Genomic DNA, 55861 nt, shown 5'->3' with positions numbered 1-55861 from the left:
AGCGACACATCGGCACCGGGCGGCACGTCGATGGGCGCTCCGCCATCGGACAACACGGGCAGGCCGGTGGGAGTGAGCAGCTGGCCGGTGGCCGACACCTCAAAGCTGCCCGCACGGGTGTAGGCCTCGGTGCCGTCCAGCCCCTGCACCGCAAACCAGGCATTGCCGGCCGCCATGGCGTCGAGGTTGCGGCCTGTGCGTTGTACAGGGCCGGGGGTGTTGACGTAGCCCGAGGTGGCCTCCAGTGCAAACACGCGCGTCTTGGCACCGTCGCCTTGCAGAGGCACGGAGCGGAAGGTGGACATCTCGGCGCGGAACCCGCCGGTGGACACGTTGGCGAGGTTGTTGGACAGCACCGCCTGCCGGTGGGCGGCGGCGTTGGCGCCTGTCATCGAGGTGTAGATGATGCGGTCCATGGGGGCTCTCCGGTGTCCTGGGCGGGTTCAGTGGGGGTTCAGCCGATCAGCGCAGGTTCACCAGGGTGGACATCACCTGGTCTTGCGTCTTGATGGTCTGTGCGTTGGCCTGGTAGGCGCGCTGGGCGGTCATCATGTTCACCAGCTCGGCCGTGAGGTCCACGTTGGAGTCCTCCAGGGCGCCCGAGCGCAGCGAGCCAAAGCTGCCATCGGTGGCGGTGCCGACGACAGGCTGGCCCGACTCGAACGTGGCCACCCAGTTGTTGCTACCCACCGAGGCCAGGCCCTGTGTATTGCGGAAGCTGGACAGCGCGAGCTGGCCCTCGGCACGCGTCACGCCGTTGGAATAACGGGTCATGATCATCCCGTTGTTCTCGATGTTGATGCCGGTCAGCTCGCCCGAGGTGTAGCCGTCCTGGCTCAGGTTGGACACCGCGAACTTGGTGCCGAACTGGGTCACCTTGTCCAGGCTCACTTCCACGGTGTAAGCAGGCAGGTTGTTGGGGTTGGGCGGCGTGGGGTTGACGGTGAGCGGCAGCGAAAAGCCGGTGGCGGGTGGTGTGGCCACCGGGCCGGTGATGGCGCCGTTGTTGTCGAACGTGATCTGGCCGATGGGCGTGGCCACCACGGGCGGAACGGCCGTGGGGTCGTCCAGCGCGTCGTACACGTCCCAGGTGTTGTCGGTAGCGGTCTTCTGGAAATACAGGCTCACCGGCTTGGCCACACCTTGGCTGTCGAACACGTTGATCGAGGTGCCATACGTGGCGCGTGGCGTGGCCGGGATGGGGGGCGTGGCCGTGGGGTCGCCAGCCGCGTCGGTGGCGCGGGCGTCCAGGTTGAAGGCCGCCGTGATCTTGGTAGTTTGCTTGGCGGGAATCGGCTCGGCGGTCGGGAACACCATGGGAATGGGGTCGGTGCCCGTGCGCAGGCCCGTGACCGGATCCACCGGGAAGCCCATCACCTTGGCGTTGTCGTTGGTGATCATGTTGCCTTCCTTGTCCAGCTTGAAGTTGCCGGAGCGGGTGTAGGCGGCGGTGCCGTCGGGCAGCGTGAGGGTGAAGAACCCGTTGCCGTTGATGGCCACGTCCAGGCTGTTGCCGGTGATGGTCAGGTTGCCCTGCGTGAACTGCTGCGCCACGGCCGCCACTTCCACGCCAATACCTGCGTTGGAGCCGCCCGCAGAGCCAATGGCGGAAGCCACCATCTCGGCAAACTCGGCCCGCGAGGCCTTGAACCCGACGGTGTTGGAGTTGGCAATGTTGTGCCCGATGACATCGAGGTTCTTGCTGGCGGCGTTCAGGCCGGACAGGCCTTGCTGAAAACTCATGGTGTTCTCCTGTTGACGCGATACGAAGCGGGCTGGTGTTACACCAAGGCCTTGATCTGGCTGTAGTTGATGGTTTTGCCGTTGGACAGGCTCAGCACCAGTTGTCCGTCTTCGGCACCTGCGGCGGTGACCTTGGACAGGCTCAACGGGGTGGAGTCCAGCTTGGTGGAGCCGTTGACGGCCGTCACGCGGAACTGCAGTGCATCGGTGGAGCCGGTGTACTTGCTGGCGTCCCAGTCAAAGGCATGGCGGCCTGCGGCCTTGGCGCCCAGATCGATGGTGTCCACCACCTGGCCGCCTGCAGTCGTGACCTCGATCTTCACGTCGGTAGCCGCCGAGCCCAGCTCGAAGCCGCCCTTGCCGGTCTTGTCCGCCACCGCCATGCTGGAACCTTCGGTCAGCACGCTGCGGCCCACCAGGGCCGTGCCCTGCATGACTTGCAGCGAGTTGAACTGCGACGCCATGCTCTGCATGGTCTGGTTCAGTTGCTGGATGCCGGTCACCGTATTGATCTGCGCGATCTGCGAAGTCATCTGGGCGTTGTCCAGGGGGTTCATCGGGTCCTGGTTGTTCAACTGCGCCACCAGCAGCTTCAGGAAGCGGTCCTGCGCGGCCGACGGGTCGCTGGCCGCGTTGGCTTTGGTGGACGCGTCTGTGGTGGTCGTGACGGCATTGGTGGCACTGAGAATCATGGTGGGGTCTCCCGGGAATTACTGGCCCATCTGCAGGGTCTTGAGGAGCAGCGACTTGGCCGTGTTCATGACCTCGACGTTGTTCTGGTACGAGCGCGAGGCGGAGATCATGTTGACCATCTCCTCCACGGCATTGACGTTGGAGTGGGTCACGTAGCCCTCGGCGTCTGCTGAGGGGTGGCTGGGATCGTGCACGCGGCGGCCCGGGACATTGCTTTCGCTGATGCCGCTGACCTTGACGCCCGCAGAGCTGTCGGCGCCCATGGGCGCTGTCTGGAACACCACTTGGCGTGCCTTGTAGGCCTGACCGTCGGGACCGGCCACGGCATCCACGTTGGCCAGGTTGCTGGCCACCACGTTGAGCCGCTGCGACTGCGCGCTGATGGCGCTGCCGGACACGTTGAAGATCGAGAACATGGACATGGGGTGGCTCGCTTTCTGCGCTGCGGGGCTGGCTGGTTATTGGCCCTGGATGGCGCTGAGCATGGTTTTGGCGTTGCCGTTGATGAACCGCAGCGTGGCTTCATAGCGCACGGCGTTGTCCACGAAGTTGGCACGCTCGCGGTCCAGGTCCACCGAGTTGTTGTCCAGGCTGGGCTGTGTCTGCACGGCATAGCCCAGCGCGCCCTGCCGGTCGATGCTGGTGCTGGAATTCACGGTGGGCAGCGGAATGTGGTGCGGATCGGTGGTGCCTGCGGTTCCGTACGAGCCGCTGGTGGCCAGCCGCGTGACAGCTGCGCCAGGCGTGCCGGTGGCCGAAGAGGTCACGCCCGTGGCTTCGCGCAGCGCATCGCCAAACTTGAAGTCCCGAGCCACATAGCCCGGCGTGTCGGCGTTGGCAATGTTGCTGGCGATGGCGCGCTGGCGTTCACCGCGCAGCACCAGGGCGTTGCCGTGAAAATTCAGCTGGTTGGTCATCTTGTCAAGCATGTGTGCCTCACACCGTCGGTTGCAAAGTCGCCATCCCCGGGGGGCTTTTGGCGTGGCTCGATTATGGAAACCGCGCCCTTTTTCTAAAGCGCGAAGAAGTGGCAAATGAATGCGCAGTTCCGGGTTTTGCGTCCGGGTCATCTGCCTATAGTTCCAGGGGTGAAATGGCCCCTGCCTTCCGTAGCACCCCGTGCGCGGGCAGCCTGGCCAGCCGATGCCCTGGAGGCCCCTATGACCGCCCACTTCCTTTTCTCTGCCGCCAACACCGACGCCGCGCTGTGCGGCGCCACCCGGCAGTCGCACGCTGTGCGTGCCGGCGCCTTGGTGCGTACGTTCTGTCTGGTGGGTGTATTGGCTGTGGCTGCGCTGGGCCCCCATGGTGTTGTGCACGCCCAGTCGGCGGCAGACCCCGCGGCGGACCTGGGGCCGCTTACCCAGCGCTGGCTGGACGATGCGTTGGCCCGCAATCCGTCCTCCGCGCTGCCACTGCGTATGGAAGTGAGTGTTGGCTCACTGGATTCGCGCCTGCGGCTGGCGCCCTGTGCGCGCGTTGAACCCTATCTGCCCGTCGGTGCCCGCCTGTGGGGCCGGACCCGTCTGGGGCTGCGCTGCGTGGAGGGCGCCACCGCATGGAACGTGTTTTTGCCCGTCACCATCAAGGCGTTTGGCCCGGCCTGGGTGTTGACCAACAATGTAGCGCCGGGCGCCGTGTTGACGGCCAATGACGCCACAGAGGCCGAAGTGGACTGGGCGGCCGATTCCTCTCCCGTCATGGCCAATCCCGACCTGTGGGTAGGGCAGACCGCGGCCCGCCAACTGGTGGCGGGGCAGGCGGTGCGCCAGGCCATGGTGCGTGCCCCCCTGCTGTTCAAGGCCGGTGCGCAGGTGAAAGTGGTGGCCCAGGGGCCGGGCTATGCGGTCAGCTCTGCGGGCCAGGCGTTGACCGCAGGCTCTGTCGGGCAGACTGTGCGCGTGCGCATGGAGAATGGCCGCATCGTGAGTGGAACTGTGAATGATTCTGGGACAGTGGATGTCACTCTGTGATGACGCCCCGGTAATAAATGGCTAAAGTCCGGGCCAAATGGGTCGAAAACATTGCTACTGATGCCCCACATCCAACGGGGTGGTGGAGAGAGCGATGAAGATAGGTCAAACACCGGAACTGCCGGGCGGGTTGCCGCCGACGGGGCTTGCCAAGCAAGCCAAGGCCCCAGCCAGCGCTGCTGAAGGAGCCACCAAGGACGCACTGATGGCGTCATCCGCCGGTGTGCCTGTCACTGTGTCCACCGCGGCCCGGGCGCTCAGCCCTACCACCCGCAGCACGGCAGATTTTGACGCGGGTAAGGTCAAGGCAGTGCGCGCTGCCATCGAAAAGGGCGAATTCTCGGTCGACGCCGAAGCCATTGCCGACAAGCTGTTGTCCAACGCCCAGGAGATCCTGTCCCGCTCGCGGGGTTGACCGGCGTTTTGCTCCCGGGCGCAATCCATCGCACAATGCGCCATGTCTCTGGAAGAATCTCTCTCGGCTGTTGAGCAGCTGATCGAACAAGTCTCCGCCGCACTTCTCGCGGCCGACCCCACCTCTCTGGAAAAAAACAGCACGGCCTTGCGTGATGCAGCGGCCGATTTTTCGCGTGCGCTGGAGCAGGCGGCCGCGCGGGGGTTGCCCTTGCCAGCGTCGCTGCAAAAGCGCGCGGATGCGATCCGCAGCATGCTGATCCTGCACCGTGAAAGCCTGGCCCGGCTTGCTGCCAGCACGGACCGCCAAGCCGCTGGCCTGTTGCCCCCCTCCAATGCGGCGGCTACCTATGGCGATGGCCTGGGGGCGCGCGGAGCCGCGCCGGGTGTGGCGCGCATCTACCGCTCTGCAGGCTGAGCGGCATCCATTGTTCTGAAGGGGTTGTGGGCCCGGTCGCGAAAAGCGGCGGCCCGTAACCCTATGGCCCTGCGCAACGACCTGCGCGGCGCCTGGTGTCCGCCGGTGGGGGCACTCAGTGCGCGCGCATCTTGGCCCGCAGCCGGGCAATGGACTGGCTGTGCAGCTGGCACACGCGCGACTCGGTAACGCCCAGCACGGCGGCAATTTCCTTGAGGTTCATGTCATGTTCGTAGTACATGCCCATGATGTGCTGCTCGCGCTCCGGCAGGGTCTTGATGGCGTTGACCAGTGACGTCTTGAGCCGTTGATCACGCAGCAGCTCCACCGGGTCAGCCGCACTGTCGGCAACGTGGCGGTCCAGAAACCCATCCTCGTCATCGTTGCCATGCGTCATGTCTTCGAGGTACACCAGTTGGGTGCCCCGGACCTTGCCCAGCAGATTCTGGTAGTCCGCCAGGCTCATGCCCATTTCGCTGGCTATTTCGGACTCCAGCGGGCTGCGTCCCAGCTTTTGCTCCAGCCGGTGCACAGCGTGTTCAATGTCTTTCTGGCTCTTGCGCGAGCTGCGGCTCATCCAGTCGCCCTCGCGCAGCTCGTCGAGCATGGCGCCCCGGATGCGCTGGGTGGCAAAGGTTTCAAACTGCACGCCCTGTGCCACTTCGTAGCGCGACAGGGCTTCGGCCAGCCCCATCATGCCGACCTGGATCAAGTCATCCAGCTCGACATTGGGAGGCAGCTTGGCGATCATGTGGTGCGCAATCCTCCGGACCAGCGGTACATGCTGGCGGATCATGGCATCGCGATCAAGCTGGCCTTTGGCGGTGTACATAGAGAGGGTGTTATGCACTGGTAGGGCGGGTATGCGATCTTGTTCTGGAGCCGCTTGGGGGTGCCATCACCCGATCTTTTTCCGCCGCCCGGGGCCAGCAACTTGCCAGACCGTGGGGAGCGTTTCGGGTCAACGTGCGTACGTAGAGGTGCATCACAGGCTCTGGTCAGTGGCTCCGGACAAAATGCGCAGGCATGCCTGTCAAGTTGCTGGGTGTCAGCGCAGCCAGCGCTCCGTTCATAGTGCCCGCATTTTCCAGCAGTTGCAAGGCCAGGCGCTGAAGCTCCTGGGGGTTCTGCGTGGCAATGGTGGTGGTTCGTATCGGGCCGCCCAGATGGCGCTCGGCACATGCCTGCAAGGTCATCAGTTGGGACTGGGCCTTGCGGCGTTCGGCGGCGGTGTTGCCGTGCAGCAAAGCGGCCACCATGCAGGGCAAGCCAGTGTGTAGCGCAATCTGCTTGAGGCTCTTGTAGCTGGTCATCACGCCCGCTGCGCCACTGCCCATGACCACCAGCGGAACCGTGGCCGTGTGGGTGAGCAGGGGCCCCAGGGTGGAGGCTGGTGCGTGAATCACCATGAGGCCGTAAGTCCTGAAGCAGGGCAGCAAGCTCTCCATGGGCGAGCGTGTGCTGCCGCTGGCCTTGCGGCTCAGGTGCTGCAGCCCCTTGGCCGCTGGAATCACGGCGAGGGAGGATGCGGTGGCGCCCAGGTTCAGGCTGGCGCCGTCATTCCACGTGGCATGTTGCAGCAGGTGCAGCAGGCCGGGGCTGTCGTCGGACTCCTGCGCCGTGCCGTCGAGCACCACCACCGGATAGCCCAGCCGCTGCAGGCTGGCACAGATCTGCCATAGCGTTTCCAGGCCGCTCGCTGTGTTGCCCTGGCTGGCGACTGCCAGCAGCCGCAGCTCTGCCTGCGGGGTGAGGCTGTGCAGGCTGGCCGCCTGGTGAAAACCCAGATCAAGCATCGACCAGCCCCCCCTCCGTCACGGTGTCAGGAGAGTGCGAGAAGAAGAAGTTCAGGTCCGTGGCCTTGGGGTCGAAAGCCGACTTCGCCGGCGACCGCATGGAGGCGCTGATGAGCTGGTGGGCGTTGGCACGCTCCCAGTCCTCGGGCACGCGCTGGCCGTTGGTCACGCCGCGCAGCACCATCTGGTGGCGGATCAGTGCGTCGATAGCGGGGCCCAGCTTCACGGCCTCGTCCACCTTGGACAGGATGGCCTGTTGCGAGCCGTCGGTTTTGAAGGCGGTCAGCACGTCATCCAGCGTGTCGCCATGGCAGCCGGCGTTGAGCACGAGCAGGCGGTTCACATGGGGCAGGTCCAGCACATCCAGCATGTCGCGCTTGCGGGGGTCCCTCGGGGCCACGCCGGTGGTGTCGATCAACACCATTTTCTTGCCGCTGAGCAGGCCCAGCAGGTCTTGCAGCGCGGCACGGTCGTGCGCCAGGTGGGCCACGATGCCCAGCATGCGCCCGTAAGTGCGCAGTTGTTCGTGCGCGCCCACACGGTAGGTGTCCAGTGTGATCAGCCCCACACTGCCGGGGCCGTGGATGCGGGCGCACATGGCAGCCAGCTTGGCGGTGGTGGTGGTCTTGCCCACACCCGTAGAGCCCACCATGGCGAAGATGCCGCCCTGTTCATAAAGGGGGGGATCGGTCTGGTCGGTCTTGAGGTTGCGTTCCAGCACCTCCATCAGCCAGCGCACCGATTCGCCCGCCGACAGGTCTTCGGGCATGCGTTCGAGCACGGCGCGGGCCAGCGATGGGGAGTATCCAGCACGGATCATCTTCAGCATCAGGTTGGACTGGATCGGGTTCTGGCGCGCCTGCCCCAGCCAGGCCAGCGTGTTGAAGCGGTCTTCGATCAGCTCTTTCATCGCGTGAAGCTCGTTCATCACGCTCTGCTGGTTGTTCGACTGGATCAGGTGGGCGCTGGGAGCTTCCTGTCGACGGCGCGGTGGCTCGGGCGGCATGTCCATCGGGATGGTGCGCAGCGGGTTGTGGCGCGCCACCGAGGGCGCGGGCATGCGTTCACGTTCCGGTTCCTGGTCGCGGCTGCGTTCAGACAGTGTCTGGGGTTCCGAGGGGCCATTCAGTGCCTCGTGGCGGCGGCGCAGCATGCGCTCGCGCACATAGTCTTGGAACGACAGCGTGCTCATGGCCAGCTGTTCGGTGTCTTCCTCGACCGGGTTGCGGCCCAGGCCCGACGCTGCTGCCGATTGGCTGGCGCGCTGTGGGGTGCTGCGCGCAGTGCTGGGCGCCAGCAGGGGCGGATTGGACGAAGCGGTGGGCGCACCACCGTCCAGAGCCGACAGCGTGTCCTCGGCCGTGGCCACCACTTCCACGCCGTTGGCCGTGGGGCGGTTGGACAGAATCAGCGTGCCGTCGCCAAAGGCCATGCGCGCCTTGGCCAGAGCCTCCCGAGAGGTGGGGGCGGTAAAGCGTTTGATGTTCATGCTGATGCACCTTTAAGGATCGGCCCAATACGGATGGTGTGGGTCTCTGGAATTTCACTGTGTGCCAGCACCTGCAGGCGGGGCGCTACGCGGCGCACCAGGCGGGAGATGGCATTGCGGATCTGGTCGGGAACCAGCAGGCAGGCGGGCAGGCCCATCTCTTCCTGCTTGAGGGCCACTTCGGCGGCCTTTTGTGTGAGGATGTCGGCCACGCCGGGGTCGAGCGCGGGGCCTGCCGTATTGCCCAGGGCTTGCACCAGCAGGCGCTCCAGGCCGGGCTCGATGGCAATGACGTTGAGCTCGCGGGTGGGGCCGTAGATCTGCTGGACGATGGCGGGCGAGAGCGCAATGCGCACGCGGCGGGCCAGCTCGACGGGGTCCGAGACGCCACCAGCATGCTCGGCCAGCGTTTCGATGATGGTGCGGATATCGCGGATGTGCACAGACTCTTCCAGCAGCAGCTGGAGGACTTTCTGGAACGTTGCGATGGAGACCATTTTCGGAACCACTTCTTCGATGAGCTTGGGGGCCAGCTTGGCCACGTGTTCCACCAGTTGCTGCGTTTCCGTGCGACTGAGGAGCTTGGCGGCTTGCACTTGCATCAAGTGTGACAAATGGGTGGCCATCACGGTTTCGGAATCAACGACGGTAAAACCGGCCATTTGTGCGGCTTCCTTTTGCCGATCGTCGATCCAGTGTGCTGGCAGGCCAAAGGCAGGGTCGGTGGTGGCCGTGCCGATCAGCGGCGTGGTGATGCCGCCGGGGTTGATGGCCAGGAACATGCCAGGGAAGGCTTCGCCCTCGCCCACCACCACGCCGCGCAGCGTGATGCGGTAGCCGCTGGGCTTGAGTTCGAGGTTGTCACGTACGTGCACGGCAGGGGGCAGGAAGCCGACTTCCTGTGCAAACTTGCGGCGCACGCCCTTGATGCGGGTGAGCAGGTCGCCCTGGCGGCTCTTGTCCACCAGGCTGATGAGGCGGTAGCCCAGTTCCAGGCCCAGCAGGTCCACGGGCTGCAAGTCGTCCCAGGTGGCTTCGCCATCGGTGGCGGGTGGCGGTGGGGCTTCGACCACCGGGGGAACCTTCTGGCGCTCATACATCACCCAGGCGCCGTAGCCCAGCAGGCTGCCCATGGTCAGGAACACCACATGTGGCATGCCGGGGATCAAACCCAGCAGGATCAGGATGCCCGCCGTCACGCCCAGCACACGGGGCGACATGAACAGCTGCTGAACGATCTGGCGGCCCATGTCGTGGTCCTTGCCCACGCGCGAGATCACCATGGCGGCTGCCACCGAAATCAGCAGGCCGGGAATCTGTGCCACCAGCGCATCGCCAATGGCCAGCAGGATGTAGCTGTCTGCGGCCTGCTTGGCCGACAGGTCGTGTTGCAACACACCAATGGCGAAGCCGCCAATGATGTTGATGAGCAGGATCAGGATGCCCGCCACGGCGTCGCCGCGCACGAACTTGGACGCGCCGTCCATGGAGCCGAAGAAGTTGGCTTCTTCCGCCACTTCGGCGCGGCGACGCTTGGCTTCTTTTTCGTCGATCAGGCCGGCATTCAGGTCGGCATCCACCGCCATCTGCTTGCCGGGCATGGCGTCCAGGGTGAAGCGCGCCGACACTTCGGCAATGCGCTCAGCGCCCTTGGTGATCACCACGAAGTTGATCACCACGAGGATCGCAAACACGATCAGGCCGACGGCGAAGTTGCCGCCGATCAGGAAGTGGCCGAAGGCCTCGATCACTGCACCGGCAGCACCCGGGCCCTGGTGGCCTTCGAGCAGCACCACGCGCGTAGAGGCCACGTTCAGCGACAGGCGCATCAGTGTGGTCAGCAGCAGCACCGAAGGGAATGCCGCGAAGTCCAGCGGACGCAGCATGTACGCCGCCACCATCATCACCATCAGCGCGACGGCGATGTTGAGCGTGAAAAATGCATCCAGCAGCCACGGCGGGATGGGTAGCACCATCAGCGCCAGAATCGCCACCACCAGCAGCGGTGCCGACAGGCCCTGCAGGGCGCTGGCATTGGTGCCCGCCCATTGCTGCAAAGACTTTACGGAGGTGTTCATACGGCAGCACCTTGCACCGTGGTGCGGTTCAGCGGATCGAGTTCAGGCGGCACGAAAGGCTCCACCAGGCTGTCGGGCATGCGGCCTTCGCCACGCAGGGCCGCCTTGAGGCGGTACACATAGGCCAGCACCTGGGCCACGGCGGTGTAGAGCGTCGCGGGGATGGCCTGGTCCAGCTCGGCATGGGCATACAGCGCACGGGCCAGCATGGGCGACTGCAGCACGGGCACGTTGTGCTCCTTGGCCACGTCGCGGATCTTCATGGCGATGAGGTCGGTGCCGCGCGAGATGACCTGGGGCGCACTCATGGTCTTCTCGTCGTATTTGAGGGCCACGGCGTAGTGAGTGGGGTTCATCACCACAAAGTCGGCCTTGGGGACGGCGCCTACGCTAGCCCGGTCGGCGATCTCGCGCTGCTTCTGGCGGATGCGGCCCTTGGTGTGGGGGTTGCCGTCAGACTCCTTGTGCTCCTGCTTGACTTCCTCGTGCGACATCTTCAGTCGTTCCTTGAAGAAGAACGCCTGCAAAGGCACATCCACCAAGGCTGCCAGAAACACGACCAGCAGCAACAGGCTCATGCCCGAGGTCAGCCAGTCTGCAATCTGGCGAATGGCCAGCGGCGAGGGCTGCAGCACCAGCATGGCGACCGTTTCGAGGCTGTTGCCCAGGAACTTCCAGGCCACGTAGGTCAGGATGGCGGTCATCAGCACCATCTTGGCCACGTTGGCCATCTGCTGCTTGGAAAACAGGTTGGCCAGTCCGGAGATCGGGTTGAGTCGGTTGAACTGCGGTGTGATGGGCTTGGCACTGAGAATCCAGCCGCCCGCCCCGATGGCGCTGATCAGCCCCGCAGCGCTGGTGAGGGTGGCAAACACCGTGCTGGCCACCAAGCCCACGATGACCATGTCCTGCAGCCGCGAGAGCATGGTGCCTGGCGCCATCACCGTGGCCGCATTGAACGCCAGCTGCTGGCTCATGGCCCACTGCATGCGGTCCATCAGCTGTGGGGCCAGCAGCAGCGTGCATGCGGCGCCCGCGCCCAGGATGGCCAGGTGCGACAAGTCGCGCGAGCGTGCCCCTTGGCCGTCTTCGCGCGCCTTTTGCAGCTTGCGTTCTGACGCGGGGAGGCTTTTTTCTTGGCTGGATTCCATGGTGGCATGACGGCTGGTGTCATGCCATTGTCGTGAGCGACCTGGAAATCTAAAGGCTGATAAGGGGGCTGCGGCCCCCTCTTTTCGGTGGTGCCTGGGGTGTGTCTAGTGGCGGCTCTGTGTCTGACCCACGCTGTGGATTGCTGTCATTCTTTTCAAAATGATAGCAATCAGGCCATATTGCACTAGCGCTGTAGGGCTGCCGGACTGGAAGCGGAGCGTCAGAAGCCCAGACTGGCCAGCAGGTCGTCCACCTGGGACTGGTCGGTGACCACGTCGGGGGTGTTCTCCGGGTCCACCACCGGGCCCTGAAGATGCGCTGCGCGGACGGGCTCGGCGGGCACCTGGGCGCTGGGCGGAGCCGTCTGGATGAGCAGTTGCACCAGCTGCTCTTCAATGGTGGCTGCCAGGTTCACCACGCGTGCAATCACCTGGCCGGTGAGGTCGTGAAAATCCTGCGCCATCATGATTTCGGTGAGGTGCGTGTCGGCCTCCTTGGTCACGCGCTCCACGTCGGTCAGAAAGTTGAAGATCTCGCCCTTGGCCACGGCCGCCACCGGGTCCGCCACCAGCGAGTTGACAACCCGGCGCGTTTCCGCCGCAATGTAGTCGTGCTGGGCCTTGGCCTGTTCGACGCGGTTGAGCACCTTCTCTGCCGCTTCTCCCGTCAGGCGGGCGATATAGGAAAGTCGGCTCTGCGCGTCGGGCAGCTCGCCCATGGAGCCGCGCAGCTTGTCGGCATAACCCAGCTCGTTGAGCGAATCGTGAAGCTGACGTGTCAGCAGGCCAATCTTGTGATGAACATCGGCAGGCTGGCTGTTGTCCGGTGTGTCGTCCATGGCGTCATAACCCCATCTTCTTCAGAATCAAGGTCACTTTCTCTTCCAGAGTTGCCTTGGTGAAGGGTTTGACGATGTAACCCGCAGCGCCTCCCTGGGCGGCGGCAACGATGTCTTCCTTGCGGGCTTCGGCGGTCACCATCAGGACGGGCAGGTGTTTGAGCTTGTCGTCCTTCTTGATCTCGGCCAGCAGCTGGAAGCCGTTCATGTTGGGCATGTTGATGTCGGTCACCACAAAGTCAAACTTGCTGTTGCGCAGCTTGTTGAGTGCGGCGACACCATCCTCGGCCTCGTCGGCGTCTGCAAACCCACTCTCCTTGAGCAGGTTGCGAACGATGCGTCGCATGGTGGAGAAGTCGTCAACGATCAAAAAACGAAGGGCTGTGGTCACTTGGGACCCTTTCAGTCGAGATTTACTGTAAGCATTGTCATGGGTGGCAGGTTTGGTGACAAGTCGTAACTGTTACCTGCTTGGGGGGGGATTTTCCCGCTTTTCCGTCAACAGTTCTGTGGACGTGATTTCAGGAATCCCTTTGCCCATGAGCCGTTCTTCGGCCTCCCGGGTCAACACCGTGATGGTGATGCGCCGGTTGGAGGGGGAGCGTGGGTTCTTGGGGTCCAGCAGATCACTGGCGGCCAAGCCCACCACGCGGCCCAGTTTAGCGTCTGGCATGCCAGCAGAGACCAGTTCCCGCCGCGAGGCGTTGGCGCGATCTGCCGATAGCTCCCAGTTGCTGTAACCCTTTTCGCTGTTGCCATAAGGTACGGCGTCGGTGTGGCCTGCAAGGCTGATGCGGTTTTCGACGCCACCGAGGGCTGCGCCAATTTCGCGCAGGATGTCGCGCATGTAGGGTTTTACCAACGCGCTACCGCTGTCGAACATGGGGCGGTTCTGGTCGTCGATGATCTGGATCTGCAGCCCGTCGGGCGTGATGTCGATGCGGATCTGCGACTTGTACTCATTCAGGCGCGGGTTCTCGGTGATCAGCGCATCGATCTTGGCCTCCAGGGCCTTGATGCGTTCCTGGTCCTGCTTGGCGCGTTCGGCCCGTGCGGCATCGATGCTCATGCGGCGCTGCTTGGCTTCTTCCACATCGGAGCGGCGCACCTGGCCATGCACCTTGGCCAGATCGTTGCCGCCACCGGGGATGACGCTGGAGCTGTTGCCTGCACCGTCGCCTCCGGTCATCGCCACTTTGAGCGGCGAAGCGAAATATGCCGCAATGCCCTGCAGCTCACCTTTGGCCGTGGAGCCCAAAAGCCACATCAGCAAGAAGAACGCCATCATCGCCGTCACGAAGTCGGCATAAGCGATCTTCCAGGCGCCACCATGCACCGCGTGGCCGCCTTTCTTGACGCGCTTGATGATGATGGGCTGGAGCTTCTTTTCTGCCATGGTGGTGGTGGGGCGTTACGGCGCGGCTACTGCATTCGCGGCAGCTGCTACTTCTTGCCCTTCACGTGTCCTTCCAGCTCCGAGAAGCTGGGGCGTACATTGGAGAACAGCACCTTGCGGCCAAACTCAATGGCGGTGGCCGGGTTGTAGCCCTGCATGCTGGCGAGCAGGGTGGACTTGATGCACTGCAGTTCCTTGGCGGCGTCCTCGGTCTTTTGCTCGACGAGTCCACCCAGGGGCTCGACCACGCCGTAGGCCAGCAAAATGCCCAGGAACGTCCCCACCAGCGCCGAGCCGATCATCCCACCCAGTACAGAGGGCGGCTGCCCCACTGAGCCCATGGTGTTCACCACGCCCAGCACGGCGGCCACGATCCCGAAGGCGGGCAGGGCGCCTGCCAACCGGGCCAGCGCTGCCACGGGAGCATGGGCCTCCTGGTGGTGGGTATCGATTTCGCTGTCCATCAGCGCCTCGATCTCGTGGGAATTGAGGTTGCCCGACACCATCATCCGCAGGTAATCGGTGGTGAATTCGATCACATGGTGGTCGCTGCCCACCGTGGGGTATTTCTTGAAGATCTCGGATTCGTGGGGCGCTTCCACATCCTTCTCAATGGCCATCAGCCCCTCTTTGCGGGCCTTCTGCAGGATGTCATAGAGCATCGCCATCAGCTCCATGTAGCGCTCTTTCGTGTATTTGGAACCCTTGAGCGCCATCGGCAGTGCGGCCAAGGTGGCCTTGATCACCTTGGGCTGGTTGTTCACCACAAACGCGCCCAGTGCGCCGCCCAAAATGGTGATGATCTCAAACGGCAGTGCCTTGAGAATCACGCTGATATTGCCTCCGTGCATGATGTACACACCGAAGATGCAGCCGAGGCAGACGACGTAACCGATGATGACAAACATGTTTGAAAAGGAAGGTTCAGCCTGAGTGACCGGTACGGTCCGCAGACTATGTCCAACAATGACTTTAACTTTAATGTACTCCAGCCCCTCTGGCGCTGATGCCGCCATTTGGCGGCCGACTACCGTTTTTTCCGGTCCGTCCGGCGGGCGTTGGCGGCGCAGGCAGCCGGCTCCGCTAGGGGTATCTCTGAAAATGCTCCTCTATTGATAGCTGTGGGTTAATGAAATGCCTTGGCGGAGGGGTAATTCAATTCGTAAAGGGCATTTCAATCCGTCCAGGCGCGATACCAGTCCTTGAGAGGGACCCCGCGCAGCATCCAGTGCGCGGCCACCTGTTGCTGCAACGCCGCGCCTTCCTGTCGGGCGGCGGGCAGATCGGCCAGCCGCTCGCGGAGGGCGGTGACCCAGTCCTTGAACCGGTTTCGTACACGCCGCACCGGCAAGTCGTCGCCCTGGTAGGGCAGGACGTCGGAGCAGACCACGGGCACGCCGCACCAGCCGTATTCGAGCAGCCGAAGGTTGGATTTGCACTCGTTGAAGGCGTTGGCCTCCAGGGGGGCAATCGCCAGGTCCCAGCCTTGGGTCACCGCCATGAGCTGGTGTGAGTACTCCAGCGTTGGCACGCCCACGTAGTAGGTACTCACGTAGGGGCGCAGCGCGGGAGGGCACATGCCAAAGAACACCCACTCCACTTCGTCGGCCAGTTCGCGCACCACGTCAGCAACCATCTCCAGGTCCCCCAGGTGCCCCGCCCCCCCGGCCCAGCCAACGCGCGGCTTGCGGGGCAGGGCGCCGTCCACGGGCGGGCGCACGGGCGGCGCGCTGCCCCACATGCGCGGGGGCAGCCGGTTGGGGGCCACGCGCACCTCTGCGGCGTGGGGGCCGAGCGCCTGTGCCAGCGGCTCGGTGGACACCACAAGCCGGTCGCACAGACCGATGCCCTTGAGAATGCGCCCGCGCAGGTCCTTGGGCATGTCCTGGTGGTGGATGCTCTTCACGGGCACCTGGGCCATGTGGTCGTCCACTTCGTAGATGGTGCGCACCCCGGGTACGGCACGGGCGGCTGCAAGGGCGGCCAGGCCGGCTTCGGTGTAGGGACGCTGGAAGACCAGCGTATCCGCTCCAGTGCGCAGCAGCAGGTGGGTGGGCAGCAACTCGGGCGAGGGCGCGCCGGTGCACAGCCCGGCATCGCGCATGGCGGCCAAGGGCTGCAGGATGCGGTACTGGCCGCACCCGGTGGCATCGGCCGCGAAGACAGCAATGTGGTGCGGCGTCAGGCCCTGCAACGGGTCGGGCCGCAGCACGGTGCGGGTTTCGATCTCGTAATTGCGCTCCGACAGCGAAAGGTGGGGGCTGTAGTGCGGGTCGTGTGCCACCCATGCGGGCCAGCGGGCATAGAAGGCCGCCTGCTCGGCAGAAAAGCGCTCCTGCTTTTGCTCCTGGGTCTTGCCCTCCACGGCGGCGCGCTGGCTGGCGCTACCCTCGTGCAGCAGGGTGGCCAGGGGCGTCCAGACAATGCGCCGGCCCGTGGTGCCAATGCGCAGGCAGAAGTCCACGTCGTTGTAGCTCACGCCGAACTGCGCCTCGTCCAGCCCGCCCACTTCGTCGTACACGGCCCGGGACACCAGCAGGCAGGCTGCAGTGACGGCCGAGAAGTCCTGCGTGAGCTGGGCGCGCCCCTGGTAGCCCGGCTGCTCCCCGGGCAGCCCCAACAGGGGGTGGTCCGCCGGGCCGCACAGGCCCAGCACCACCCCAGCGTGCTGCACGCGCCCATCCGGGAACAGCAGCCGCGCGCCCACGGCGCCCACGCCTGGCCGCAGCCCCTGGCGCACCAAGTGCGTGAGCCAGTCGGCCTGGAGCGCGGCCGTGTCGTTGTTGAGCAGCAGCAGGTATTCGCCCCGCGCCTCGCGCGCCGCCAGGTTGTTCATGCGCGAGAAGTTGAACGGACCGGGGGGGCGCAGCACACGGATGCGGTCGGGCATCACGCCTTCGAGCCCCGCCAGAAAATCGCGCGCTTCGGCCGTCTGGCTGTCGTTGTCCACCACCAGCAGCTCAAACGCGGGGTAGGCTGTTTTGGCCAGCAGCGACTCGATGCAGCGGCTGAGAAAGGGCAGCTGGTCCCGCGTGGGGATGATGATGCTCACCAGCGGCGTGCGGGGCAGCGGCGGCAGCAGGTGGAAACTGCCGGGCAGCGGGCCTTCGAGCACCTGGCTGCCGGGCTCTGCCTGCGCGGCATGTTCGGCCAGTTGCTGGGCCATGGCCTGCCACGTGGCGCTGTCGGTGGCGAAGACCGCGGGCTCGGCGGTCGTGAGGTGCAGGGCCGGCACAGGCACGGGGAGGAAGGCGGCGGCGCCCCGTTCCCGCAACGCAGCCAGCGCCAGTCCATAGGCAAAGGCCAAGCCGAAGCGGGTTGCGCCTCGCGCCTGCGCCAGATGTTCTGCCAGCCAGCCCGTGCGTACCGCCAGCGCCCGGCCCATGTAGGCGCAGGAGAGCAGCAGGTCCTGGTTGAAGGCGGGCTTCAGGCAGGGTGCGCCCAGGTGGCCGCCTGCATCGCGCTCATCGTGGTCCAGGTAGGCAATGAGCGCGGTGTCTGGCGCTGCCGCCAGCGCGCGGGCGAGCTGGGCCAATGCATCGTGCGCCAGTGTGTCGCCAGCGCACAGGCACAGCGTCCAGCCGCTTCCCCCCAGCCCATCTAGGAGTGCAGTAAGCGGTTCGCCTGGGGTTATGGCCGCAATCCGGTTGGCCGGCCGCAGTTGTGCGGCCAGCGACGCGCGGGTGGTGGCCATGCCGGCCGGGCCATCGGCACTGTCGCTCACCGCCACAGCCAGCACCACGCCGACGCCCGCAGCCCTTAGGGCGGGCAGCAGCGCATCATCCGATGCCGCAGAGACGTCTTCCAGCCAGCGCACGTATTCCGAAGGCGGTGCGCTTTCCCCTGCCAGCGCGCGCAGTTCGTCTTCTGGCCGCTGCAGCACGCGGCGGGTCGCCTCCAGGTAGGCGCGGCCCCAGCGGGCGTCGGGCTCCAGGGTGCAGCCCTCGCCCCACTCGTTCCAGGCGTTCACGAAGACCAGGCGCTCATCGCCCTCAAACTCGTCCAGCGTGCGGCCTACGGCCTGGCCCAGCCAGTCTTCATAAGCGTCTGGATTTGCCCCCACAAACAGGGTGGCACCGCCGCGCCGGCGGCGGGCGCTGTTGTCCCAGCCCGGCAGCAGGCCATGGAAGCGCTTGTAGTGCGGGCGCGGCCGCGTCAGCCAGGTGTGGGCCAGTTTGCCGTAGTCGCCCACGCGGGCATCCGGGTCGGCCAGCAGATTGGGCGGGCTGTCGGGCGGCAGGGTGGCGGCATGGACCTGGTGCGGTGGAAACTCCGCGGCTGCGTCAAAACCGTGCTCCGTGGGGTCGATGGGCACAAAGCTCTCCACCGCCACCAGGTACACCTCGCCCACGCCCAGCTCGCGCCAGGCGTCGCGCCAGGCGGCGGTGGTTTCGGCCAGATCGGGAATCACGTCCGTGCGGTAGACCAGCAGCACCGGCCGGCCGTCGATGCGCACGTAGCGCGGATCGGCGAAGTAGCGCGCCAAATCGCCGGCGAAGCGCCCGTGCAGGCCGGGGGCGTAGGACTGCTGCATGAGAACGTCGTGCTCCCCGCCGTCCCAGCGGCGCGTCCAGTTCTCGTTGGCCCAGCACAGGCAGAAGGGGAGGTCGATCTCGGGGTGGGCCAGCAGCTGGTCCACCGGCTTCTCCAGCAGGCGGCGGCCGTCGAACCAGTAGTAGTGGAAACAGAACCCATGCAGGCCGTGCTCGCGCGCCAGGCGCGCCTGGGCCGCCAGCACCTCGACCGAGGACAGGTCGTAGTAGCCGAGTTCCGTGGGCACGAACGGCTGGGCGTGGCCTTCGAAGAGCGGCTGCCCGGCGCGCACGTTGTCCCACTCGGTGAAGCCGGCGCCCCACCATGCGTCGTTTTCGGGGATCGCGTGGAACTGCGGCAGGTGGAAGGCCAGTACGCGGGGGCGCTGGCTGGGCCGCGGGCGGGCTGCCTCCAGCGCCTGCTGTGCCGCCATGTTGTCGGCCAGCTGGACCAGCAGGGTGTCGATGCGCTCGCAGCGTGCCGCGGTAGCCTGCGCGTCGGGGACGATGCGGGGCAAAGTGGCCGCCTTGGCGTACAGCACTTCGATGCTGTGGCGGAAGGTGTCGTCGGCGTAGTACAGACGAACCGCCGCCCGGCCGAAGCTGCCGCGCCACTCGCGCAGGTTGGCATCGCACAGCAGGCGGTGGATGTCCGCCGCGTAGGCCTCGGGTGTGGACCAGAGGTAGAAATCCGCCGGAATGCAGTCGAACTCCAGCGAGAAGCCCGTGCCGCGCCAATCGGCGGGTGCATAGCGGACGATAGGCTTGCCCAGCGCAGCGGCCTCCAACACGGTGGTGGGCGAAGACAGCGGTACCGAGTCCACATACACGTCGCAGGCGTGGTAGCAAGCGGCCAGGTCGGGCTCCGGCAAGTAGCCCGACAGGTGCACGCGCCCGGCAAAGTGTTGCAGGAAGGACTGCCAGAAGGGTGCTTCGGCCACCCCCACCACCAGCAGATGGGCGTCGGGGTGTTGTTCCAGCACGGGCGTGAGCAGTGCCGCCAGATCGGTGCCCTCAATGGGCCAGTATTTGAACGGGGAGCCCGCCGACAGCAGCAGCGGCGCCTCGGCCGGAATGCCAAAGGCCGCGCGAACGTCGAGCCCTGAGGGGTGTTCGAGCCGCGAGAAGTCCATGGGCAGCAAGGCCCAGCCGATGTGCGCGCGCGCAATGCCCCGGCGGTGCTCCAGCACCATGGTGGCCGTGTTGATGGCCAGTGTGGAAATGCCCACGCCCAGCCAGAACACGTGCGAGGCATGGTCCATGGCCAGCACCGGTGGTGCGTTGCGCACGGCGGGCACAGCGGTGCAGGGCAGCACGTCGTGCGGGTGGGTTAGCAGCACCACCTGGTCTGCCTGGGCCACCAGATCCCGCAGCGCCACGGCACGCCCCAGCCAGGAGGGGGCGTCGAGTTGCACGATGTGCACCCGGCCGGCCTGCGCCAGCGCCTGCAGCTGTTCGGGCAGCGGGCGGCCTTCCTGCTGCGTGAGCACCAACGTGTGCTGCGAACCCGTGTCGATGCCAACCCAGCGCCAGGCAATGCGGCTGTGGCCGCCCACGGCGTGCACGCTGGTGAGCACGGTCAACACGCGGCGTGGCGTGGTGGTTGCCCCTGGCGGCGGTGCGTGTTCGGCCGCCGGCAACGCCTGCCCGACCTGCGCCAGCAGCGATTCCAGGGCGGGCGAGGCGAACAGGCCGCTGTGCCGCATCCAGGCGCCGTGGGCGCAGTCGCTGGCAGCTTGCAAAGCGGCCTCAAGGTCGCCCTCGGCGATGCGCTGGCGCACCTGGTCCAGGGCCGCGGCAAAGGCGTCGTGGTTCGCGGCAACCCGTGTTGCCAGAAGGTGGGCTTGGGCCCCGTCGGCCGGTGTGGAGCCGGGGAGGAGGTCGGTCGCGTTACTTGTGGAGGCCATAGAACTGCTTCACGGCCGTTGCCACCACCCTCACATCCTCATTGCCCATGCTCGAATACATGGGCAGGCGCAGCAGCCGTGCGGAGATGTCCACCGTGACGGGCAGTTCGCCGTGCGCGCGGCCGAAGCGGCGGCCTGCGGGCGCGTCGTGCAATGGCACATAGTGGAAGACCGCATGGATCTGCTGCGCGCGCAGATGCGCCATGAGGGCGGCGCGTTCTTCGGCAGAGCGGCACAGCATGTAGAAGATGTGTCCGTTGGCCCGCTGGGATGTGGCCGCGGGCAGCATGGCGAGGTGCTCTTCTTCGAGCGGGCGCAGCAGCTGCACATATTTTTCGTACAACGCGCGCCGGTGGGCGTTGATGCGCTTGGCGTGTTCCAGCTGGGCATACAGGAAGGCCGCAGTCAGCTCGTTGGGCAGGAAGGACGAGCCCACGTCCACCCAGGAGTACTTGTCCACCTCGCCGCGGTAGAACGCTTTGCGGTTCGTGCCCTTTTGCCAGATGACTTCGGCGCGCTCGGCCAACGCAGGGTTGTTGACGAGCAGCGCGCCGCCCTCGCCGCTGATCACGTTCTTGGTTTCGTGGAAACTCAGGCAGCCCAGGTCGCCAATGGTGCCCAGCGCCGTGCCTTCGTCGTGGGCGAGGATCGCCTGGGCGGCATCCTCGATGAGCAGCAGGCCGTGCCGCTGGCAGATGGCCCTGATCACCGCCATGGCGCACGGAACGCCCGCGTAGTGCACCGCCACGATGGCCCTGGTGCGCGGTGTGATGGCCTGCTCGATCAGTGTCTCGTCGATATTCAGCGTGTCGCGCCGGATGTCCACGAAGATCGGCACCCCGCCACGCAGCACAAAGGCATTGGCGGTGGACACAAACGTGAACGAAGGCATCACCACTTCGTCGCCCGCGCCGATGTCGGCCAGGATGGCCGCCATCTCCAGCGCCGTGGTGCACGAAGTGGTCAGCAAGGCCTTGTGGCAGCCCAGGTGTTCCTCCAGCCATTCCTGGCAGCGCCGGGTGAAAGCGCCGTCTCCCGCGATGGAGCCGTTCATGACGGCCTGGGCAATGTAGAACAGCTCCTTGCCGACGATGAAGGGCTTGCCAAAGGGGATGGGCGCGTGGTCGTGTGGCTGCATGAGGTATGTCGGTTCAGGCGCGGGCATGGCCGTAGCGGTACATGTCCAGCATTTCAGGGGGAATGCCCCAGTCTATGGCACCGACCTCGTCGTGCAACCTCTCTACTTGGTCGCGCAGCATCTGGGCCACCTGCTCGGGCATGCGGCTTTTCGCGGGCGAAAAGCCATGCTGGTACGCGGCGCTCAACTGGTGCCGCACGGCCTTCTCCACCGCCTGCTCGCGCGTGAGCAGGCGCAGGGGAGCGCGTTCCGGCGCGAAGCTTGCGAAGCGCTCGTCCACGGCCTCGCCATGCAGCAGTGCCGCCATGTACTGCGAAATAACGGGCGCCAGATGAAATCCGTCGCGTTTGGTGCCGGTGGCGACCAGCAGGTTGGGCAGTGATGTGCGGCCCAGTAGCGGGTAGGTGTCCTGGCTGGTGGGACGCCAGCCCACGTTCACGCGGACCAGGCCAGCGCGATAGAAATTGCGGTTGATCTGCTCCATGCTCGCTTTGAGCAGGGCTTCCACGCTGCCGACACGACCGTGGTGCACGGGCGTGGGCGAGGTGAAGTTGCTGGCGCCGACGAGGATGCGCGACCCGCGGGGAACCGGTGGGACCGTGTAGTAGGGCACGCTGTACACGCCGCAGGCCAGGCCCCGGTTGGGCGTTCGGATGCAGTGCGTGTGCGGGTGCTCGGGGCTGTCCAGTTCCAGCGACACCCCCACGCCATAGAAGATGCGCTGCACGGGCAGGCCCAGCTGGCTGCGCGCCAGCACATCGGTGGCACTGGCGCCGGTGGCCAGCAGGAACCAGTCGCCTTCCACGCGCGTACCGTCGGCCAGCACGGCGGCCGCGATGGCCGCCCCCGACGCGCTGGCCTCCAGCCGGTCCACGCTGGCGTCCTGGAAGCGCACCCGGGCATCGCGCCGCAGGATGGCGTCGAGCTTCTCCAGCATGAGGCGGGGGTTAGCCCAGCCTTCGCCAGGGATGTAGACCGCCCGGGTGGCACGCTGGCGCTGTTCGGGTGCGTAGTTGGGGATGTCGCGCGGCGACACCAGCGAGTGCGGTTCGTTGAAGTCGCGCAGCGCCTGCACGATGGCGTCGAAGTTCTCGTCGTCCAGGTCGTCGGCGGCGTTGTTGTTGACCACATAGGTGCCGCTGGTGATGCATCCACCGCAGTTGAAGCCCTGGCAACCCTGGCAGCCGGCTGGCAGGGCCGCGCCAGCAGCGGCGATCAGAGCGCGCTCGAAATCCGGCCACATCTGTGTAGCGAGGTGGCTGAGTTCGAAGCGGTACAGGTCCAGGGGGTGGTCCAGCGATCCGGCCTCGATTTCGGCAAAGGAATTGAACATGGCCGCGGCGGCCAGCGTGGCGGAGCCGGGCCTTGCGAAGCGGCCCACGATGGTCAGCGTGTCGGTGGATTGTGCGGTCCAGCGCTGCACCAGCCGGAAGGCGGTGCTCAGCGCGACGATGCCATTGCCGAGGACGACGGTGTGCATGGGGCGTGGCTCAGGCCTTGCGTGCGTAGCACAGGCCAGGGTAGGTGGCGGCGCGATGCAGCGTGTGGGCTCGCCCGTGCAGGAACTGCTCGGCGTACGCGCGCCCTTCGGCCACGATGGCATCGCGCGTCAGCTGCCAGAAGGCGACGATGCCGCCGGGCACCAGGCGGTCCCAAACCTGTGCCAGGGCCTGGCGGGTGGGGTCGTACGTGTTCACGTCGAAGAACGCCAGGGCCACGAACTCGTTGGGATGCTGGGCAAAGAAGTCCGGCAGGGTCTGCCGGCAGTCGCCAGCGATCACGCGGTGCTTGCCATGGTTCTGCCCCATGGCATTGCAGCGCTCGTGCACCGTCAGCAACTCGGTCAGGTATTGGGCATAGTCGCCGCCCACGGCGTAGGTGCCCTCCGTATGGGTGGTGCTGGCGCGGTCGGAGTCGGAGAAGCCGGCATAGCCCTCAAAGGTGTCGAAGCACACGATGCGCCGCGTGAAGTGCAGGGGCTCGTGGATGGCGCGCAGGTTCTCGCACAGCACGGCGGTCTGCCCGCGCCAGGTGCCTATGTCCAGAATGCAGCCCGGAATGTCCACGATCTGCCGGTAGATCCCATCGATGGCGAGGATGCGCGCCAGCAGCGATCCGCGCAGGAAAAGGCCGAGCGAGCGCTCTTTTTCCTCGGGCGTGGCGCGGTAGTCTTGCAGCATGCCGAAGAGTTGCTCGCGTGCCGCCAGGCTATCGCTGTTGGAATATGTGAGCGCCGACGACTCGTGGGTCGCGTGGCTGGCAGTGGAGGTGGGAGAGGGCATAGCGGGCGAAGGCTCAGACAAAGCTCAGGTGGGCGCGCTGGTCGCCGCGCACCAGACGGGCGGCGGGCAGCAGCTGGGCGGGAATATCGACAAACGCGACGTCGGAATTCACCAGGCTCCAGTGCAGCGCCTGCTCCAGCAGGCTGCCTTTGCGCGCGAGGATGACGTCGGACCAATCGGTGTTGGTGATGGCCACGGGCGTGAAATCGCTGCGCTTGAGGAAGTTTCCCACCGCCTCCAGCACGCCGAGGTTCTGGCGCAGGCCGGCGTCGCTGAAGCAGCAGTCATTGAGCATGAAAGCGCCGTTGGCGCCCACCAGCTCCTGGTAAAGCATCAGGTCGCGCAGCACATATTCATATTGGTGGCTGGCATCGACGTAAATCAGGTCATAGGGCGCACCCTGGTTGAGCTGGCGTACGGCGGGCAGGGCATCTGCCGTGGGCGAGCGCACGACGGACACGCGGGGTTCTGCGGTAAAACGCTGCTGGCATCCGTCGTGCAGCCGGTCCCAGGTAGCTTGCTCCCAGGTGGGGCCACCAAAATAAAAGTCGTAGGCCTCAGGCGGGTCGATCCAGGAGGGCAGGGGGTCGAAGGGACAATAGTCGCGGTTCGACGCCGTGCTCCAGCTGTCCACCAGCACCAGCTGCGCGGGGTCCAGACGCTGCAGCAGCTGCTGGGCGTTGTCTCCCTTGCACACGCCCAGCTCCACCACATGGGGCTGTACCTGCAGGGCGCGGAAACCATGCTGCAGCACCGAGTACATCAGGTTGCGATCGATGTCGCAGACTTTCATGCGTTTCCTTCTCAATCGGCGGGCCCGGAAAAAGCCGCATCCTTGCGCACGATGATCGTGAAATCGTAAAGATCATAGTCATGCAAAAGCGCGACATTCCGGGCGTATTTCCGTTTGCACCAGTCAAAGAGCCACAGCGGATCGGCGTAATAAAGGTCGGGCCGCATGCGGTCGGGATCTGAATACCGGGTCAGCGCATTGAAGGCAAAGCCCAGCTGGCTGTGCGTGTTCAGGTCGTCCAGCACACTGAGGATGAACTCCTGCCAGGCCGCCTCGGGCACCTGGCCGCGCACGTTGAAGAGACCGCTGGCGACCGCGTAGTCCGCCACGCGGGGGCATCTGCTGCCCACAGCGAACGCGCCCTGCGCGCCGTGGCGCTGCCGAGCCGCGTCCACCATGTCCGGCACCAGGTCGATGCCCAGGTAGTCGACCGGCTCACCCGCAGCACCCAGGTGGTCCAGCAGGGCCCCGTACCCGCAACCCAAGTCGTTGAGCGAGGGGGGCGATGCACGGGCGCGGCTCTGAGGCAGGAGTTTGCACAGTTGTTCAAAGCGCAATGCCTGGGCGCGCGCGTGGCCCCAATCGACGCCGTTCGGAACGGGGCCGTGGGCGCGGAACTTGTCCTCGTAATAAGTGCGGGTAGCGGCGATGGGACTGTTCATGGGGCTGCGGGCGCTGGTCGATCCAGGTAGCGTACTGCCTGGGCGCCAGTGTTCATCAGCAGATCCACCGCGCTCACGTGGTGATCGAACGGGCCGTGGAGCTGGGGATACGGGGGGTAGCCTGCGTAGTCAAACTCTTGCACCGCGATACCGGCCTCTTTAAAAAGGTGCTCGTCCAGGTAGCTTCGCGCAGCGGGGCCGGTTAGATACGTGGTCGCCCCCAGTGCCTGGCACAGGTGCACCAGATTTTCCGTGCGGCCCGGGCAGCGGCCCAGGGTGGATGAGTCCACCAACGGAGTATGCACACCCAGCAGGTCGGCCACGCCGCGCAGCAGTAAGGCGTTGACCTGAGACAAGTGCGTAAGGCCAGCGCAGCGGGCATACAGCTCTGCGAGCGGCGGGCCCACGGTGTCGTAGTGCGCCGCCGCGCGGTAGTTCGCATGCAAGCTGGCCCAGTGCCGCGCATGCCAGAGCGGCTCTGCAATTTCCACCTCGCGGATCTGCTGCAGATAGCGGCTCTTGACCCGCACGGGCAGGGTCAGCCATTGCACGCCCTGGGGGGTCTTGATGCGGTTGCGGTTGCGCCAGTCGCGCTTGGTGTATTGCACGTCGTCATAAAGCACGAAGACGTCCGCCGCCCGCATGAGGTCGAAATACCCCTTCCAGGGAATATAGTTCGACTGAACGATGGCGACGGTGAGCGGCATGGTCGGGGGTGCGCCTGCGGGTGGGCACGCAGGGCCGGAAAAAGGTGGGGTGGCCTGCGAGGGGGTCGATTGTGCGGTATCTACGCCTGTCGCCGCGCTGCTAGCCCTTCAGGAGTGCCAGCACGCCCTGCGGGATCTGGTTGGCCTGGGCCACCATCGCCGTGCCGGCCTGTTGCAGGATCTGTGCCCGCGACAGGTTGGCCGTTTCGGCAGCGAAGTCCGCATCCAAAATGCGTGAGCGCGAGGCCGACAGGTTCTCAGAAGTAATGTTCAGGGCCGCAATGCTCGTTTCGAAGCGCGACTGCAAGGCACCGAGCTTGGCGCGCTCACTGCTAACAAAGGCCAGGGCGGAGTCCACGGTCTTAAGTGCTTCGGTGGCCTTCTTGAAGGTAGTCACGTCCAGGTCAGAGACCTTTTGCAGCGACGAGCCATTGTCGGTGAAGGCGTTGGAGGCCGTCACGTCAGTGGAGAAGGACTTGTCGGAGTCCAGCACCACATAGCCGCTGGTGAGGGAGTTGTCAGCAGTGGTGTCGGCCGCGAGAGTAACGGTGCCGGTAACAGCGGTGCCGTCGGCCTGCAGCTTGGTCACGTTAACAGCGCCGGCATTGGCCACCGTTGTATCTCCCACGCGGATATCGTTGCCCGTGGCGTTGGTCAGCACAATGGCTGTGCCCGTCGCGTTGAGCGAGGCAGTCACGCCTGTCTTGGAGGACTGTTCATTGATGGCTGCAATGCCTGCCGAGAGGCCATCGGCGCCGGTGGCGGCCGACAGGGTGAAGGACACGCTCTGGTCCGCACCGTTGTCGGAGCGCAACGCCAACGTGTAGGAGCCTGCAGCCGCAAACGTCACTTCCGCCTCTGTACGGGCCGTGGCATTCACGCCGGTAGTGGCGCCCGCCAGATTGATATTGTCGGCAATGGTCTTGGCGGTCTGGTTTGCCGCAATATTCACCGTAGCCGAGCCCCGCGAGCCGTTGATGACCACACTGCCCGAGGTGGTGCTGTTGGCGCCCCAGGCCGCGCCTGATGTGGGAGCGCCCGCGCCGTTGGCCGAGGTATTCTGGTTGTTGCCGTAGGTATTGGTGCGCAGGTTAGCCGTGGCTGCGATGATGGTTTGATTGGCGTTTGCGCCCACCTGGAACTGCGCAGTTCCAAAAGTGCCATCCAGCAATTTCTGGCCGTTGAACTCGGTGGTTTGGGAGATTCGGTCAAGTTCTGCCACCAACTGGCTGACTTCCTGTTGCAGGGCCTGGCGATCGCTGGCGCTGTTGGAGGCGTTGGCCGATTGCACCGCCAGTTCTCGCACGCGCTGCAGGATGTCGCCAGCGGACTTCATGGCGCCTTCCGTCACTTGGGCCAGGGAGATGCCGTCGTTCGCATTGCGGGCTGCCTGGTTCAGACCCCGGATCTGGCTGGTGAAACGCTCGGAAATGGCCAGACCGGCCGCGTCGTCCTTGGCGCTGTTGATGCGCAGGCCTGAGGACAGGCGCTGGATGGATGTGTTCAGCGAAGCCTGGCTGGTGCCAAGGTTGCGCTGCGCGGTCAGGGAACTGACGTTGGTGTTGATGGTTGCTGCCATGGCGACACTCCTTAGCGGAAGACGGTGTTGTTTGCCGGTTCAAGCGCGCCCCGTCCGGCTGTCAATAAGGGAACGATGGATGGATTGTGGAGAGCCTGCCTTGACTTATTGGGGCGATAAGCGGTCAAAAAGTCGCACAACTTGTGCGTTTGGCCCTCAAGTTTTCCGCACACCACCCGAAAACCATTGCAACGGACCGTAAGCGGCCCGCCGTTCACCGGATGCCATTTACAGGCGCTGGCGAACCCAGGAGGCCAGCATGGTGCTGGCGCCCAGGCTGGCGGCAACGCCATATTTACTCAGTTCTATCTGGAGATTTGCAATGGCTTCCACCATCAATACCAACGTCGCATCGCTCACCGCCCAGCGCAACCTCGGCACGAGCCAGTCGTCGCTGAACACATCCATCCAGCGCCTGTCCTCAGGCCTGCGCATCAACAGCGCCAAGGACGACGCGGCCGGTCTGGCCATTTCCGAGCGTTTCACCGGCCAGATTCGGGGCATGAACCAAGCGGTGCGCAACGCCAACGATGGCATCTCCCTGGCGCAGACGGCTGAAGGCGCGCTCAAGGCCTCCGGCGACATTCTGCAGCGCGTGCGTGAGCTGGCGGTGCAATCGGCCAACGCCTCCAACAGCGCAGGAGATCGTCAAGCCCTGCAGCAAGAAGTCTCGCAACTGGTTTCCGAACTGGATCGCATCTCGCAAACCACCGAGTTCAACGGCTCCAAGTTGCTCGACGGCACTTTCGGCACTCAGCAATTCCAAGTGGGAGCTAACGCCAACCAGACCATCACCGCCGCCACGGCCAACCTGCGCACCAATACCTACGGCAATAACCAGAACACTTCGGTCAACGGCGCGGGCGGTGCGGCTTCGGGCGCGGCCTGGGGTGCAAACAGCACGACTTCCGGCACGGTGGCCATCAATGGCTCGCTGGGCTCCAGCACGGTGAACATCGGTGCCAACCAGACCGCAAAGACCATTGCTGATAACATCAACGCCGTCAAGTCCAGCACTGGTGTAGGCGCCACGGCGCGTACCGATGCCGAAGTGACGTTTGGTGCTGCCGGTTCGTACACCCTGGCCCTGCGCTCGGACAACGGCGCGGACCTGAACGTGTCCTTCACGCTGTCTGCAGCCACTGGCGCCGATCCGCTGTCCGCCGCCGTAGCCGCCATCAATGACCAGTCGTCCAAGACGGGTGTAACGGCCACGGTCAATACTGCAGGCACAGCCATTGTGCTGACCAACGCCACGGGCAACGATATCCGCGTGGGAGATACAACGGTGGCCAATGCCGGCGCTGTTAACGTGACCAAGCTGCAGGCCGACGGCACCGCTGTTACCGGCACCGTTACTCTCGCGGCCGACACCACTGCTGACAACTCCCTCACCAGCGGCTATGTGGTGCTAGACTCCGACAAGTCCTTCTCCACTGACGTGACGGCCTCCAACGCCTTCACCGACAATGGCTCGTCGCTGCAAAAGGTCTCTGACCTGGACGTGACTACCTTCAAGAAGGCCACCGAAGCACTTAAGACCGTGGACTCCGCCCTGTCGTACGTGAGCTCCCAGCGCGCCAAGCTCGGTGCCTTGCAATCGCGCTTCGAGACCTCGATCGCCAACCTGCAAGTGACTTCGGAAAACCTGTCGGCCTCGCGCTCGCGTATTCTGGATGCCGATTTCGCTGCCGAAACGGCCAACCTGTCACGCTCGCAGATCCTGCAACAAGCCGGAACTGCAATGGTGGCCCAGGCCAACCAGTTGCCCCAAGGCGTGCTGGCTCTGCTGCGCTGATTGGCAGCAGGCATGGCCGCCACGGTGTTGCAGTGCCGTGGCAGGCCTTCGGCGGCGGCAAAATTTCTGTCGCCGCCCTTTCGTTTTTTGACCGGTAGGTGCCAGGGCTGCCGGATAAGACGGGTTTCCTGGTGTGAATACGGACGATGCTGGCGACCATTCGGCGCCATAATTTCCGTTGGACAGTTCAGGAGGTTTGTATGGCCACCATTTCATCCCCAGGCGTCGGCACCAGCGGCCTTGATGTCAAGAGCATCATTTCCCAACTGGTCGCGCTGGAAAAAAAGCCCTTGGACACGCTCAAGCTGCAGGCGGCCACGGTCAATACCAAGATCTCTGCCTACGGCCAGATCAAGTCGCTGGTGTCCACACTGCAGGACGCCGCCAGCAAGCTCACTAGCGTGACCGGCTGGAACGGCGTCAACACTACGTCTTCCGATTCCAAATATGTGTCGGCCGGTGCCGTGGGTGGCACCCTGCCCACCAGCTTCAGCGTGGAAGTGCAGAGCCTGGCCAAGGCGCAGGCAACAGCCTCGGCGGCCTTGCTGCCCGTGGGCGGCGCCCTTGGCGCAGGTACCCTGCGGCTGGAACTGGGCAAGTGGAGCGTGGCACCGGCCTCGTTCACGCCCAGCAGCGGCCAGCCGGTGGACATCACCATCACCGCCACGGACAAGCTCTCCGACGTAGCCAGCAAGATCAACGGTGCTAACGCGGGTGTGACTGCGTCCATCCTCACGGATGCTTCGGGCGAACGCTTGTTGCTGCGCAGCAAGAACACCGGCGCCGAAGCCGGTTTCCGCCTGAGTGTGATGGAGGGGGGCGATACGGACATCGCCAGCGCTGGCAATACCGACGCCACGGGGCTGTCGCGCCTTGTGGCCGGGTCCACGGTCACCCAGGCTGGGGCGGATGCCAAAGCCACCGTCAACGGCATTGCCGTTTCCTCGGCCACCAATACCTTTGCTTCCACTATTTCCGGTGTGACGTTCAAGGCCGAGCAGGTGACCACGGCCCCGGTGGAAATCACGGTGGCCAAGGATGACACAGCGGTGCAGAGCAACATCGACGCCTTTGTGAAGGCCTACAACGCCGTCAACCAGCTGCTGCAGGACGCCACCAAGTACGACGCGAAGACTAATTCTGCGGGTTTGCTGCAGGGCGACTCCACGGCTGTGGCGCTTCAGAACTCGCTGCGCAACGCCATCCAGAGCGTGACCAGTGGCGGCGGCGCCTTCAAGCGCCTGGCAGATGTGGGTATCACCCAGCAACTGGGCGGCGACCTGGCGGTGGACTCCGCCAAGCTGAGCAAGGCGCTCAAGGAGTCGCCGGAGGACCTCAAGAACCTGTTCCGCAACACGGGCGGCGGCTCTGCCGATGGCATTGCCGTGCAGCTCAAGGCGCTCACCACCGACCTGCTGTCCAACAAGAACACTGGTTTCTTCAAGTCGAAGGACGATACCTTGCAGCTGAGCCTCAAGCGCAATGTCGACGACCAGGCGCGGCTGCTGGACAAGGTGGATGCGTATGAAAAACGGATTACGCAGCGCTATAACGCTCTGGATAAGCAGATGAGCAGCCTGAACGGGCTCAATGCCTATATTGCCCAGCAGGTGACCGCGTGGAACAAGTCCGGCGGTTGATGAAAGGCTTCAGTTTTCTGGGTGCAAGCCGATAACTTAAGCAATACATCGGAAGGATGGTCAGCATGTTCAGCGCCTACAGCCCCCGCGCCGCCAACGCCTATCAGCGTATCAATGTCGAAACTAGCATGCACACGATGGACCAGCACCAGCTGGTCAGCCTGTTGTATGAAGGTGTGCTCAACGCCATCGCCACGGCGCGCGGCGCCTTGGCACGCGGCGACGTCCTCACCAAGGTGAACAGCATCTCCAAAGCCATCCGCATCATCGAAGAAGGGCTTTGCACGGCGCTTGATCGGGTGGACGGTGGTGAGCTGGCTGAGAACCTGGGGTTGCTCTATGACTATTGCCTGCGCCGTCTGATCCTGGCCAACGCCCGTAACGACGACGCCATGATGGCCGAGGTGATGCGGCTGATCGAGCCGGTGGCCCAGGGTTGGAACGAAATCAAGAAAAGCCAGGCCGCAGCCACGGCACAGGCGCCTGCCGCCAAGAACCAACCGATGCTGGCGGGGGTCTGAACCATGTCCCATATGCTCATTGACTACTACAAGGCGATTGAAGACAGCAGCGCCAAGATGCTGGAGGCTGCCAAGCTCAAGGATTGGGATGGTGTGGTGCGCTATGAAGGCGCCTGTGCAGTGCTGATCGAGCAACTGCGCTTCAAGTCGCAAGAGCACGAATTGCTGCCTGAGCACCGCCGTGAAAAGACCCGCATCATGCAGCGCATCTTGCGCAACGATGCGCAGATCCGCTGTCTGGCAGAGCCCTGGCTTGCGCAGTTTGAGCATCTGTTCGAGGGGCAGCCCCAGATGATGCACTGAGTGCGGGCAGCGCAACGCTCCCGGGCTGCTGCTGCCGTGTGCGACAGTGGCCTAGCTGTGAAGTTTCAATAGGTTGTACCCCGTGTTCATCCGGATTGGGTTTGAGAGACTGTAAGTCGCCAACCACCCAATCCGCTCAGGACACCCAACCAGATGAACAGCCATAAGCATGCCGACTCACCTTCACCCGTCGAATCGAGATGGTCAAACAGATGACCATGCAAGGCGCTACGAGCACGACGCGCCTGGAGGCCTGCTGCACATCGGTACCAAAAAGCTCGGGCGCATTGTCAGACCCAGCCATCGCGTGACGGGCAACCAGCGCGACTCGGTGGATGACGCTGGCTGGGAGACGCTGTTTGTGGCCATAGATGACCATGCCCGCATCGCCTTCACAGCCATGCGCCCAGACGAGAATAAGCACGAGGCAGTCGCATTCCTGCAGAGCGCCGTGGGGTACTACGCAGGCTTGGGTTTGGGTATCACGGATACTGACGGACAGCGACGCAGCGTTTCGATCAAAGGAATTCGCTGCAGCCTGCAAAGCTCTGGCGATTCAGCACAAGTTCGCCAGGCCGTACCGCCCGCAAACCAATGGCAAGGCCGAGCGGTTCACCCAGTCGGCACTACGCGAGTGGGCCTATGGCTGGAAGTATCAGAACTCAGCGCAGCGAACCCAAGCCCTGGCGAGCTGGCAGCACCACTACAACCGGCACCGACCGCGCAGCGGCATCGGAGCGATTGCCCCGATGGACAGGCTCATCCCCGCAAATAACCTCTTGACGGTTCACACCTTGCGGTCAAAGGTGGTTGCTTGTTAGGGCTGGGATGGCCGGACTAGCGGAGCACTGCGGTGAGGGGCGGTGCCGTCCAGTGGGGTGCCAAAGTGCGCGGTGCTGAACCTGTCGCTACTTCGACCGCCAAGCGCCTCTGGGTTAAAAAATGCACTAAATGTGCCTGAGGCGCTAGTGCAGCATGTCTTTGCTGCTATCAAAATATAGTTTCTTGTGTTGGCACAGCGCAGTGCCACACGGTTGCCCCGTTGAGAACGGGGCCTTCATACTTCGCCAGCAGCTCACACCTGCATGTTCATGATGTCGGTGTACGCCTGCACCATGCGATTGCGCACGTGCAGTGTGGCTTGAAAGCCGATTTGCGCCTTCTGGAGAGCCACCATGGTCTCTTCCAGACTCACGGAGGGGTTTTCCATTTGCACCTCCTTTTGCATCTCGGAAGATTTGTTCTGCGCGGCACTCACTGACTGCAATGCGCCCTTGAGCGCGCCAGAAAAGCCGACTTCATTGCCCGTGGTTTGTGGCGCTGCAGCACGGCGCGCGACGCCAGCGCCCGTCAGCGGGGCGGTTGAGCTGGAGATGCGAAGGTCCATGGCGGTATCCGTAGGGGAATGGCGGTATGCTGCGTATCCTAGCTACCGGCCCAGGATGCATCGCTCTGAATAGATGGCCAAACGGACGGCTTATCCAGCGAACATTTTGGGGGCGTGACCGAATAATCGACCCCACGCTAGGTCTGTTGCAGGGCCTGCTTTAATGGAAAGCAAGATGTCTGCTGTTGCTGAAGTCCCTCTCAATCCGCTCCCGACGCCGGCCAGTCCCAACTGGCTGCAGCGGCTGTCCGCCCTCGACCGGGCGCAGCGCATGCGGCTGGGTGCGGGCGTGGCGCTGCTGGTGGCTGCTGCCGTTGCGGCCGTCGTGATGGGGCGCCAACCCGACTACCGGGTACTGTTTTCCAATCTGGGCGACAAGGATGGCGGAGCCGTGGTGGCACAGCTCTCCCAAATGAATGTGCCCTACAAGTATTCCGAGGGTGGCGGCGCCATCCTGATCCCAGCGGAGCGCGTGCATGACGTGCGTCTGCGACTGGCCACTCAGGGCCTGCCCAAGGGCTCCGTCGCAGGTTTTGAGCTGATGGAGTCCAACAAATTCGGGATGACGCAGTTTCAGGAGCGTCTGAACTTCCAGCGGGGGCTGGAGGGGGAGCTCACCCGGTCCATACAGGCTTTGTCGTCCGTGCAAAGTGCCCGTGTGCACCTGGCCTTGCCCAACCAGAACGGATTTTTCCGTGAGCAGCAAAAGCCGTCGGCCTCGGTACTGGTGAGCCTCCACCCCGGCCGTATTCTGGACCGTGCCCAACTCGCGGGCATCGTGCATCTGGTGGCTTCCAGCGTGCCGGAACTGGCGCCGTCGGCCGTGAGTGTGCTGGATGACACGGGCAAGCTGCTGTCCCAATCGCCCGACAGCACGGCCGGTGCTGAAATCAATGCCCAGCAGCTCTTGTATGTGCAGCAGCTGGAGCAGCAGTATTCGCGCCGCATCATGGACATCCTGGAGCCCGTGGTCGGCCGTGACAACGTCAAGGCACAGGTGACGGCTGAGGTGGACTTCTCCCAGACCGAGTCCACCTCCGAGCAATTCCGCCCCAACCAGACGCCAGACTCCAGCGCCGTCCGCAGCCAGCAGGTGCTGGAAAGCCGTGGCAGCGCGACGAAGACCGCCACGGGTGTGCCCGGTGCGGTTGCCAACCAGCCTCCCGCTCCGTCTGCAGCGCCCATCAATGGCGCCAACCCTGCGCCCAACGCGGGCGGCCAACAGGGGACTGAGGAGCAGTCCAACAAGCGCGAGTCCACCACGAACTATGAAGTGGACAAGACGGTGAAAGTGGTCCGTGGCAGTACGGGCGCAGTCAAGCGGCTGAGTGCTGCGGTCGTGGTCAACTACCAGTCGGCCGAGGACAAGGGCAAGACCGTGACCAAGGCGCTGACGCCCGAGCAGATCGAGCAGATGACGGCGCTGGTGCGTGAAACCATTGGCTTCAATCGCGAACGCGGTGATTCGGTGAATCTGATGAATACGCCGTTCCAGGTGACTGCAGTGCCCACCACAGACACCCCGCTGTGGAAGCAGCCTGAGGTGGTTGATCTGGCCAAGACCTTTGCCTGGCCGGTAGGTGCGGTTCTGTTTGCTGCCCTGGTGCTGATGGGTCTGGTGCGTCCTGCGCTCAAAGGCCCAGCGCCGGCCAAGGCCGGTGCCGCCAAGCCGGTGGCAGGTGGACAACTGGACGCGCTGGAGGCAGAAACACCCGAGCGCCCGGCATTGGCAGCGCCCGCCCGCAAGGACGAAGTGTTGCCCGCGACCCCCGAGCAGCTGCGCCTGGAAGATGCGCGCACGCTGGCCAAGGAGAATCCGGTCGCGGTCGCCAATATTCTCAAGACCTGGCTGAACGGCGAGCCCGTTTAGTCGCCGCTACCGCTACCGATTGCACGGACCACGACCATGGACGACCAAGGACTCCACGATGCCGCCATCATGCTGATGTCCCTCGGCGAGGAAGAGGCGGCCGAGGTGTTCAAGCATTTCTCGCCCAAAGAGGTGCAGAAGCTGGGCGAGACCATCGCGCGCATGCGCTCGGTATCGCGCGAAAAGGTGGACGAGGTCATCAACAAATTCTCCAACGCGGCCGCAGCGCAAAGCCTGTTGGTATCCGACACCGGCAATTACGTGCGCGCTGTGCTCAAGCGCGCGCTCGGCGATGACAAGGCGGGACTGCTGATCGACCGGATCTTGCAGGGCGGAGATGTCTCGGGCATTGAGAGTCTCAAGTGGATGGATCCGCTGTCAGTGGCTGAACTTCTGCGTAACGAGCACCCGCAGATCGTTGCTGCCATCCTGGTACATCTGGACAGCGACCAGGCCTCGGGCATCCTGATGCACCTGACGGATCGCCAGCGTAGCGAAATTCTGTTGCGTGTGGCCACGCTCGAAGGTATCCAGCCGACGGCCCTCAAGGACCTGAACGAAGTGCTTTTCAAGGTGCTGGCGGGCGGGGACAAGATCCGCAAGAGTTCGCTGGGCGGTGTCAAGGCTGCCGCAGAGATCATCAACTTGCTGGGCGGCAACATGGACGCCGTGGTGCTCGAATCCATCCGGGGCTACGACCCTGACCTGGCGCAGAAGATCATGGACAAGATGTTCGTGTTCGAGGATGTTCTCAAGCTGGACGACAAGGCCATTCAAACGGTACTCAAGGAAGTGGCATCCGAAACCCTCATCGTGGCTCTCAAGGGCGCAGTGCCCGAACTGCGCGAAAAATTCCTCTCCAACATGTCTTCGCGTGCAGCCGACGCGCTGCGCGAAGACCTCGAATCGCGCGGCCCGATGCGGCTGTCCGAGGTCGAGGCGCAGCAGAAGGAAATCCTCAAGACGGTGCGTCGCCTGTCTGACGAAGGCCAGATCGTGATCGGAGGCGGTGGTGATGATGCCTTCGTCTAACCAGCGGTCCTATTCGCGGTTCATTCCCAGCGAGGAAGTCGGCGACTTCAAGCAGTGGAAGTTTGCCGCGGTCGACGGCTCCGATCTGGTCGAGCCAGAGCCCGAGCCGGAACCTGTGGCGGAGCTGCCCGCCGAGCTGGATGAAGCGGCACAGCAGGCGCTTGTCCAGCAGGCTTGCGACGATGCGTATGCAGAGGGCTTTGCCCAAGGGCAGGCGCAGACGGCGCTCGAGTGGCAGCGCCGCATGGATGAATACATTGCCCAGCAGGGACAAGAGGCGGCACAGCGCATGCAAAGCGTGCTGCAGACACTGGAAGCCAGCCTGATCGACATGCAGCAGCACATGGCGCAGCAGGTGCTGGAGCTGGCGTGTGACATCGCGCGCCAGGTGGTGCGCCAGGAACTGTCGGTCAATCCCAATGCCTTGTTGCCGGTGGTGCGGGAGGCCGTGGGCATGCTGGTCACTGAAGGGCGGCCAGCCACCGTTCGGCTCAATCCGGAGGATATGGAGGCCATGGCCCAGCCTCTGCGCGAAGAGATCAATGCGCCTGGCGTGCAGTGGATGGCGGATGCCGCTGTGCCCGCTGGCGGCTGCATGGTGGAGTCGGCGGGCACGGTCGTTGATGGCAGCATCGACAAACGGTGGCAGCGTGCCATTGCGTCGCTCGGGCTGCAATCCCCCTGGGACGACGAGACGCGTGGGGATGGCGATGACCGTCGACCTTGACTCTGCCTGGACCCGCTTCATGGACGACGCGCGCGAGCGCGTGGCCGAAGGGGCGCCGTTGGAGACGCGGGGTACGCTGACCCGACTGACGGGACTGGTGCTGGAGGCGGTGGGGATCCGCGTGCCTGTGGGGTCGCAGTGCATGGTGCAAATGCCAGGGCACGCGCCGGTGTTGGCTGAGGTCGTCGGGTTTTCTGCCGACCGTGCGTTTTTAATGCCGGCGGGCGATATCCATGGGCTGTCCAGTGGCGCGAGTGTAGTGCCGGCTGCGCCATATATCCCCATGCCTCGCTTGGGCGAGCCTCCCCGGCCGGTACAACGCGCCGGGGTGCTTCGTTTGCCCATGGGCGACGGCTTGCTGGGCCGCGTGGTGGATGCGCAAGGCCTGCCCCTCGACCATGGTGGACCGGTGCAGGATGTCGTGTCGGAGCCCATGGGGCGGCGGCAGATCAATGCCATGGATCGGGATCCGGTGCGTGAGCCCTTGGATACTGGCGTGCGCGCCATCAATGCCTTGCTGACCGTGGGGCGGGGGCAGCGTCTGGGGCTGTTTGCAGGCTCCGGGGTGGGCAAGAGTGTGCTGCTGGGCATGATGGCGCGCTACACACAGGCCGATGTGATTGTGGTGGGGCTCATTGGGGAGCGGGGGCGCGAAGTCAAGGAGTTTGTGGAAGACATCCTGGGCGAGGAAGGCCGCGCACGGTCCGTGGTGGTGGCTGCACCTGCCGACGCGCCGCCGTTGTTGCGCATGCAGGGGGCGGCCTACGCTACTGCGGTGGCGGAGCATTTTCGCGACAAAGGGCAGCATGTGCTGCTGCTCATGGATTCACTGACCCGCTACGCAATGGCGCAGCGGGAAATTGCCCTGGCCATCGGCGAGCCGCCAGCAACCAAAGGGTATCCGCCGTCCTGTTTTGCAAAGCTGCCGCAGCTTGTCGAGCGCAGCGGCAACGGCCTGCATGGTGTCGGCTCCATCACAGCGTTTTATACGGTGCTATCGGAAGGTGATGACCAGCAGGACCCGATCGCGGATGCTGCCCGTGCCATTCTGGATGGGCACATTGTGTTGTCGCGTGCGCTGGCTGAGACCGGGCATTTCCCGGCCATCGACATTGAGCAATCGGCATCGCGGGTGATGCACAACGTGGTGTCTCGCGGGCATTTTGACTTGGCGCGGCGGTTTCGTGCGGTGTATTCGCGTTACCAGAAGAGCCGGGACCTGGTGCAGGTGGGGGCCTATATGAGCGGCTCCGACCCGGCATTGGACGAGGCTATCCGCCTTCAGCCACAGATGGCGGGTTTTCTGCAGCAGGACATGTACGAGGCGGCCTCCATGGACCACAGCGTAGCCGCCATGGCGGCGGTGCTGGACCATTGACGGCGGACAAGGGAAGCCATCATGTCCAACCTTAACGCCCTCTCTGTCGCCGTCGAAGTGGCCTCTCGCAAGCGGGACGATGCCCGCAAGGTGCTGCAGGACACGCTGGCTGCCGAGCAGGCAGCACGTGCCCAGCTCGATCAGCTGGAAGACTACGCCCGTGAAACCGAGTCACGCTGGGGCATGAAGGCAGATACGGCCATGCAGCCCGAAGTGATGTACCACCACTACCACTTCATGGACAGGCTGGGTCATGCGGCCAGCATCCAGACCAGTGTGGTGGGTGACCAGTCTGCGCGGGTGCAAGCTGCCCAGCGTGCTCTGTTAGATGCAGAGCTGCGTTTGGCCAGTCTGCGCAAGGTGGTGGACAAGCGACGCAACGACCTCGCTCTGCAGCAACAGCACAGAGACCAAAAACAGACCGATGAACGCGCCGCGCTGCAGTATCGCAACGCGGGCCAGGAGAATTGAACATGGAACCGACCAAAGTAGCCTCCTCGCAGGGCACCCAGCCCGCCCACACGACTCGCGCCAAATCATCGGCCCAGCCTGCTGCCGCAGACGCTAGCGATCCTGCGGCTGGGGGTGGTTTTTTGGCTTTGCTGGCGGCGTTGGGGGGCGAGGTGGAGGAGGGGGGCGTACTGGGCTCGGCAGGATCGGATGTTCTCTCTGCGGACGGCCTTCCTGGCGTCGGATCCACGGCTGTAGACGCCTCTGCGGTGGCTGCATGGCAAGGGTTATTGGGCATGGCTTCGGCCAATGTCGCTCCTCCGGCCTCCACAGGCGCTGACGGTGGTTCGCGCCTCGCTGCCGCTTTGGGTGCGGGGGGGGCGTCTCCAGTAGGTTCTGGGGCCGAGTGGACGCCATTTGGCCGTACCCAAGGCTTGGTGGCAGAGACGGCGATGTTGGACTCTGCTGCAGACATTAAGGATGCGCAACCTTTGGGCGCGACGTCCATGGCTGGTCGTACATTCTCTCGGTTGCAGAACGTCGCGGCGCTCCGCACTGGGCTTTCAGGTTCGGGGGACGTCAGTTTGGGGCAAGGCACGGTTGGCGAGTTGAAACCTCATTCAATGGGACACACTCCGGCGGCCGCTGCGCTTTCACAGGCGATGACTGAGCGCTCTGCCCAGGCCGCATCGACTGGGGCACAATCTTCTGAGCGCGTGGGCGGGCTGTCATCCGCAGCTACTGGCTTCGAAGGAGTCACACCTCTTGCCGATGGTCTGTTGACCTCCGTCGCTTCTGCACGGGCGCCCGAATTCGCTGCCGGTGGGCACTCTGCCGGTGAGAACCCGGGAAATGGGGGTGCATGGTCTGAGAGCGCATTGGGTGCATCTCCTGTGGAGTCCAGTAGCTTCACCGATGCAACGGTCTTTGCAGACCCTAACGCCTTGGGTGCAGAAGAGCAGGTGGCAGAGCAGGTGGCCTACTGGGTGAACCAGAAGACCCAGAACGCGGAGTTGACGCTGCAGCGGGATGGTCAGCCGGTGGAGGTGTCGGTGTCTTTGTCGGGCAACGAAGCGCACGTGTCATTCCGCAGCGACCAGCAGCAGACGCGGGAGCTGCTGGACCAGAGCATGGCGCAGTTGAGTGATCTGTTGCGCAGTGAGGGTTTGGTGTTGTCTGGCATGTCGGTGGGCACATCGGCACGCGACAGTGCCGGTGGTGGCGAGGCAGGGCAGCAGCGACCTCGCGACGGAGCACGCCAGGCGCAGGTGGTATCTGCCGTGCCTGCTGGCACAGCCTCGCTGGCGCGCGGTGGTGGGGCGACAGACCGGGCCGTGGACGTCTTCGTCTGATTCTGCGGGGTAATGTGGGCGGTCTGTAGTTCTGCTCCCGTTTCCGCAGTCCAGGCGAGCGCGGTGAATGCCATGGTTTTGGGCTTTTATTCTGGCTATTATTGGTTACACCCCGACCCATAATGGGCTAACAGGTTGTGCGTTCACTTTGATTGCGTCTGTTCTGCCTGTTCCCTACCGCAAGGAATTCCATTGTGTCAGCCAATACTCCCGCAGCAGCCGCACCCGCCAAAAGCAAGAAGATGCTGTTGATCATCATCGGCGTGGTGGTGGCTGTGCTGGTGATTGGAGGGGGCGCAGCAGCATGGTTCATCTCCAGTCGGTCGCATGCCGCTGAGGACGAAGAGGGCGGCGGTGCACCTGCGGCTCACAAGGAGGCGCCCAAGGTAGCCCCCACCTTCCTGCCCCTGGAAAACATGGTGGTCAATCTGGCTGATCCTGGCGGTGATCGCTTTGCGCAGATCGGCATTACGTTGGAGCTGGAGGATGCAAAGACTGCAGAACAGGTCAAGCAGTACCTGCCGTCGATCCGCAGTGGAATTCTGATGCTGGTGTCGCAACGCACGTCCACGGAGCTGCTGCAGCGCGAGGGCAAGGAAAAGCTCGCTACCGACGTCTTGCGCGAAGTCTCGCGCCCTCTGGGCTACTCGGTGCCGTCAGAGCGTGAGCGTGCAAAGGCTGCCGCCGCCGCTGAGCAGGACGGAGATGCAGAGGAACGCCCCGCCGCGCGCAAGCGCACAGAGCGCAATCCTGTGCGCAAGGTGCTCTTTTCGAGCTTCATCATCCAATGAGCCAGCCGGGTAAGGACCAGCCATGAGTGATTCATTTCTTTCGCAGGAAGAGGTCGATGCCCTTCTGGAAGGGGTCACTGGCGAGAGCCAGAAGTCCGTTGAGGAAGTGGCTGAGGCGGGGTCGGTACGCAACTACGACATCTCCAGCCAGGAGCGCATCGTCCGTGGCCGCATGCCGACGATGGAAATCGTCAACGAGCGGTTTGCACGCAACTTTCGCATTGGGCTCTTCAACTTCATCCGCCGCAGTCCTGAAATTTCGGTGGGGACGGTGTCGGTGCAACGCTACAGTGCTTTCCTGCGAGAGCTGGCAGTGCCGACGAACTTCAACATCGTGGCGATCCGCCCCCTGCGAGGCAGCGGACTCATCGTCTGCGAGCCTTCACTGGTCTTCGGCATCATTGACACCCTCTATGGCGGGGTCGGTAAGTTCCAGACCCGCATTGAGGGGCGTGATTTTTCGCCTACCGAGCAGCGTGTCATCAACCGGCTCGTAGATGTGATCTGCGCGGAGTACAAGAAGGCGTGGCAGGGGATCTATCCGCTGGAGCTGGAATACCAGCGCTCGGAAATGCAACCCCAGTTCGCCAACATTGCTACGCCCAGCGAGATCGTGGTTTCCACGGCCTTTCAGCTGGAAATTGGCGACCTGTCGGGCGCCATCCATATATGCATGCCTTATGCAACGCTGGAGCCGATCCGCGATGTACTGTATTCGTCCACGCAGGGCGATTCCATTGAGGTGGACCGCCGCTGGGTGAATGTGCTCAAGCGTGAAATCCAATCCGCGGAGGTTACGCTGGTGGCGGAGCTGGCGAAGGCCGATGCCACTGTGGAGCAACTGCTGGCCATGAAGCCGGGTGACTTCATCGAACTGGACCGCGAGCCCCGTATCCGTGCATCGATCGGAGGGGTTCCCATTTTTGAATGCCAGTATGGAACCCACAATTCCAAGTACGCCATCCGCATTGAAGAGTGCCTGCGCACTTCGGACATGAGTTGGCTGGGAGAGAAGAATGGCAACTGAAGAAGACAACAAGGACGCAGGCGCGGATGACCCGTTTGCGGGTTGGGCCGAGGCGCTTGAAGAGCAGAAGCGGACGGACGAAAAACCGGCGGACGCAGAGCAGGGAGGGCCACTTTCCGGCGAGCCGGTGCGACCATTTTCCGGTGCGGCGGGCGGTGATACCGTCAACGACATCAACATGGTGCTGGACATTCCGGTGCAGCTGTCGGTGGAGTTGGGGCGCACCAAAGTGCCCATCAAGTACATCCTTCAACTGGCACAAGGTTCGGTGGTGGAGCTGGATGCATTGGCAGGCGAGCCCATGGATGTGCTGGTCAATGGCTACCTTATCGCCCAAGGCGAAGTGGTGGTGGTCAATGACAAGTTTGGTATCCGCCTGACCGATGTGGTCACGCCGTCGGAACGTTTGCGGCGGGTGAGCCGTGGATAGTGGGAGCATGACCCAGACGCTGCTGGTCGTGGTGCTTTTTGTGGGCGCCATGGCTTTGCTTCCCTGGGCTGTGCGCCGGCTGCAGCAGCGCCAGTCCTCCGGGACGCTGGCTGCCGGGGTGGCGTCACGCGTGGTGTCTGCAGTGGCCGTCGGCCCACAACAGAAGGTAGTGACGGTGGAAGTCGGCCCTGAACATGCGCGTACTTGGCTGGTGCTGGGCGTCACCGCTCAACAGGTCAGTTGCCTCCACGTGCTACCAGTGGCGGCCAAGGGAGCTGGGGACGCCGTGAACGTTTCACTCCCTACAGAACCATCGTTTGCTCACGAGATGCGAGCAGCGTCCGCTGATTCTGGAAAGCCCGCGCATGTCTGAGCACGCATCCTTGCTTCCAAGGCGCGTAGCGCGGAAAGCTGGACGTGCTTTGCCTTGGGCAGTCGCTGTTGCCACCGTGGTGGCGCATGGCTCCGCTTGGGCTCAAAGTCCGGGCGCATTGCCACTGGTGGTGGGCAGTGGACCATCTGGCGCCAGCTACTCGGTACCCATTCAGACACTGCTGTTTTTCACGGCGTTGTCTTTTTTGCCCGCTGTGCTACTGATGATGACGGGCTTTACACGGATTGTGATTGTGCTGTCCCTGCTGCGTCAGGCCTTGGGGACGCAGTCGGCTCCTCCCAACCAGGTCATCATCGGTCTGTCACTGTTCCTGACCTTTTTTGTCATGGGCCCGACGCTGGACCGTGTGTACCAGGACGCTTACGTTCCCTATACCAACAACACCATCAGCTTCGAACAGGCGCTGGACAGGGCGGAGGCGCCGATGCGCAGCTTCATGCTCAAGCAGACGCGGCAATCTGACTTTGCGCTGTTTTCCAGGCTGGCACGTCTTGATCCCAAAGTGACGGCTGAGACGGCGCCCATCCGTGTGCTGGTGCCGGCCTTTGTGACCAGCGAGCTCAAATCGGCGTTTCAGATCGGGTTCATGATTTTCATCCCGTTTCTTGTCATCGACATGGTGGTGTCCAGCATCCTCATGTCCCTGGGCATGATGATGTTGTCCCCGGTGTTGGTGGCATTGCCGTTCAAGCTGATGCTGTTTGTGCTGGCAGACGGCTGGAACCTGCTGATCGGCTCATTGGCCGCCAGCTTTGTCACCTAGAGGATTCCGTCATGACTTCACAAATGGTGCTAACCATTGGGCGTGACGCCCTCACCCTGCTGCTGATGATTTCCATGCCAGTGCTGGGGGTGGTCATGGCGGTGGGCTTGTTGGTCAGTATTTTTCAGGCTGTCACGCAGATCCATGAAGCAACGCTGGCGTTTGTGCCCAAGCTGATTGCCGCCATGGTCGTTTTTGCGATTGCTGGGCCCTGGATGCTCAGTACCCTGGTGGACTTTATCCGCCGGACAATCGAATCGATCCCGTCGATGATCGGATAGCACATGCCAATCTGGGCACTTGGCGGCCTCAGGACAATGCTGGGCTGCTGGAGTCAGCGACGAGCACTGGGGGCGGCCGTGCCTTGGCCGTCAATGCACCCAGGCCTCGCCGGTGGAGGAGGGGCGTGATCACCTTCTCCGAAGCTCAGATCATGGCGTGGCTGTCTCCCATTCTGTGGCCCTTTTTGCGCGTGCTGGCATTGTTTTCCGTGGCCCCAGTGTTCTCCATGCGGGTCGTGCCCATGCGCGTAAAAATCGGTCTCGCTTTCCTTGTGGCTTTGTGTGCGCAAGGTGTTCTGGGTGAGCAGCCTGTCATCAGCGTGAACGGCCGTGAGGCGCTGGGCACGGTGGCGCAGCAGGTGGCAGTGGGGCTGGCGATCGGCTTTTCGGTTCGCCTGGTGTTCACAGCCGTTGAGCTGGCTGGTGAAATCATTGGCCTGCAGATGGGGCTCAACTTTGCATCGTTCTTTGACCCCACCTCCAACGGTCAGATCAGCGCTGTGGCCCGGTTTTTTGGCCACATGTCCATGCTGCTCTTCATTGTCATCAATGGCCATTTGTTGATATTGATGGCCGTGGTCAAAAGTTTTGACCGCTTTCCAGTCGATGGAAATTTTCTGCAGGCGTTGGGACAGATGCGGTTGTATGAGTTGGGTGCTTCGCTCTTTTCCAGTGCGCTCTGGATTGCCATGCCCATGATTGCGCTGCTGCTCTTCGTCAACCTGACCATGGGCATCATCTCGCGTGTGGCGCCGCAAATGAATATCTATGCGGTGGGTTTCCCGGTCACGCTCACGGTGGGGATGCTGGGCATAGCAGCAACGTTGCCGATGCTGGAGCAACCGGTGTTGGCGTTGATGCAACAAGCCGTGGATCTGTTCTCTGTTGGCAGGTAGGGCCGTTAGTTACACCAGCTGGTTGCGGATAGCGTAAACGGTCAGTTCAGCATTGTTCGAAAGCTTCAATTTTTCGAGAACCCGTGAGCGGTACACACTCACGGTTTTAGGACTCAGCATCAATTCGTCGGCAATGTCAGACAGGCGCCGACCCGATGCAATCTTGACCAGGGTTTGCAGCTCTCGTTCGGAAAGCGCCGCATGGGGCACCTCCGGCGTGGGTTGAGCCAGGCTGTCCGCAAGCATCTGGGCCACTTCGGCAGTGAGGTACTTGCGCCCCTGCATCACCGTGCGCACTGCCGCAATCAGCTCCACCGGATCGCCGGCCTTGTTGGCGTAGCCTTGGGCTCCCGCCTTGAGGCAGCGCAGCGCGTATTGATCCTCGGGGTACATCGAAACCACGAGCACCCGGATGGTCGAGTGGGTCTCGCGCAGGCTGGCCAGTACTTCCAGGCCGCTGCGTCCGGGCATGTTCAGGTCCAGCAGCAGCACATCACAGGCAGCCGTGCGCAGAACTTCACGCAGCTCAGAATATCCGCCCGCTTCGCCGGTCACCTGAATGTCCGGTGCTTCGGCGAGTGTGTCGCGAATGCCGCGCCGCAATACGGCATGGTCGTCGCACAAGACGACATGGATCACTGGGCATCTCCTGGAGCGGATGTGGGAGGAGATGGTAACGGGACGGACAGAATGACCGACGTGCCCTTGCCCGGCCGACTGCTGATGTCCAGCCATCCCCCTACGGTGCGTGCACGCTCTTGAAGGCCCTTGAGGCCGAAGGCTTTTGGTTTGTCGCGAACTGTGGAATCCATGCCACGGCCATTGTCCGCGACCTCCAGGGTCAGTACCCCTTCCTTGTCAGACAGTTCAATGTCCACCTTGCTGGGCTGCGCGTGCTTGGAGATATTGGTCAATGCTTCTTGGGCAGTACGGTATGCCACCAATTGAATGTCGGTGGGTATATCGATGGTTTCGCTGCTGCTCTGCATCCTTGTGGTGATGCCCGTCCTGCGCTCAAAGCCCGTGGCCAGCCACTGGACAGCCGCCACCAGCCCTTGTTCCAGGATGGGTGGGCGCAGGTTCATCATGATGCGCTGGCTGGCGCCAATCGCGTGTTGCAGCATGTCCACCGCAGAGGTGGCATGCTCTTGCATGGCAGGATCGGTACTGTGGCGCCCTATCCAGGCTACGTCAAAGCGTACTGCGGTCAGTGCGCCACCAATGTCGTCGTGGATCTCGCGAGCGATGGCGGCCCGCTCATGCTCGATGGAGGTCTGCAGATGCTCGGCCAACTCGGCCAAGCGGCGTTGCGACGTCGCCAGCTCGGCAATAGCCTGCTCGCGCGCGTTGCGTGCTTCGTGCACTTCCAGGGTGCGGGCAATTACATGCGGGAGGCGCTGGATATCGTCCTTGAGCAGATAGTCCGCTACCCCGAGTCGCATCGCGTCAACCGCTGCGGGCTCGCCAATGGCACCTGAAAGCAGCACAAAAGGTGGGTGATGCGGTTTTTGCGCCACATGGGCCCAGGCATCCAATGCGGTAAAGCCTGGCAGGCGGTAATCTGCCAGGATGATGTCAAAGCGGCCGGTGTCCGTCAGTCTTTGGAATTCAGAAAGGGTGTCAACCCGCTGGAGGTGGCAACGGAGCCCTGATCGACGCAACGCACGCGCTGCCAATTCGTGATCGGCCGGTGAATCTTCAAGATGGAGGATTTCAAGGGTCTGGTCTGGTGTTGCAGGGCCCATAGGAGCGCTATCATAGGATACAAATTGGAACAAACAAGGGTGTTTGTCCGGTTGGGATGGTTTGTGCGTCAGCGTCCAATGGGCGCGGATGCTCCGGTTTGCTCGGGGGCCTTGGCTGGTTACTGATGCAAGTATCGTAGTCCTGTGTATTTGCGTGTTTTGCTGCTACGTGCTGCGATGGAGAAACGATGCAATCTACGCTAACAACGCCTGGAGGACCTGCTGTCCAGGTTCCCGTCATGGTGGCGGCAGAGCTGCAGGACTCTTTGTTGGTCGTGATGCACGACTTGCACCGCCTGGAAGGCTTGCTGAACCACGCCACCGACAACCTGCTGGAACGGTTTGGAGAGGCAAACGCCATGTTGACAGATGCTGTAGTGGCGGACTCCCCGGAGTTGGTGGCCGCGCGTACGGCGTTGCGCAGCGCAGTGACTGAGTTGCAGTTCCAGGACATGGCCTCCCAACTGATATGGCACACCACCAAGGTGCTGCAGGGCTGTGCCTTCCGGCTGGCCTCGGAAGCCATGGGGCATGAAGAAGGTGAAGATGCCGCGCCCTTTGCGGAGATGGCGCCCGACAGGCCGAACCCTGTCACCCAAAGCGAGATGGATGCAGGTTCTGTGGACCTGTTTTGACGTTCACATCACTGGTTACCTTATATATTCAAGTCAGTTGGAGCCATACATGCAATCGATCCTTGCCGTTGATGATTCACCTTCCATGCGCAAAATGGTGTCCTTCACCCTCACTGGTGCCGGCTATCACGTCGTGGAGGCAGTGGATGGGCAAGATGCCCTCGAAAAGGCTGAGACGCACAACATTGACCTGGTGCTGGCAGACCAGAACATGCCACGTCTTGATGGCATTGGCCTGACCCGCAAACTGCGCGAGCATCCCAAATTCAAGACCATTCCCATCCTGATCCTGACGACAGAGTCGAGCGATCAAATGAAGCAGGCGGGCCGCACAGCGGGTGCCACGGGATGGCTGGTAAAACCTTTTGATCCGAATCGCCTGATCGAAGTCATCCAGAAAGTGATCCGCTGAGCCGGGTTGACTGAGATCATTTAGTACACAGGAGCCCACCATGGCGGAAACCTACCAAGAAGGATCAGGTGCAGGCGCTGACTTCGACCTCAGCCAGTTCTATCAGATCTTTTTCGAGGAAGCGGGTGAGAACCTCGACCAGATGGAGCAGATGCTCCTGAATCTGGACCTGAGCAGTGCCAACGACGAAGAGCTCAACGGCATCTTCCGCTGCGCTCACTCGATCAAGGGAGGTTCTGCCACCTTCGGGTTTTCTGACGTGGCCGAGCTGACCCATCAGATGGAGTCCCTGCTCGACCGTCTGCGCCGCCATGAGCTGCAGCCCATCCCTCAGATGGTGGACGTTCTGCTGGAGTCTGCGGATGCTTCGCGCAGCCTGCTGGCACGGCATCAGGCGGGTGGACAAGGTGAGGCGGTTTCCACCACCTCCCTGGTTCGCCGAATCAGCGACCTGGCGGCAGGCTTGGTGCCCGGCGATGCTGCACCTGTGGTCGCAGCGCCGCCGCCTCCTGCACCCGCGCCGGTGGCAGTAGCTCCGGCTCCTGCGCCCAAGGTTTCTGCGCCTGTTGTGCCAGGTCAGGCACGGCAGCTGGAAATCCAGATCGGGCCACTGGACCGCCCCGAGCAAGCCGACGCGATCAAAGAATTGTTCCGAGACATTCCCGGTTTGGGGGCGATCCGCGATGTCCCGGGCAGCCAGGCCAATACGCGGGTCTTTGCGGTGGAAACGACGTCCACCAACGATGATCTGCTGGACCTGTTTGCGTTCCATGTTTCCAAGGAGCAGGTGCTGATTCGTGATGCTGCCGCTTCTGGCGAGGCTGCCGTCGCAGATGCGGACGACGAGCCCGTGGTTGCTGTAGATACCTCCGGGGGCGAAGCGCCTTATGGATTCTTCAACGGCGCACCCGGAGCACCCCATGGTGAAGCTGCGGCGGCTGCCCATGCGCCTGTTGCGCAAGCTCCCAAAGCTGCGCCCAAGGCGAGCGCCGAGCCCAAGGTGGCGATGCAGGCACAGATGGAGTCCACCACCATCCGCGTGGATGTGAAGAAGGTCGATCAACTGATCAACCTGGTGGGTGAGTTGGTGATTACGCAGGCCATGTTGGCGCAGAACAGCCGGGGCCTTGATGCTGGGGCCTACCAGCAATTGCTGGCCGGGTTGGCAGATCTGGATCGCAACACGCGCGACCTCCAAGAGTCGGTGATGTCGATCCGCATGATTCCAATGTCCATCGTTTTCAGCCGCTTCCCGCGCATGCTGCGCGATCTGGCGAACAAGCTGGGCAAGAAGGTGGAGCTGGTGACCCTGGGTGAAGCCACCGAACTGGACAAGGGCTTGGTCGAAAAGATCACCGACCCGCTGACCCACTTGGTGCGTAACAGCTGCGACCACGGTATTGAAATGCCTGCCGATCGTCTTGCCAAGGGCAAATCCGAGCACGGCACCATCACCTTGTCGGCGTCGCACCAAGGTGGGTCGATCGTGATCGAGGTGCGTGATGATGGTCGTGGCCTGTCGCGCGAAAAAATTCTCAGCAAGGCCCAGGAGCGCGGCATCGAGGTGTCCGATCAGATGAGCGATGCCGATGTCTGGCAGCTGATTTTTGCCCCAGGCTTTTCCACGGCCGATGAGGTGACCGATGTGTCAGGCCGTGGGGTCGGCATGGATGTGGTCAAACGCAATATCGCAGCGCTCAACGGCTCGGTAGAGATCGATTCTGCAGAGGGCTACGGCATGAAGGTGTCCGTTCGCCTACCGCTGACGCTCGCCATCATGGATGGCATGTCGGTGGGGGTGGGCGAAGAGGTTTACATCCTTCCCCTGTCGTCGGTGGTGGAATCGTTCCAGGTCAATGCGGACGATGTCAGCACCGTGGCGCAAGGCTCGCAGCTGGTCAAGGTGCGCGACGAATACATGCCTGTCATCGCGCTGGAGAAGATCTTCCAGGTTCCGCGCTTTGACCTCAACAAATCCAGCAACATCATGGTGGTGGTCGAGGCTGACGGAAGCCGTGTGGCCTTGCTGGTGGATGAGTTGCTCGGTCAGCATCAGGTGGTCGTCAAGAATCTGGAATCGAACTATCGTAAGGTGCCCAATGTGTCGGGCGCCACCATTTTGGGTGACGGCACCGTGGCCTTGATTTTGGACACGGGTGGCTTGGTGCGTCGGGCGCGCCACTAGATACAGGTGCGTGCGCCCCTGGGGGCGCTGCGCCGCCATGAAAGGAGAATGCACCATGAGTGTGATCGGTAAAACTGCAGACGCTGCACCAACGGGTGCTCGTGAATATCTGACGTTCCGCCTCGACCAGGAAGAGTACGGCATCGACATCCTGAAGGTGCAGGAAATCCGGGGCTACGAACCTCCCACCCGCATTGCGAACGCGCCAGACTTCATCAAGGGCGTGGTCAATTTGCGCGGCACGATTGTTCCCATCGTGGACATGCGCATCAAGTTCAACTGTGCGCAGGCGGACTACAACAGTTTCACAGTGGTCATCATCCTCAACCTGCGCAACCGTGTGGTGGGCATTGTGGTGGATTCGGTGAGCGATGTGATGGAGTTGACACCAGAGAGCATCCGTTCGGCCCCTGATATCGAGAGCGCGATCGACAACAGCTGCATCTTGGGCTTGGGGTCCGTGGGCGAGCGCATGCTGATCTTGCTGGATATTGAAAAGCTCATGTCCAGCGTGGACATGGGCCTGGTGACCGCCAACGAATAAGGCGTAGCAGTCAGCAGCCAGTGGTGGCGCAGGCGCATGTCAGGCTGTGAGCTGTGCTCGCAGACCTTTTGGAGCGAACAGGACTTCCCCTCGGACGATCAATATGGCCCAAACCACCAGTGCTTCGGCGTCAGTCCGGTCAGGCCCAGCCCGGGTAGATCCTGCGTATGCCGCAGCCGCAGCGCCCTCTGGCCCTCTGGCCCAGGGGCGAGAATTTGTCTGGACCAATGCAGACTTTGCCCGTGTTCAGGCGCTGATCTATCAGCGCGCCGGCATCAGTTTGCATGATGGCAAACACGCCATGGTCTACAGCCGCCTGTCGCGGCGGCTGCGCGACACGGGGCACACCAGCTTTCACGACTACCTGAGCTGGCTGGAGAACCATGACGGGCCGGAGTGGCAGGAGTTCGTGAATGCGCTGACCACCAACCTCACGGCATTCTTTCGCGAGCAGCATCATTTCGAGATTTTCGCGTCGCACCTGCGCTCCAAGCCATCCGCCAACTGGCGGGTCTGGTGCAACGCGGCCTCCACGGGTGAAGAGCCTTACTCCATCGTGATCACCGCGTTGGAGGCGCTCGGCGCCAACGCCTCTTTCAAGTTGACAGCCAGCGACATTGATTCGCGCGTGCTGGCCACCGCGGCGCAGGGCGTGTACCGGCTCGACAGCGTCAAGGGCTTGAGCCCTGAGCGCTTGCAGAAATTCTTTCTCAAAGGCAAAGGCGGGAACGCGGGCATGGTCCGTGCCAAGCCGGAGTTGCGGCGCGCCATCGACTTCATGAGTGTGAATCTCATCCGCGACGATTGGCCATTCAAGGAGCCCTTTGACGTGGTTTTCTGCCGTAATGTGATGATTTACTTTGATGCCCCTACACAGCGGCGCGTGCTGGAAAGAATCCACCGCGTGCTCAAGCCGGGTGGCATGTTGTTTGTGGGGCACGCCGAGAACTTCAGCGAGTCCAAAGACCTGTTCACCCTGCGTGGCAAGACGGTGTACGAGCGCCGCTGACCTGTCCATGTTGTCCTGCACATTGCAACCATGACCAACATTCAAACAGGTTCATCCCCTTCCAATGCTGCTGCTGTGCCCGGCAGTTCCGAAAGGCGCCGCGCTCCGCGTATTGCGCCGCTGAGCGCCGATATCTACAGCTCTGGCAACGGGCCCGCGCGCGAGTCGTCGCTGCAGGAGCTCAAGGCCCGCAGCCGCAAGCCAGGAGAGGCCTCGTTTTTTTACCTCGATCACCACTTCCAGCACAACGCGGTGAAGGTGCTGCCTGGTGAGTATTTCGTGTCGGATGAGAACATGGTCATCATGACCGTGCTCGGCTCGTGCATCGCTGCCTGTCTGTGGGACAGCCGCGCACGTGTGGGAGGAATGAACCATTTCATGCTGCCGGACGGCGATCTGGCGGATGCATCCGGGCGTTATGGTTCCTACGCGATGGAGCTGTTGATCAATGAAATGCTCAAGCTCGGTGCACGCCGTGAAACCATGCAGGCCAAGATTTTTGGTGGGGCCCAGGTGATGCACAACTTCACCACCATGAATGTGGGTGAGCGCAACACGAATTTTGTGTTGAACTATTTGCACACTGAGCGCATTCCTATCGTCTCCGAGGACGTGCTGGACATCTATCCGCGCAAGGTGGTTTTCTTTCCAGTGACCGGCAAAGCGATGGTGAAACGGTTGGCGCATGCCCATCCCGAAGCCCTCGTGGCCCAGGAGGTTCGTGGCAACGCGGCCACTGTTGCCAAGACCACGTCGGGTGGTTCTGTGGATCTGTTTTGATAAAGGTTTGAGTTAATGAGCAGGAAAATCCGGGTGATCGTGGTGGACGATTCGGCGCTGGTCCGTAGTCTGCTGTCAGAGATCATCAACCGCCAGCGGGACATGGAGTGCATTGGCACGGCCAACGACCCTCTGGTGGCGCGCGAGATGATTCGCGAATTGGATCCGGATGTCATCACCCTGGACGTTGAAATGCCACGCATGGACGGCATTGATTTTCTGGGGCGCTTGATGCGTCTGCGGCCCACTCCGGTAGTGATGATCTCCACGCTGACCGAGCGTGGCGCGGAGGTCACCATGAAGGCCTTGGAGTTGGGCGCCGTCGACTTTGTGGCGAAACCGCGTGTGGGGCTGGCCAGCGGGCTCAACGATTTGGCGGCGCAGATTGTGGACAAGATCCGCGTTGCTGCTGTGGCGCAAGTGCGCCGCGCCCCTGTGCGTGATGCAGGCCCAGCCTCCAGCGTTGTGGGGGGTACTCCTGTGCCCCACGCCGTACCCGCAGCGGGCCTGCTGGGGCGCCTTTCCACCGAAAAGCTCATCTGCATTGGGGCGTCCACCGGTGGTACCGAAGCCATCAAGGAGGTGCTGGTCCAGATGCCTGCGGATTCGCCAGCGATTGTGATCACCCAGCACATGCCTCCCGGGTTCACTACCAGTTTTGCGGCCCGTTTGAATGGGTTGTGCCAGATCACCGTCAAGGAGGCGGTGAATGGCGAGCGCATTCTGCCCGGCCATGCCTACATCGCACCGGGCGGCACACAGTTCCATGTGGCGCGCAGTGGCGCCAACTATGTAGCGGTGGTGGACGATGGCCCTCCGGTCAATCGCCACAAGCCCTCGGTCGAGGTACTCTTCAAGTCCGCAGCAGCGGTGGTGGGGCGCAACGCGTTTGGCATCATGCTCACGGGCATGGGCAACGATGGCGCTGTTGCCATGCGGGAGATGAAAGACGCCGGCAGCTACAACTATGTGCAGGATGAGGCGACCTGCATCGTGTTCGGCATGCCGCGGGAGGCCATTGCCCACGGTGCCGCCGACGAGGTGCTGCCGCTGGGGCAGATTGCCCCGGCCTTGATTGCCCGGTTGCGCGGAACAACTGACCGCCTGCACCACCGGATTTAAGGGCGATTACCGAGCCCTGGCGGCGGGCCTTCACCATGTGTGCCCCCGCCAGAGCATCGCGCCATGAACCGGTTTGGCGCCTATTCAGAGAGTGCTGTCCAGCGCTCCAACGCGGTCATCAGCTCCTCGTCGATGGCGGCTGCTCGGCTTGCCATGGCTGCCGCGCGTGTGGGGTCAGTACCAAAGAGTGAGCCGTCGGAAAGTGCGTCTTGAAGGGATTTCTGTTCCGTCTCTAGCGCACTGATCAGACCAGGCAGTTGATCCAGTTCGCGCTGCTCTTTGTAACTCAGCTTCTTTTTTGATAGCTGTGCAGGCTTATTTGATGTGCGCTCCGGCGTGCTTTGGTTGGAAACTTCCGGTGTGGGCGGTTTGGAGGACGTTGCAGCAGCAGCTTGCAGTGACCGACTGCGCTTGGATTGGAGCAACCAGTCTTGGACGCCGCCTTCGTACTCGCGCCACAGGCCGTTGCCTTCAAAAGCGAGGGTGCTGGTTACCACGTTGTCGAGAAAGGTGCGGTCATGGCTGACCAGGAACACCGTGCCTTCGTAGTTTTCGAGCAATTCCTCCAGCAGGTCTAAGGTGTCAATGTCCAGGTCGTTCGTGGGCTCATCCAGCACCAGGACATTGGCCGGTCGGGCGAACAGCCGGGCGAGCAGCAGGCGGTTGCGTTCCCCGCCGGACAGCGACCGCACTGGGGAGTGCGCGCGCGCGGGGGAGAACAGAAAGTCGCTCAGATAGCTCTTGACGTGTTTGCGCTGATTGCCGATCTCGATCCATTCGCTGCCAGGGCTGATGAAGTCTTCCAATGTGGCGTCGAGGTTGACGGCGTGGCGCATCTGGTCAAAGTAGGCCACTTGCAGGTTCGCTCCCTGCCGGATAGTGCCCTTGTCGGCCTGCAGTTCGCCCAAGATCATCTTCAGCAGCGTGGTTTTACCGGCGCCGTTCGGGCCGATCAAGCCCACTTTGTCCCCGCGCAGTATCGTCCCGGAGAAATTGTGAACGATGGTTTTGTCGCCGAAGGCTTTGCTCACTCCTTGCAGTTCCGCCACGATCTTGCCCTGGTAGCCGTTGGAGCTTCCGGTGGCGACATCCATGCGCACACTGCCAACGACCTCACGGCGGGCCTCCCGCCGGGCGCGTAACTGTTCCAAGCGGCTGATACGGCTCTGGCTGCGGGTGCGGCGCGCTTCCACACCACGCCGAATCCAGATTTCTTCTTGTGCCAGGAGCTTGTCGGCCTTGGCGGCGATCACTGCCTCCTGCGCCAACTGCTCTTCTTTCTGAATCTGGTATTGAGCAAAGTTACCGGGGTAGGAGCGCAATTGACCGCGGTCCAGCTCCACGATGCGGGTGGCCACACGGTCAAGGAACGACCGGTCGTGGGTGATGGTCACGACGCTGCCCGGAAAGTCCAGCAGCAGGTCTTCCAGCCACTCGATGGAGTCCAGATCCAGGTGGTTGGTGGGTTCGTCCAGCAGCAACACGTCAGGGCGTGCCACCAGCGCCTGCGCCAGCGCCACGCGTTTTTTGGTGCCGCCAGAGAGTGCTCCGACCACGGCTTCAGGGTCGAGATGCAACCTTTGCAGGGTTTCTTCGACACGCTGCTCCCAGTTCCAGGCGTCGTAAGCCTCGATCTCCGATTGCAATGCATCCAGATCCAATCCGTCCGCTCCCGAGAGGTATTGATCGCGGATGGCGATCACGCGTTGCAGGCCTTCGGAGGCTGCCTTGAAAATGGTGGCATCGGGGTCTAACGTCGGCTCCTGTGCGACGAAGGCAATGCGTACCCCCTGCTGAACTTGCAAAGAGCCATCATCCGGCTTGGCAAGTCCTCCCAGGATTTTGAGAAGGGAAGACTTTCCCGCGCCATTGCGGCCAATCAGGCCAACCCGCTCAGCGGTCTCCAGGGAAAAGCCGGCGTGGTCCAGCAGTGCAACATGCCCAAATGCGAGTTGGGCGTCCAGTAAGGTGATAAGTGCCATAGAGCGGGATTATCCGTGTCGCGCTCTGGCGGGATTTTTTGCGCCAGTCACATGATGGAGTGACAGTCGGTCGGGCGTAACTTTGATTGGCGGAAAATTCCGCGATCAGTTACGCAGCGATTTCTTCAGAACCTGTCGCGCCCCTGCAAGCGTGCAAGGACGCGCAGGTCTTCCCCGATCCTGTCTACGGTATGGAAGCTGAGGGCATGTGCCTCGGCAAGTGTCGCCAAGGGAGCTATCTGGGCCAATCCCATGCCCTCGCCCATCAGCTTGGGAGCGAGATAGACCAGTAGTTCATCGACCAGTCCTTCGCGCAGCAGCGAACCATTGAGCTTGTAACCTGCTTCCACGTGCAGTTCATTGATCTCCCTGCGCCCGAGGTCTTGCAGCATCGCGGGTAAGTCCACCTTGCCGGCACTATTCGGCATTGTGATCACGGTGGCGCCAAGGGCTTCGAGCGCGCTGCGTTTTTTCTCGTGTGCAAAGGCTGTATAGATATAGACCGACCGGTTCGCTGCGAAAAGCAAGGCATCCAGAGGAACAGCTAGCTCACTATCCACCAAAACGAGTGAGGGTTGCCGATCGGTGGGTACATCCCGCACATCCAGTCGTGGGTTATCTGCGAGTACGGTCCCAATGCCGGTCAACACCGCGCAAGCCCTTGCGCGCCATGCATGTCCGTCGGTACGAGCGGCGGGACCAGTGATCCATTGGCTTGCTCCATTGGGCAAGGCGGTCACACCGTCGAGCGAGGCAGCTGCTTTCATGCGGACCCAGGGCGTTTTTCGAATCATCCGACTGAAAAATCCCAGGTTCA

Annotated in this window: 54 protein-coding genes and 1 pseudogene (2 of these 55 cut by a window edge); 28 read left to right on the top strand and 27 right to left on the bottom strand. The window is 63.1% G+C overall.

Annotation, left to right across the window (positions count from 1 at the left end; genetic code table 11):
• The 5 genes in view from flgF to flgB are tightly spaced (at most 46 nt apart) and all read right to left on the bottom strand, a layout consistent with a single transcriptional unit that may run on beyond the window.
• Window positions 1–416, bottom strand: the 5' portion of a protein-coding gene (gene flgF / locus C8C95_RS06750) for a flagellar basal-body rod protein FlgF (RefSeq protein ID WP_056065654.1). Its footprint begins 325 nt before the window's first position; the window shows 416 of its 741 coding nt (coding positions 1–416); its start codon is at window positions 414–416; its stop codon lies off the left edge, out of view.
• Window positions 417–462: 46 nt separating this feature from the next.
• A complete protein-coding gene (gene flgE, locus C8C95_RS06745) occupies window positions 463–1743 on the bottom strand; it encodes a flagellar hook protein FlgE (RefSeq protein WP_116748071.1) in 1281 nt (426 codons plus the stop codon).
• Window positions 1744–1781: 38 nt separating this feature from the next.
• Window positions 1782–2435 (bottom strand): flagellar hook capping FlgD N-terminal domain-containing protein, encoded by a 654-nt coding sequence (locus C8C95_RS06740; protein WP_116748070.1) that lies wholly within the window; start codon window positions 2433–2435, stop codon window positions 1782–1784.
• 18 nt (window positions 2436–2453) lie between these two features.
• The gene (flgC, locus tag C8C95_RS06735; protein WP_015015832.1) at window positions 2454–2858 is read right to left on the bottom strand and encodes a flagellar basal body rod protein FlgC; all 405 of its coding nucleotides are present in this window, start codon (window positions 2856–2858) and stop codon (window positions 2454–2456) included.
• A gap of 36 nt (window positions 2859–2894) precedes the next feature.
• Window positions 2895–3365, bottom strand: a complete 471-nt coding sequence (flgB, locus tag C8C95_RS06730; protein WP_060987142.1) for a flagellar basal body rod protein FlgB — start codon at window positions 3363–3365, stop codon at window positions 2895–2897.
• 231 nt (window positions 3366–3596) lie between these two features.
• Between flgB and flgA the strand changes: the two genes are divergently transcribed.
• From flgA to C8C95_RS06715, 3 genes are all read left to right on the top strand, one after another.
• Window positions 3597–4409, top strand: coding sequence for a flagellar basal body P-ring formation chaperone FlgA (gene flgA, locus C8C95_RS06725; RefSeq protein ID WP_207780577.1), 813 nt, complete (start codon window positions 3597–3599; stop codon window positions 4407–4409).
• A gap of 94 nt (window positions 4410–4503) precedes the next feature.
• Window positions 4504–4824: a flagellar biosynthesis anti-sigma factor FlgM gene (flgM, locus tag C8C95_RS06720; protein ID WP_116748069.1), complete on the top strand. Its 321-nt coding sequence runs from the start codon at window positions 4504–4506 to the stop codon at window positions 4822–4824.
• Between the two features lie 42 nt (window positions 4825–4866).
• Window positions 4867–5241, top strand: coding sequence for a hypothetical protein (locus tag C8C95_RS06715; protein ID WP_056065672.1), 375 nt, complete (start codon window positions 4867–4869; stop codon window positions 5239–5241).
• A gap of 115 nt (window positions 5242–5356) precedes the next feature.
• On the opposite strand, the gene C8C95_RS06710 is transcribed toward C8C95_RS06715, so the two are convergent.
• The 17 genes from C8C95_RS06710 to C8C95_RS06630 form a co-directional block, all read right to left on the bottom strand.
• The gene (locus C8C95_RS06710) at window positions 5357–6073 is read right to left on the bottom strand and encodes an RNA polymerase sigma factor FliA (protein WP_056065675.1); all 717 of its coding nucleotides are present in this window, start codon (window positions 6071–6073) and stop codon (window positions 5357–5359) included.
• Window positions 6074–6239: 166 nt separating this feature from the next.
• A complete protein-coding gene (locus C8C95_RS06705; RefSeq protein ID WP_056065678.1) occupies window positions 6240–7037 on the bottom strand; it encodes a hypothetical protein in 798 nt (265 codons plus the stop codon).
• Window positions 7030–8526 carry a flagellar biosynthesis protein FlhF gene (gene flhF, locus C8C95_RS06700; protein ID WP_056748015.1) on the bottom strand — a complete coding sequence of 499 codons (1497 nt, stop codon included), beginning with the start codon at window positions 8524–8526 and terminating at the stop codon, window positions 7030–7032. The genes C8C95_RS06705 and flhF overlap by 8 nt, the downstream gene beginning before the upstream one ends.
• A complete protein-coding gene (gene flhA / locus C8C95_RS06695) occupies window positions 8523–10604 on the bottom strand; it encodes a flagellar biosynthesis protein FlhA (protein ID WP_056065684.1) in 2082 nt (693 codons plus the stop codon). Before flhA ends, flhF begins: the two co-directional genes overlap by 4 nt.
• Window positions 10601–11755, bottom strand: a complete 1155-nt coding sequence (locus C8C95_RS06690) for an EscU/YscU/HrcU family type III secretion system export apparatus switch protein (RefSeq protein WP_116748068.1) — start codon at window positions 11753–11755, stop codon at window positions 10601–10603. Before C8C95_RS06690 ends, flhA begins: the two co-directional genes overlap by 4 nt.
• 221 nt (window positions 11756–11976) lie before the next feature.
• Window positions 11977–12594, bottom strand: a complete 618-nt coding sequence (locus tag C8C95_RS06685) for a protein phosphatase CheZ (RefSeq protein ID WP_056748017.1) — start codon at window positions 12592–12594, stop codon at window positions 11977–11979.
• A gap of 4 nt (window positions 12595–12598) precedes the next feature.
• On the bottom strand, window positions 12599–12985 hold the full coding sequence (gene cheY / locus C8C95_RS06680) for a chemotaxis response regulator CheY (protein WP_010466076.1): 387 nt from the start codon (window positions 12983–12985) through the stop codon (window positions 12599–12601).
• A 72-nt stretch (window positions 12986–13057) separates the two neighbouring features.
• Window positions 13058–13990, bottom strand: coding sequence for a flagellar motor protein MotB (gene motB / locus C8C95_RS06675; RefSeq protein ID WP_056065694.1), 933 nt, complete (start codon window positions 13988–13990; stop codon window positions 13058–13060).
• A 47-nt stretch (window positions 13991–14037) separates the two neighbouring features.
• The gene (motA, locus tag C8C95_RS06670; RefSeq protein ID WP_056065696.1) at window positions 14038–14898 is read right to left on the bottom strand and encodes a flagellar motor stator protein MotA; all 861 of its coding nucleotides are present in this window, start codon (window positions 14896–14898) and stop codon (window positions 14038–14040) included.
• Between the two features lie 266 nt (window positions 14899–15164).
• Entirely contained in the window at window positions 15165–20429 is a 5265-nt protein-coding gene (locus C8C95_RS06665; protein WP_116748067.1) for a glycoside hydrolase family 99-like domain-containing protein, read from the bottom strand.
• A complete protein-coding gene (gene rffA / locus C8C95_RS06660) occupies window positions 20413–21567 on the bottom strand; it encodes a dTDP-4-amino-4,6-dideoxygalactose transaminase (protein ID WP_116750165.1) in 1155 nt (384 codons plus the stop codon). The genes C8C95_RS06665 and rffA overlap by 17 nt, the downstream gene beginning before the upstream one ends.
• Before the next feature lie 13 nt (window positions 21568–21580).
• A complete protein-coding gene (locus C8C95_RS06655) occupies window positions 21581–23047 on the bottom strand; it encodes an FAD-dependent oxidoreductase (RefSeq protein WP_116748066.1) in 1467 nt (488 codons plus the stop codon).
• 10 nt (window positions 23048–23057) lie between these two features.
• A complete protein-coding gene (locus tag C8C95_RS06650; RefSeq protein WP_116748065.1) occupies window positions 23058–23849 on the bottom strand; it encodes a TylF/MycF/NovP-related O-methyltransferase in 792 nt (263 codons plus the stop codon).
• Between the two features lie 13 nt (window positions 23850–23862).
• Window positions 23863–24642, bottom strand: coding sequence for a class I SAM-dependent methyltransferase (locus tag C8C95_RS06645; RefSeq protein ID WP_116748064.1), 780 nt, complete (start codon window positions 24640–24642; stop codon window positions 23863–23865).
• Window positions 24643–24653: 11 nt separating this feature from the next.
• Entirely contained in the window at window positions 24654–25304 is a 651-nt protein-coding gene (locus C8C95_RS06640) for a class I SAM-dependent methyltransferase (protein ID WP_116748063.1), read from the bottom strand.
• Window positions 25301–26011 (bottom strand): WbqC family protein, encoded by a 711-nt coding sequence (locus tag C8C95_RS06635; RefSeq protein ID WP_116748062.1) that lies wholly within the window; start codon window positions 26009–26011, stop codon window positions 25301–25303. Before C8C95_RS06635 ends, C8C95_RS06640 begins: the two co-directional genes overlap by 4 nt.
• A 100-nt stretch (window positions 26012–26111) precedes the next feature.
• The gene (locus tag C8C95_RS06630; RefSeq protein WP_116748061.1) at window positions 26112–27590 is read right to left on the bottom strand and encodes a flagellin; all 1479 of its coding nucleotides are present in this window, start codon (window positions 27588–27590) and stop codon (window positions 26112–26114) included.
• 322 nt (window positions 27591–27912) lie between these two features.
• On the opposite strand from C8C95_RS06630, the gene C8C95_RS06625 reads away from it, so the two are divergent.
• The 5 genes and pseudogenes from C8C95_RS06625 to C8C95_RS06605 all read left to right on the top strand — a co-directional run.
• Entirely contained in the window at window positions 27913–29388 is a 1476-nt protein-coding gene (locus C8C95_RS06625; RefSeq protein WP_116748060.1) for a flagellin, read from the top strand.
• Between the two features lie 200 nt (window positions 29389–29588).
• Window positions 29589–31028, top strand: coding sequence for a flagellar filament capping protein FliD (gene fliD / locus C8C95_RS06620; protein WP_116748059.1), 1440 nt, complete (start codon window positions 29589–29591; stop codon window positions 31026–31028).
• A gap of 65 nt (window positions 31029–31093) precedes the next feature.
• A complete protein-coding gene (gene fliS / locus C8C95_RS06615) occupies window positions 31094–31549 on the top strand; it encodes a flagellar export chaperone FliS (RefSeq protein WP_116750164.1) in 456 nt (151 codons plus the stop codon).
• Window positions 31550–31552: 3 nt separating this feature from the next.
• Window positions 31553–31852 (top strand): flagellar protein FliT, encoded by a 300-nt coding sequence (locus C8C95_RS06610; protein ID WP_007860919.1) that lies wholly within the window; start codon window positions 31553–31555, stop codon window positions 31850–31852.
• 223 nt (window positions 31853–32075) lie between these two features.
• Window positions 32076–32673: pseudogene (locus C8C95_RS06605) on the top strand (integrase core domain-containing protein); the annotation flags it as partial.
• Between the two features lie 254 nt (window positions 32674–32927).
• Here C8C95_RS06605 and fliE read toward each other — a convergent pair.
• Window positions 32928–33239 carry a flagellar hook-basal body complex protein FliE gene (gene fliE / locus C8C95_RS06600; RefSeq protein ID WP_116748058.1) on the bottom strand — a complete coding sequence of 104 codons (312 nt, stop codon included), beginning with the start codon at window positions 33237–33239 and terminating at the stop codon, window positions 32928–32930.
• Between the two features lie 175 nt (window positions 33240–33414).
• Here fliE and fliF point away from each other — a divergent pair, with 175 nt between their 5' ends.
• From fliF to fliR, 13 genes are all read left to right on the top strand, one after another.
• Window positions 33415–35109 (top strand): flagellar basal-body MS-ring/collar protein FliF, encoded by a 1695-nt coding sequence (gene fliF / locus C8C95_RS06595; protein WP_056065860.1) that lies wholly within the window; start codon window positions 33415–33417, stop codon window positions 35107–35109.
• 36 nt (window positions 35110–35145) lie between these two features.
• Window positions 35146–36141: a flagellar motor switch protein FliG gene (fliG, locus tag C8C95_RS06590; RefSeq protein ID WP_056065732.1), complete on the top strand. Its 996-nt coding sequence runs from the start codon at window positions 35146–35148 to the stop codon at window positions 36139–36141.
• Window positions 36125–36868, top strand: a complete 744-nt coding sequence (locus tag C8C95_RS06585) for a flagellar assembly protein FliH (protein WP_199170771.1) — start codon at window positions 36125–36127, stop codon at window positions 36866–36868. The genes fliG and C8C95_RS06585 overlap by 17 nt, the downstream gene beginning before the upstream one ends.
• A complete protein-coding gene (gene fliI, locus C8C95_RS06580; protein ID WP_099729183.1) occupies window positions 36852–38246 on the top strand; it encodes a flagellar protein export ATPase FliI in 1395 nt (464 codons plus the stop codon). Before C8C95_RS06585 ends, fliI begins: the two co-directional genes overlap by 17 nt.
• 21 nt (window positions 38247–38267) lie before the next feature.
• Window positions 38268–38717, top strand: a complete 450-nt coding sequence (locus tag C8C95_RS06575; protein ID WP_116748057.1) for a flagellar export protein FliJ — start codon at window positions 38268–38270, stop codon at window positions 38715–38717.
• Between the two features lie 857 nt (window positions 38718–39574).
• Window positions 39575–40048, top strand: coding sequence for a flagellar hook-length control protein FliK (locus C8C95_RS06570; RefSeq protein WP_243415646.1), 474 nt, complete (start codon window positions 39575–39577; stop codon window positions 40046–40048).
• Window positions 40049–40242: 194 nt separating this feature from the next.
• Entirely contained in the window at window positions 40243–40839 is a 597-nt protein-coding gene (locus tag C8C95_RS06565) for a flagellar basal body-associated FliL family protein (protein ID WP_056748047.1), read from the top strand.
• Window positions 40840–40861: 22 nt separating this feature from the next.
• Window positions 40862–41866, top strand: coding sequence for a flagellar motor switch protein FliM (gene fliM, locus C8C95_RS06560; protein ID WP_056065744.1), 1005 nt, complete (start codon window positions 40862–40864; stop codon window positions 41864–41866).
• Window positions 41856–42296 (top strand): flagellar motor switch protein FliN, encoded by a 441-nt coding sequence (gene fliN, locus C8C95_RS06555; RefSeq protein WP_015015804.1) that lies wholly within the window; start codon window positions 41856–41858, stop codon window positions 42294–42296. Before fliM ends, fliN begins: the two co-directional genes overlap by 11 nt.
• Window positions 42297–42303: 7 nt before the next feature.
• Window positions 42304–42669 carry a flagellar biosynthetic protein FliO gene (locus tag C8C95_RS06550; protein WP_116748056.1) on the top strand — a complete coding sequence of 122 codons (366 nt, stop codon included), beginning with the start codon at window positions 42304–42306 and terminating at the stop codon, window positions 42667–42669.
• On the top strand, window positions 42662–43453 hold the full coding sequence (fliP, locus tag C8C95_RS06545) for a flagellar type III secretion system pore protein FliP (protein ID WP_207780575.1): 792 nt from the start codon (window positions 42662–42664) through the stop codon (window positions 43451–43453). The genes C8C95_RS06550 and fliP overlap by 8 nt, the downstream gene beginning before the upstream one ends.
• Before the next feature lie 11 nt (window positions 43454–43464).
• On the top strand, window positions 43465–43734 hold the full coding sequence (gene fliQ / locus C8C95_RS06540; RefSeq protein WP_015015801.1) for a flagellar biosynthesis protein FliQ: 270 nt from the start codon (window positions 43465–43467) through the stop codon (window positions 43732–43734).
• A gap of 125 nt (window positions 43735–43859) precedes the next feature.
• A complete protein-coding gene (gene fliR / locus C8C95_RS06535) occupies window positions 43860–44630 on the top strand; it encodes a flagellar biosynthetic protein FliR (RefSeq protein WP_056065753.1) in 771 nt (256 codons plus the stop codon).
• Between the two features lie 9 nt (window positions 44631–44639).
• Here the strand turns inward: fliR and C8C95_RS06530 are convergent, their stop codons facing one another.
• Complete coding sequence (locus C8C95_RS06530; protein ID WP_056065755.1) at window positions 44640–45269, bottom strand: response regulator transcription factor; 630 nt, start codon at window positions 45267–45269, stop codon at window positions 44640–44642.
• Window positions 45266–46375, bottom strand: coding sequence for an ATP-binding protein (locus C8C95_RS06525; protein ID WP_116748054.1), 1110 nt, complete (start codon window positions 46373–46375; stop codon window positions 45266–45268). The genes C8C95_RS06530 and C8C95_RS06525 overlap by 4 nt, the downstream gene beginning before the upstream one ends.
• A 188-nt stretch (window positions 46376–46563) precedes the next feature.
• Here C8C95_RS06525 and C8C95_RS06520 point away from each other — a divergent pair, with 188 nt between their 5' ends.
• From C8C95_RS06520 to C8C95_RS06490, 7 genes are all read left to right on the top strand, one after another.
• The gene (locus tag C8C95_RS06520; protein ID WP_056065760.1) at window positions 46564–47010 is read left to right on the top strand and encodes a hypothetical protein; all 447 of its coding nucleotides are present in this window, start codon (window positions 46564–46566) and stop codon (window positions 47008–47010) included.
• A 49-nt stretch (window positions 47011–47059) separates the two neighbouring features.
• Complete coding sequence (locus tag C8C95_RS06515) at window positions 47060–47422, top strand: response regulator (protein WP_015015796.1); 363 nt, start codon at window positions 47060–47062, stop codon at window positions 47420–47422.
• Between the two features lie 40 nt (window positions 47423–47462).
• Complete coding sequence (locus C8C95_RS06510; RefSeq protein ID WP_116748053.1) at window positions 47463–49607, top strand: chemotaxis protein CheW; 2145 nt, start codon at window positions 47463–47465, stop codon at window positions 49605–49607.
• A gap of 55 nt (window positions 49608–49662) precedes the next feature.
• The gene (locus C8C95_RS06505; protein WP_015015794.1) at window positions 49663–50151 is read left to right on the top strand and encodes a chemotaxis protein CheW; all 489 of its coding nucleotides are present in this window, start codon (window positions 49663–49665) and stop codon (window positions 50149–50151) included.
• A 103-nt stretch (window positions 50152–50254) separates the two neighbouring features.
• Complete coding sequence (locus C8C95_RS06500) at window positions 50255–51160, top strand: CheR family methyltransferase (RefSeq protein ID WP_108497371.1); 906 nt, start codon at window positions 50255–50257, stop codon at window positions 51158–51160.
• Window positions 51161–51190: 30 nt separating this feature from the next.
• Window positions 51191–51940, top strand: coding sequence for a chemoreceptor glutamine deamidase CheD (gene cheD / locus C8C95_RS06495; RefSeq protein WP_056748055.1), 750 nt, complete (start codon window positions 51191–51193; stop codon window positions 51938–51940).
• Between the two features lie 15 nt (window positions 51941–51955).
• Window positions 51956–53062 carry a chemotaxis response regulator protein-glutamate methylesterase gene (locus tag C8C95_RS06490; protein WP_056748057.1) on the top strand — a complete coding sequence of 369 codons (1107 nt, stop codon included), beginning with the start codon at window positions 51956–51958 and terminating at the stop codon, window positions 53060–53062.
• 80 nt (window positions 53063–53142) lie between these two features.
• Here the strand turns inward: C8C95_RS06490 and C8C95_RS06485 are convergent, their stop codons facing one another.
• Window positions 53143–55044, bottom strand: a complete 1902-nt coding sequence (locus C8C95_RS06485; protein WP_116748052.1) for an ATP-binding cassette domain-containing protein — start codon at window positions 55042–55044, stop codon at window positions 53143–53145.
• 125 nt (window positions 55045–55169) lie between these two features.
• A protein-coding gene (ribD, locus tag C8C95_RS06480) for a bifunctional diaminohydroxyphosphoribosylaminopyrimidine deaminase/5-amino-6-(5-phosphoribosylamino)uracil reductase RibD (RefSeq protein ID WP_116748051.1) crosses the window boundary here: on the bottom strand, window positions 55170–55861 show its 3' portion. The gene runs 406 nt beyond the window's last position; only the last 692 of its 1098 coding nucleotides appear in the window; the start codon falls outside the window, past its right edge; it ends in the stop codon at window positions 55170–55172.

The organism is Acidovorax sp. 99 (genome assembly GCF_003096455.1).
Lineage (GTDB): Bacteria > Pseudomonadota > Gammaproteobacteria > Burkholderiales > Burkholderiaceae_C > Acidovorax > Acidovorax delafieldii.
Note: the sequence above shows the minus strand (reverse complement) of the source record. Positions and strands in the feature narration are given on the sequence as shown.

What these genes read in the sequence shown, in the direction of transcription:
- C8C95_RS06650 (WP_116748065.1), bottom strand. Translation starts at nt 23,849, where the DNA reads ATGCCCTCTCCCACCTCCACTGCCAGCCACGCGACCCACGAGTCGTCG.
- C8C95_RS06485 (WP_116748052.1), bottom strand. Translation starts at nt 55,044, where the DNA reads ATGGCACTTATCACCTTACTGGACGCCCAACTCGCATTTGGGCATGTT.
- cheD (WP_056748055.1), top strand. Translation starts at nt 51,191, where the DNA reads ATGACCAACATTCAAACAGGTTCATCCCCTTCCAATGCTGCTGCTGTG.
- fliD (WP_116748059.1), top strand. Translation starts at nt 29,589, where the DNA reads ATGGCCACCATTTCATCCCCAGGCGTCGGCACCAGCGGCCTTGATGTC.
- flgC (WP_015015832.1), bottom strand. Translation starts at nt 2,858, where the DNA reads ATGTCCATGTTCTCGATCTTCAACGTGTCCGGCAGCGCCATCAGCGCG.
- fliN (WP_015015804.1), top strand. Translation starts at nt 41,856, where the DNA reads ATGGCAACTGAAGAAGACAACAAGGACGCAGGCGCGGATGACCCGTTT.
- C8C95_RS06645 (WP_116748064.1), bottom strand. Translation starts at nt 24,642, where the DNA reads ATGAAAGTCTGCGACATCGATCGCAACCTGATGTACTCGGTGCTGCAG.
- C8C95_RS06510 (WP_116748053.1), top strand. Translation starts at nt 47,463, where the DNA reads ATGGCGGAAACCTACCAAGAAGGATCAGGTGCAGGCGCTGACTTCGAC.
- flhF (WP_056748015.1), bottom strand. Translation starts at nt 8,526, where the DNA reads ATGAACATCAAACGCTTTACCGCCCCCACCTCTCGGGAGGCTCTGGCC.
- C8C95_RS06705 (WP_056065678.1), bottom strand. Translation starts at nt 7,037, where the DNA reads ATGCTTGATCTGGGTTTTCACCAGGCGGCCAGCCTGCACAGCCTCACC.
- C8C95_RS06685 (WP_056748017.1), bottom strand. Translation starts at nt 12,594, where the DNA reads ATGGACGACACACCGGACAACAGCCAGCCTGCCGATGTTCATCACAAG.
- fliI (WP_099729183.1), top strand. Translation starts at nt 36,852, where the DNA reads ATGACCGTCGACCTTGACTCTGCCTGGACCCGCTTCATGGACGACGCG.
- C8C95_RS06715 (WP_056065672.1), top strand. Translation starts at nt 4,867, where the DNA reads ATGTCTCTGGAAGAATCTCTCTCGGCTGTTGAGCAGCTGATCGAACAA.
- C8C95_RS06525 (WP_116748054.1), bottom strand. Translation starts at nt 46,375, where the DNA reads ATGGGCCCTGCAACACCAGACCAGACCCTTGAAATCCTCCATCTTGAA.
- C8C95_RS06690 (WP_116748068.1), bottom strand. Translation starts at nt 11,755, where the DNA reads ATGGAATCCAGCCAAGAAAAAAGCCTCCCCGCGTCAGAACGCAAGCTG.
- motB (WP_056065694.1), bottom strand. Translation starts at nt 13,990, where the DNA reads ATGGCAGAAAAGAAGCTCCAGCCCATCATCATCAAGCGCGTCAAGAAA.
- C8C95_RS06610 (WP_007860919.1), top strand. Translation starts at nt 31,553, where the DNA reads ATGTCCCATATGCTCATTGACTACTACAAGGCGATTGAAGACAGCAGC.
- fliE (WP_116748058.1), bottom strand. Translation starts at nt 33,239, where the DNA reads ATGGACCTTCGCATCTCCAGCTCAACCGCCCCGCTGACGGGCGCTGGC.
- C8C95_RS06665 (WP_116748067.1), bottom strand. Translation starts at nt 20,429, where the DNA reads ATGGCCTCCACAAGTAACGCGACCGACCTCCTCCCCGGCTCCACACCG.
- flgE (WP_116748071.1), bottom strand. Translation starts at nt 1,743, where the DNA reads ATGAGTTTTCAGCAAGGCCTGTCCGGCCTGAACGCCGCCAGCAAGAAC.
- C8C95_RS06490 (WP_056748057.1), top strand. Translation starts at nt 51,956, where the DNA reads ATGAGCAGGAAAATCCGGGTGATCGTGGTGGACGATTCGGCGCTGGTC.
- C8C95_RS06710 (WP_056065675.1), bottom strand. Translation starts at nt 6,073, where the DNA reads ATGTACACCGCCAAAGGCCAGCTTGATCGCGATGCCATGATCCGCCAG.
- motA (WP_056065696.1), bottom strand. Translation starts at nt 14,898, where the DNA reads ATGTTTGTCATCATCGGTTACGTCGTCTGCCTCGGCTGCATCTTCGGT.
- C8C95_RS06515 (WP_015015796.1), top strand. Translation starts at nt 47,060, where the DNA reads ATGCAATCGATCCTTGCCGTTGATGATTCACCTTCCATGCGCAAAATG.
- C8C95_RS06550 (WP_116748056.1), top strand. Translation starts at nt 42,304, where the DNA reads ATGACCCAGACGCTGCTGGTCGTGGTGCTTTTTGTGGGCGCCATGGCT.
- fliF (WP_056065860.1), top strand. Translation starts at nt 33,415, where the DNA reads ATGTCTGCTGTTGCTGAAGTCCCTCTCAATCCGCTCCCGACGCCGGCC.
- flgA (WP_207780577.1), top strand. Translation starts at nt 3,597, where the DNA reads ATGACCGCCCACTTCCTTTTCTCTGCCGCCAACACCGACGCCGCGCTG.
- C8C95_RS06585 (WP_199170771.1), top strand. Translation starts at nt 36,125, where the DNA reads ATGATGCCTTCGTCTAACCAGCGGTCCTATTCGCGGTTCATTCCCAGC.
- flgM (WP_116748069.1), top strand. Translation starts at nt 4,504, where the DNA reads ATGAAGATAGGTCAAACACCGGAACTGCCGGGCGGGTTGCCGCCGACG.
- flgB (WP_060987142.1), bottom strand. Translation starts at nt 3,365, where the DNA reads ATGCTTGACAAGATGACCAACCAGCTGAATTTTCACGGCAACGCCCTG.
- C8C95_RS06630 (WP_116748061.1), bottom strand. Translation starts at nt 27,590, where the DNA reads ATGGCAGCAACCATCAACACCAACGTCAGTTCCCTGACCGCGCAGCGC.
- C8C95_RS06575 (WP_116748057.1), top strand. Translation starts at nt 38,268, where the DNA reads ATGTCCAACCTTAACGCCCTCTCTGTCGCCGTCGAAGTGGCCTCTCGC.
- C8C95_RS06640 (WP_116748063.1), bottom strand. Translation starts at nt 25,304, where the DNA reads ATGAACAGTCCCATCGCCGCTACCCGCACTTATTACGAGGACAAGTTC.
- fliQ (WP_015015801.1), top strand. Translation starts at nt 43,465, where the DNA reads ATGACTTCACAAATGGTGCTAACCATTGGGCGTGACGCCCTCACCCTG.
- C8C95_RS06740 (WP_116748070.1), bottom strand. Translation starts at nt 2,435, where the DNA reads ATGATTCTCAGTGCCACCAATGCCGTCACGACCACCACAGACGCGTCC.
- C8C95_RS06655 (WP_116748066.1), bottom strand. Translation starts at nt 23,047, where the DNA reads ATGCACACCGTCGTCCTCGGCAATGGCATCGTCGCGCTGAGCACCGCC.
- C8C95_RS06500 (WP_108497371.1), top strand. Translation starts at nt 50,255, where the DNA reads ATGGCCCAAACCACCAGTGCTTCGGCGTCAGTCCGGTCAGGCCCAGCC.
- C8C95_RS06635 (WP_116748062.1), bottom strand. Translation starts at nt 26,011, where the DNA reads ATGCCGCTCACCGTCGCCATCGTTCAGTCGAACTATATTCCCTGGAAG.
- fliS (WP_116750164.1), top strand. Translation starts at nt 31,094, where the DNA reads ATGTTCAGCGCCTACAGCCCCCGCGCCGCCAACGCCTATCAGCGTATC.
- rffA (WP_116750165.1), bottom strand. Translation starts at nt 21,567, where the DNA reads ATGCAGCCACACGACCACGCGCCCATCCCCTTTGGCAAGCCCTTCATC.
- fliP (WP_207780575.1), top strand. Translation starts at nt 42,662, where the DNA reads ATGTCTGAGCACGCATCCTTGCTTCCAAGGCGCGTAGCGCGGAAAGCT.
- fliG (WP_056065732.1), top strand. Translation starts at nt 35,146, where the DNA reads ATGGACGACCAAGGACTCCACGATGCCGCCATCATGCTGATGTCCCTC.
- fliM (WP_056065744.1), top strand. Translation starts at nt 40,862, where the DNA reads ATGAGTGATTCATTTCTTTCGCAGGAAGAGGTCGATGCCCTTCTGGAA.
- C8C95_RS06520 (WP_056065760.1), top strand. Translation starts at nt 46,564, where the DNA reads ATGCAATCTACGCTAACAACGCCTGGAGGACCTGCTGTCCAGGTTCCC.
- C8C95_RS06625 (WP_116748060.1), top strand. Translation starts at nt 27,913, where the DNA reads ATGGCTTCCACCATCAATACCAACGTCGCATCGCTCACCGCCCAGCGC.
- flhA (WP_056065684.1), bottom strand. Translation starts at nt 10,604, where the DNA reads ATGAACACCTCCGTAAAGTCTTTGCAGCAATGGGCGGGCACCAATGCC.
- C8C95_RS06505 (WP_015015794.1), top strand. Translation starts at nt 49,663, where the DNA reads ATGAGTGTGATCGGTAAAACTGCAGACGCTGCACCAACGGGTGCTCGT.